This window comes from Veillonella sp. 6_1_27 (assembly GCF_000163735.1).
Classification (GTDB): domain Bacteria; phylum Bacillota; class Negativicutes; order Veillonellales; family Veillonellaceae; genus Veillonella; species Veillonella parvula_A.
In genome coordinates this window covers 342,407-400,077 of record NZ_GG770215.1, presented here as the reverse complement: position 1 = coordinate 400,077, position 57,671 = coordinate 342,407, and the positions used below count along the sequence as shown (strand labels likewise).

The 57,671-nt window shown below is 36.3% G+C and carries 51 protein-coding genes and 1 riboswitch (1 of these 52 cut by a window edge); of the genes, 43 read left to right on the top strand and 8 right to left on the bottom strand.

All coding sequences use genetic code 11. The features are described 5' to 3' along the window. From HMPREF0874_RS01895 to trmFO, 19 genes are all read left to right on the top strand, one after another. On the top strand, positions 1-512 hold the 3' portion of the coding sequence (locus HMPREF0874_RS01895) for a hypothetical protein (protein WP_008601027.1). Its footprint begins 10 nt before the window's first position; 512 of the gene's 522 nt are visible here — the last part of the coding sequence; the start codon falls outside the window, past its left edge; its stop codon occupies positions 510-512. Between the two features lie 96 nt (positions 513-608). After that, positions 609-1,412, top strand: coding sequence for a DUF3100 domain-containing protein (locus tag HMPREF0874_RS01890; protein WP_039964965.1), 804 nt, complete (start codon positions 609-611; stop codon positions 1,410-1,412). Next, positions 1,405-1,866 carry a hypothetical protein gene (locus HMPREF0874_RS01885; RefSeq protein ID WP_038125372.1) on the top strand — a complete coding sequence of 154 codons (462 nt, stop codon included), beginning with the start codon at positions 1,405-1,407 and terminating at the stop codon, positions 1,864-1,866. Before HMPREF0874_RS01890 ends, HMPREF0874_RS01885 begins: the two co-directional genes overlap by 8 nt. 124 nt (positions 1,867-1,990) lie before the next feature. Beyond that, complete coding sequence (locus HMPREF0874_RS01880; RefSeq protein WP_008601024.1) at positions 1,991-3,310, top strand: amidohydrolase; 1,320 nt, start codon at positions 1,991-1,993, stop codon at positions 3,308-3,310. A gap of 136 nt (positions 3,311-3,446) precedes the next feature. Next, positions 3,447-3,797: a hypothetical protein gene (locus HMPREF0874_RS01875; protein WP_227065298.1), complete on the top strand. Its 351-nt coding sequence runs from the start codon at positions 3,447-3,449 to the stop codon at positions 3,795-3,797. A 92-nt stretch (positions 3,798-3,889) separates the two neighbouring features. Then, entirely contained in the window at positions 3,890-4,348 is a 459-nt protein-coding gene (locus tag HMPREF0874_RS01870) for a hypothetical protein (protein ID WP_008601021.1), read from the top strand. Between the two features lie 637 nt (positions 4,349-4,985). Continuing rightward, positions 4,986-5,351, top strand: a complete 366-nt coding sequence (locus HMPREF0874_RS01860; protein WP_038150263.1) for a hypothetical protein — start codon at positions 4,986-4,988, stop codon at positions 5,349-5,351. 283 nt (positions 5,352-5,634) lie between these two features. After that, positions 5,635-6,072 carry a hypothetical protein gene (locus tag HMPREF0874_RS01855; RefSeq protein WP_004697174.1) on the top strand — a complete coding sequence of 146 codons (438 nt, stop codon included), beginning with the start codon at positions 5,635-5,637 and terminating at the stop codon, positions 6,070-6,072. 370 nt (positions 6,073-6,442) lie between these two features. Then, complete coding sequence (gene glyQ / locus HMPREF0874_RS01850; RefSeq protein WP_039964963.1) at positions 6,443-7,318, top strand: glycine--tRNA ligase subunit alpha; 876 nt, start codon at positions 6,443-6,445, stop codon at positions 7,316-7,318. Position 7,319: 1 nt separating this feature from the next. Then, positions 7,320-9,371 (top strand): glycine--tRNA ligase subunit beta, encoded by a 2,052-nt coding sequence (glyS, locus tag HMPREF0874_RS01845; protein ID WP_039964962.1) that lies wholly within the window; start codon positions 7,320-7,322, stop codon positions 9,369-9,371. Positions 9,372-9,537: 166 nt separating this feature from the next. After that, a complete protein-coding gene (locus HMPREF0874_RS01840; RefSeq protein ID WP_021148181.1) occupies positions 9,538-9,924 on the top strand; it encodes a MarR family winged helix-turn-helix transcriptional regulator in 387 nt (128 codons plus the stop codon). A gap of 141 nt (positions 9,925-10,065) precedes the next feature. After that, the gene (rplS, locus tag HMPREF0874_RS01835) at positions 10,066-10,407 is read left to right on the top strand and encodes a 50S ribosomal protein L19 (RefSeq protein WP_004695921.1); all 342 of its coding nucleotides are present in this window, start codon (positions 10,066-10,068) and stop codon (positions 10,405-10,407) included. A 231-nt stretch (positions 10,408-10,638) separates the two neighbouring features. Continuing rightward, on the top strand, positions 10,639-11,544 hold the full coding sequence (ylqF, locus tag HMPREF0874_RS01830) for a ribosome biogenesis GTPase YlqF (protein WP_008601014.1): 906 nt from the start codon (positions 10,639-10,641) through the stop codon (positions 11,542-11,544). Next, a complete protein-coding gene (locus tag HMPREF0874_RS01825) occupies positions 11,537-12,334 on the top strand; it encodes a ribonuclease HII (RefSeq protein WP_039964961.1) in 798 nt (265 codons plus the stop codon). The genes ylqF and HMPREF0874_RS01825 overlap by 8 nt, the downstream gene beginning before the upstream one ends. Positions 12,335-12,629: 295 nt before the next feature. Further along, positions 12,630-13,028, top strand: a complete 399-nt coding sequence (locus HMPREF0874_RS01820; protein ID WP_004695915.1) for a YraN family protein — start codon at positions 12,630-12,632, stop codon at positions 13,026-13,028. Positions 13,029-13,040: 12 nt separating this feature from the next. Then, complete coding sequence (locus tag HMPREF0874_RS01815) at positions 13,041-14,738, top strand: YifB family Mg chelatase-like AAA ATPase (protein ID WP_008601010.1); 1,698 nt, start codon at positions 13,041-13,043, stop codon at positions 14,736-14,738. 106 nt (positions 14,739-14,844) lie between these two features. Continuing rightward, on the top strand, positions 14,845-16,071 hold the full coding sequence (gene dprA, locus HMPREF0874_RS01810; RefSeq protein WP_008601008.1) for a DNA-processing protein DprA: 1,227 nt from the start codon (positions 14,845-14,847) through the stop codon (positions 16,069-16,071). Then, entirely contained in the window at positions 16,061-18,433 is a 2,373-nt protein-coding gene (topA, locus tag HMPREF0874_RS01805; RefSeq protein WP_039964959.1) for a type I DNA topoisomerase, read from the top strand. The genes dprA and topA overlap by 11 nt, the downstream gene beginning before the upstream one ends. Beyond that, positions 18,426-19,742, top strand: a complete 1,317-nt coding sequence (gene trmFO / locus HMPREF0874_RS01800; RefSeq protein ID WP_008601004.1) for a methylenetetrahydrofolate--tRNA-(uracil(54)-C(5))-methyltransferase (FADH(2)-oxidizing) TrmFO — start codon at positions 18,426-18,428, stop codon at positions 19,740-19,742. Before topA ends, trmFO begins: the two co-directional genes overlap by 8 nt. A gap of 108 nt (positions 19,743-19,850) precedes the next feature. Here trmFO and lgt read toward each other — a convergent pair whose 3' ends face one another. Beyond that, positions 19,851-20,675 (bottom strand): prolipoprotein diacylglyceryl transferase, encoded by an 825-nt coding sequence (gene lgt, locus HMPREF0874_RS01795; protein WP_008601002.1) that lies wholly within the window; start codon positions 20,673-20,675, stop codon positions 19,851-19,853. A 156-nt stretch (positions 20,676-20,831) separates the two neighbouring features. Here lgt and HMPREF0874_RS01790 point away from each other — a divergent pair, with 156 nt between their 5' ends. From HMPREF0874_RS01790 to HMPREF0874_RS01780, 3 genes are all read left to right on the top strand, one after another. Continuing rightward, on the top strand, positions 20,832-22,514 hold the full coding sequence (locus HMPREF0874_RS01790) for a glycosyl hydrolase family 18 protein (protein WP_008601000.1): 1,683 nt from the start codon (positions 20,832-20,834) through the stop codon (positions 22,512-22,514). A 90-nt stretch (positions 22,515-22,604) separates the two neighbouring features. Beyond that, complete coding sequence (gene leuS / locus HMPREF0874_RS01785) at positions 22,605-25,073, top strand: leucine--tRNA ligase (RefSeq protein ID WP_008600998.1); 2,469 nt, start codon at positions 22,605-22,607, stop codon at positions 25,071-25,073. 83 nt (positions 25,074-25,156) lie between these two features. Beyond that, entirely contained in the window at positions 25,157-25,636 is a 480-nt protein-coding gene (locus HMPREF0874_RS01780) for a dCMP deaminase family protein (protein ID WP_004697136.1), read from the top strand. A 78-nt stretch (positions 25,637-25,714) separates the two neighbouring features. On the opposite strand, the gene HMPREF0874_RS01775 is transcribed toward HMPREF0874_RS01780, so the two are convergent. Next, positions 25,715-26,944, bottom strand: a complete 1,230-nt coding sequence (locus tag HMPREF0874_RS01775; RefSeq protein WP_004697444.1) for an aminopeptidase — start codon at positions 26,942-26,944, stop codon at positions 25,715-25,717. 111 nt (positions 26,945-27,055) lie between these two features. Here HMPREF0874_RS01775 and HMPREF0874_RS01770 point away from each other — a divergent pair, with 111 nt between their 5' ends. The 6 genes from HMPREF0874_RS01770 to HMPREF0874_RS01745 all read left to right on the top strand — a co-directional run bounded on the left by HMPREF0874_RS01770 (position 27,056) and on the right by HMPREF0874_RS01745 (position 35,547). Further along, entirely contained in the window at positions 27,056-27,625 is a 570-nt protein-coding gene (locus tag HMPREF0874_RS01770; protein ID WP_008600995.1) for a helix-hairpin-helix domain-containing protein, read from the top strand. After that, positions 27,582-29,804 (top strand): ComEC/Rec2 family competence protein, encoded by a 2,223-nt coding sequence (locus tag HMPREF0874_RS01765; protein ID WP_039964956.1) that lies wholly within the window; start codon positions 27,582-27,584, stop codon positions 29,802-29,804. Before HMPREF0874_RS01770 ends, HMPREF0874_RS01765 begins: the two co-directional genes overlap by 44 nt. 11 nt (positions 29,805-29,815) lie before the next feature. Beyond that, positions 29,816-30,793: a DNA polymerase III subunit delta gene (gene holA / locus HMPREF0874_RS01760; protein ID WP_039964954.1), complete on the top strand. Its 978-nt coding sequence runs from the start codon at positions 29,816-29,818 to the stop codon at positions 30,791-30,793. 2 nt (positions 30,794-30,795) lie between these two features. Further along, positions 30,796-34,587: a PolC-type DNA polymerase III gene (locus HMPREF0874_RS01755; protein WP_039964953.1), complete on the top strand. Its 3,792-nt coding sequence runs from the start codon at positions 30,796-30,798 to the stop codon at positions 34,585-34,587. Positions 34,588-34,714: 127 nt separating this feature from the next. Then, on the top strand, positions 34,715-35,032 hold the full coding sequence (locus HMPREF0874_RS01750; RefSeq protein ID WP_008600988.1) for a hypothetical protein: 318 nt from the start codon (positions 34,715-34,717) through the stop codon (positions 35,030-35,032). A gap of 56 nt (positions 35,033-35,088) precedes the next feature. Further along, positions 35,089-35,547, top strand: coding sequence for a hypothetical protein (locus HMPREF0874_RS01745; protein ID WP_008600986.1), 459 nt, complete (start codon positions 35,089-35,091; stop codon positions 35,545-35,547). Between the two features lie 90 nt (positions 35,548-35,637). Here the strand turns inward: HMPREF0874_RS01745 and poxB are convergent, their stop codons facing one another. After that, the gene (poxB, locus tag HMPREF0874_RS01740; RefSeq protein ID WP_008600984.1) at positions 35,638-37,380 is read right to left on the bottom strand and encodes a ubiquinone-dependent pyruvate dehydrogenase; all 1,743 of its coding nucleotides are present in this window, start codon (positions 37,378-37,380) and stop codon (positions 35,638-35,640) included. A 293-nt stretch (positions 37,381-37,673) separates the two neighbouring features. Then, a riboswitch (FMN riboswitch) is annotated at positions 37,674-37,789 on the top strand. Positions 37,790-37,856: 67 nt separating this feature from the next. On the opposite strand from poxB, the gene ribD reads away from it, so the two are divergent. The 9 genes from ribD to HMPREF0874_RS01695 all read left to right on the top strand — a co-directional run bounded on the left by ribD (position 37,857) and on the right by HMPREF0874_RS01695 (position 47,370). Next, entirely contained in the window at positions 37,857-39,071 is a 1,215-nt protein-coding gene (gene ribD, locus HMPREF0874_RS01735) for a bifunctional diaminohydroxyphosphoribosylaminopyrimidine deaminase/5-amino-6-(5-phosphoribosylamino)uracil reductase RibD (protein ID WP_008600982.1), read from the top strand. Next, complete coding sequence (locus HMPREF0874_RS01730) at positions 39,052-39,708, top strand: riboflavin synthase (protein ID WP_008600980.1); 657 nt, start codon at positions 39,052-39,054, stop codon at positions 39,706-39,708. The genes ribD and HMPREF0874_RS01730 overlap by 20 nt, the downstream gene beginning before the upstream one ends. 15 nt (positions 39,709-39,723) lie before the next feature. After that, positions 39,724-40,926: a bifunctional 3,4-dihydroxy-2-butanone-4-phosphate synthase/GTP cyclohydrolase II gene (locus HMPREF0874_RS01725; protein WP_008600978.1), complete on the top strand. Its 1,203-nt coding sequence runs from the start codon at positions 39,724-39,726 to the stop codon at positions 40,924-40,926. A gap of 69 nt (positions 40,927-40,995) precedes the next feature. After that, a complete protein-coding gene (gene ribE / locus HMPREF0874_RS01720; protein ID WP_004697404.1) occupies positions 40,996-41,457 on the top strand; it encodes a 6,7-dimethyl-8-ribityllumazine synthase in 462 nt (153 codons plus the stop codon). A gap of 197 nt (positions 41,458-41,654) precedes the next feature. Continuing rightward, complete coding sequence (gene hslO / locus HMPREF0874_RS01715; RefSeq protein WP_008600976.1) at positions 41,655-42,533, top strand: Hsp33 family molecular chaperone HslO; 879 nt, start codon at positions 41,655-41,657, stop codon at positions 42,531-42,533. A 109-nt stretch (positions 42,534-42,642) separates the two neighbouring features. After that, the gene (gene mtnP, locus HMPREF0874_RS01710) at positions 42,643-43,437 is read left to right on the top strand and encodes an S-methyl-5'-thioadenosine phosphorylase (RefSeq protein ID WP_008600974.1); all 795 of its coding nucleotides are present in this window, start codon (positions 42,643-42,645) and stop codon (positions 43,435-43,437) included. A gap of 42 nt (positions 43,438-43,479) precedes the next feature. Then, the gene (gene mtnA / locus HMPREF0874_RS01705; RefSeq protein ID WP_008600972.1) at positions 43,480-44,544 is read left to right on the top strand and encodes an S-methyl-5-thioribose-1-phosphate isomerase; all 1,065 of its coding nucleotides are present in this window, start codon (positions 43,480-43,482) and stop codon (positions 44,542-44,544) included. Between the two features lie 173 nt (positions 44,545-44,717). After that, positions 44,718-45,962 (top strand): adenosylhomocysteinase, encoded by a 1,245-nt coding sequence (locus HMPREF0874_RS01700; RefSeq protein WP_008600970.1) that lies wholly within the window; start codon positions 44,718-44,720, stop codon positions 45,960-45,962. A gap of 118 nt (positions 45,963-46,080) precedes the next feature. Further along, a complete protein-coding gene (locus HMPREF0874_RS01695; protein WP_008600968.1) occupies positions 46,081-47,370 on the top strand; it encodes an amidohydrolase in 1,290 nt (429 codons plus the stop codon). Positions 47,371-47,440: 70 nt separating this feature from the next. On the opposite strand, the gene HMPREF0874_RS01690 is transcribed toward HMPREF0874_RS01695, so the two are convergent. Then, on the bottom strand, positions 47,441-48,190 hold the full coding sequence (locus HMPREF0874_RS01690) for a class I SAM-dependent methyltransferase (RefSeq protein ID WP_008600966.1): 750 nt from the start codon (positions 48,188-48,190) through the stop codon (positions 47,441-47,443). A 147-nt stretch (positions 48,191-48,337) separates the two neighbouring features. On the opposite strand from HMPREF0874_RS01690, the gene HMPREF0874_RS01685 reads away from it, so the two are divergent. The 3 genes from HMPREF0874_RS01685 (at position 48,338) to HMPREF0874_RS01675 (ending at position 51,070) form a co-directional block, all read left to right on the top strand. Further along, the gene (locus tag HMPREF0874_RS01685; RefSeq protein WP_004697023.1) at positions 48,338-49,276 is read left to right on the top strand and encodes a DUF1848 domain-containing protein; all 939 of its coding nucleotides are present in this window, start codon (positions 48,338-48,340) and stop codon (positions 49,274-49,276) included. 140 nt (positions 49,277-49,416) lie between these two features. Further along, positions 49,417-50,325: an HAD family hydrolase gene (locus HMPREF0874_RS01680; RefSeq protein ID WP_004697132.1), complete on the top strand. Its 909-nt coding sequence runs from the start codon at positions 49,417-49,419 to the stop codon at positions 50,323-50,325. A 1-nt stretch (position 50,326) separates the two neighbouring features. Further along, on the top strand, positions 50,327-51,070 hold the full coding sequence (locus HMPREF0874_RS01675) for a DUF4241 domain-containing protein (RefSeq protein WP_004697361.1): 744 nt from the start codon (positions 50,327-50,329) through the stop codon (positions 51,068-51,070). Positions 51,071-51,177: 107 nt separating this feature from the next. On the opposite strand, the gene HMPREF0874_RS10040 is transcribed toward HMPREF0874_RS01675, so the two are convergent. After that, the gene (locus HMPREF0874_RS10040) at positions 51,178-51,327 is read right to left on the bottom strand and encodes a hypothetical protein (RefSeq protein WP_004695850.1); all 150 of its coding nucleotides are present in this window, start codon (positions 51,325-51,327) and stop codon (positions 51,178-51,180) included. 210 nt (positions 51,328-51,537) lie between these two features. On the opposite strand from HMPREF0874_RS10040, the gene HMPREF0874_RS01670 reads away from it, so the two are divergent. Next, positions 51,538-52,839: a hypothetical protein gene (locus tag HMPREF0874_RS01670; protein WP_004697133.1), complete on the top strand. Its 1,302-nt coding sequence runs from the start codon at positions 51,538-51,540 to the stop codon at positions 52,837-52,839. 172 nt (positions 52,840-53,011) lie between these two features. Here the strand turns inward: HMPREF0874_RS01670 and HMPREF0874_RS01665 are convergent, their stop codons facing one another. Together HMPREF0874_RS01665 and HMPREF0874_RS01660 are read right to left on the bottom strand one after the other, a co-directional pair. Next, a complete protein-coding gene (locus HMPREF0874_RS01665; protein WP_008600961.1) occupies positions 53,012-53,629 on the bottom strand; it encodes a phosphatase PAP2 family protein in 618 nt (205 codons plus the stop codon). A 193-nt stretch (positions 53,630-53,822) separates the two neighbouring features. Beyond that, complete coding sequence (locus HMPREF0874_RS01660) at positions 53,823-55,169, bottom strand: VanW family protein (protein WP_008600959.1); 1,347 nt, start codon at positions 55,167-55,169, stop codon at positions 53,823-53,825. A gap of 106 nt (positions 55,170-55,275) precedes the next feature. Between HMPREF0874_RS01660 and HMPREF0874_RS01655 the strand changes: the two genes are divergently transcribed. Beyond that, positions 55,276-56,286, top strand: coding sequence for a site-specific integrase (locus HMPREF0874_RS01655; protein ID WP_008600957.1), 1,011 nt, complete (start codon positions 55,276-55,278; stop codon positions 56,284-56,286). Between the two features lie 123 nt (positions 56,287-56,409). Here HMPREF0874_RS01655 and HMPREF0874_RS01650 read toward each other — a convergent pair whose 3' ends face one another. Further along, the gene (locus HMPREF0874_RS01650) at positions 56,410-56,718 is read right to left on the bottom strand and encodes a LysM domain-containing protein (RefSeq protein ID WP_021148155.1); all 309 of its coding nucleotides are present in this window, start codon (positions 56,716-56,718) and stop codon (positions 56,410-56,412) included. A 253-nt stretch (positions 56,719-56,971) separates the two neighbouring features. Between HMPREF0874_RS01650 and lexA the strand changes: the two genes are divergently transcribed. Continuing rightward, positions 56,972-57,643, top strand: coding sequence for a transcriptional repressor LexA (lexA, locus tag HMPREF0874_RS01645; RefSeq protein ID WP_008600953.1), 672 nt, complete (start codon positions 56,972-56,974; stop codon positions 57,641-57,643). Positions 57,644-57,671 lie beyond the last annotated feature (28 nt).

Below are 57,671 nucleotides of genomic sequence, written 5' to 3'. Positions count from 1 at the left end.
TATTTTCTTCGTTGCCTATAGACAAAATAAATAAAGATAAAACTTTAGATTTACAAGAAATTCAACAAATATATAATTTCCTTTTAACTAATGACTATTATATATTTTCTGATTATGAGTTAGTAAATAAATTATATCAAACGATGGTCTTAAACAATCGTTGGGATTACAAGATAGCACTTAGATACTTTGATTATTTATGTTTTCTAAGTTGGGAATATGAAGCCATCATTGTTAGAGATCTTCTATTAGATAATCATGTTAGCTTAGCTGGTGAATTTTGTTTAGATACAGAATTAGTAAAAGATGGACTAAGTTATTTTAGAGATGATGCTATTTGGAGAGGGAAGGATTATGATAGTGACAGTATTCCGGCATCTATATCTGAATGGGCCATTTATTATGATGAAGAAGAACAAAGGTTTCATAAAGTAAAACCATCAATGATAGAAAATATTATTATTGAGGTAGTTGATGCTGAACAGGGACTTTATATTATTGGAAAAGAATAATTCAAATAGACAAATGTACATCTGTAGTTGACACTTTTAATAACAATTATTTATAATATAACAATGTTATATTATATGTTTTTATAGGAGGTCATTATGCAGCTTTTGGGAAATCTCAAAATACATTTTCTAGCGCTCGTACTAACTGTAGTCGCTGAATTTATAGGCATAAAAAAACTAGGTCCTGTTGTATTGTTGCCATTATTGTACACATTGATTCTAGGTTTATTAATTTCTATTCCTAAGTTTAAAATTCTTACGATTAAACAGATGGAAAAATCTGCCGATTATATCGGTATTGCCGTTATGATCTTGATGGTAAAAGTAGGACTTGGTATTGGTCCAAATCTTGGTATTCTTACAAGTGCTGGCTGGGCATTGTTATTACAAGAGTTTGGTCATTTCTTTGGTACGATTGTATTCGGTTTACCTATAGCTTTGTTAGTAGGTATGCGTCGAGAAGCAGTAGGTGCTTGTTACTCTGTAGACCGTGAGCCGAACGTAGCAATTATTATCGACAAATTTGGCTTTAGCTCTCCTGAGGGTCGTGGCGTTATGGGCATGTACATCTGTGGCGTTCTTATCGGTGCTATGTGGTCCTCCGTATTGGCTGGCATGTTGGCACAATCTGGTTGGTTTCATCCATTGGCATTAGCTATGGGCGCTGGCGTAGGTAGTGCTAGTATGATGGCGGCAGCTACAGCTCCAATCATTGCAGTATATCCAGATTATGAACAACAAATTATGGCTCTTGCTGGGGCTGCAAACTTGTTGACTACCGTTCTAGGCGTATACTTTGGCCTATTTGTTTCGTTACCAGTTATGGAGAAAACATACAACTTCTTTACAGGCCGTACCCGTGAACAAGACTTAGCAGAGGAGGCAGCAAATCATGAGTAAAAGTGAAAAATTAACACAATTTGTCATCGTTATTTGTATCGCTGCTATCATCACTGCAGTAGGTAACGTAATGGATGGTAAACATCTATTTAGCGATAGTTTAGTTGGCGTAGCTATCTTGGCAGTTCTTGCTACAATTGGTGCTTTAATCTCTAACTTGCCATATACTAATAAATTACCTATGGTATTCTGGGTATCTTTAGTTGGTGTTATTGCATCATTACCAGGTATGCCTGGCCAAGAATGGATTATAGCTAAAACTAGCCAAGTTACATTCCTTGCTACAACAACACCAGTACTTGCGTATGCAGGTTTATCCTTGGGTAAAGACCTAGGCGCTTTCCGTCGATTGTCTTGGCGCATTATTCCTGTTGCATTAGCTGTAACAGCAGGTACTTTCATCTGTGCAACAGCATTAGCCCAATTAGTACTTCATTTAGAAGGTTTAATTTAATACTAAATCATAATGTTAGATGTCTAAACTATGTTAAGATATACATATAGATTTATATTTTAGAAGATATCTATATATCATGATCGACCGTATTTTATACGGTCGATTTTATAAAGGAGATATTATGAGCCGTATGACAAAGGAAGAAGTAAAACAACGCGTATGTGAAGCTATTGTTAATGCACAACCATGTTTACGAGAATTGGCTGAATCTATTATGGCTGAACCTGAGTTGGGTTTTAAAGAGGTAAAAACCTCTAAAAAGGTTCAAGCTATGTTTGATGAACTTGGCATTTCTTATACTACTGGCCATGCATTGACAGGTGTAAAAGGTAGAATGAAAGGCCGAGATAGTAAATATACGGTTGCCATGGTGGGGGAATTAGATGCCATTCTCTGTCCTCGCCATCCTCGTGCCGATGATTTAACAGGCGCCGCCCATTGCTGTGGTCATAATGTACAAATTACCAATATGTTTGCCGTAGCTATGGGTTTACAAGGGGTGATGGATGAGCTAGCTGGTGATGTCGTATTATTTGCTGTTCCTGCAGAGGAAATGATTGAAATTGATTACCGCAATAAATTGCGTGAACAAGGAAAACTGAAATATATGGGTGGCAAGCAACAGCTTATCTATGAAGGTGCTTTTGACGATATCGATATGGCCATGCAAATGCATGTAGAGACTGCCAAAACTCCAGCTGGTGAAATGGGGCTTGGTAGTACCTCCAATGGTTTCGTATCTAAACTGATTGAATATCACGGTAAGGTAGCTCATGCCGCTCAAGCACCCCATGAAGGCATCAATGCTCTTAATGCTGCTTTGATGGGTGTAATGGGGGTTAACTCTATTCGTGAAACTTTCAAAGAAAGCGATTATTTCAGATTCCACCCAATCATTAATCAAGGCGGTACATTGGTAAACTGTGTGCCTGATTATGTTCAAGTTGAAAGTTACGTGCGCGCCTCTAATATTGAAGCTATTGTAGATGGCAATCATCGTGTAAATCGTGCCCTAAAGGCAGGTGGTGATGCAGTAGGGGCCACATGTGTTATCAAGGACCTACCAGGTTATTTACCGATGCGTAATGATGAACGTATGAATGCTCTATTACGTAAAAATTCCAATCCTATTTTTGGTGAATCCAATGTATACCAAGGTCCGCATATTACGGCTAGTACTGACATGGGGGACGTATCTCACTTGATGCCGGTTATCCATCCTTGGGTTGGCTGTATCAGTGGTGTACTACACAGTGCAGAATATGAAATCTCTGTACCTGATGTAGCGTACATTAAAACAGCACAAGCCTTGGCTATGACTATCGTAGACTTACTATACAATGACGCAGCAGGCGCTAAAGATGTATTAGACAACTTTACACCAGCCTTAAACAAAGAAACTTATATTGAACTATTAGATCGCATTGCTAAGGGTGAATAAAATAAACCACCTATTGAAGATGAATTGATTATCTTTGATAGGTGGTTTACAATTTATTTATATAACTATAATAGTTCATTTAAGTTTATATTCTCATATATTATATAAGTATATTTAGTATATGTTAGAGGCGGTTATGAAAGAGAATATTGCTTTACTACTAGCCATCTTATATCTGATTTATAGATATAAGACTTATAAGAAAGTTAATAAAACAATAGAAGACAGAATAGAAAATGTACACAAACTATTCTTTAAACGGATACAGCATGCTTTACAGTGTTCTGAAGAAGAGGCAGAGAAAGTTGGTCTAGCATTAGATAAATATTTTGTACCTTTAGAAAGTAAATTCTATAAAATGGATGATAATACTTACTCCTTTATTGATGCAGGCGGCCTTAAAGGACTATTCTCAATAGATAAAAATTATAATTTAGTAACATTAGTATATAATAATGTAGATTTATTAGCTTTAGAGCAAAATTAGTAAATTAGATTAATTAGGATTAAAGCAATCCTATAATAATAACATTAATGTTATACCTTTCGTATTTATATCTGAGGAGTTAAAGAGTTTTTATGCCCATTAGAAAGCTTATAAAGATAACTTGTACAGTAGTTTTATCGTTACTAGTAATTATTCTACTTTTTATTGGAATTAGAATATACGAATATCAAATATTTATAAACTCTCTTGTAGATTATGGCAAACAAACAGGGCTCAATAAAAATATGACTGGTTTTGCTACAGATTTTCCCTATATATATTCTAATGGTGATTTCGGTATAGTTGTTGTTAACGTATTACCCTATGGAACAGTACGAATTATTCCAAATCATAAAGGCTTTAGTAAAACATTTGAATCTCCAGCAGATAGTAATTTAGAGTATTTGCAAAAAGCATATGGGGATGAACTTATAATTTTGGACAGTATTGATCAATTTTCAGAAGATGAAAGAAAGATTATATCTGAGATAACTAAGAAGGACTCAAAACCACGATATGATCGTGATACTTGGGTTACTAGATCATACTAATTTAAGGTAAGTATGCTCTTAAATTAATTTGGAGAATAAATTATGTTCGAGATAGTAACAATTTTAGGGCTTATATATTTGTTATATCGTATTAGATTCTTTTATAAAGAGGATAGTATATTTACTAAATAAGCCATGTGAAAATATTCTGGAGGATGAAGAAGAAAAAATGAGGAGTAATTAAATCAATGAACTTTATATATTATTTTGCTACTATATCCTTATTTTTAGCATTTGCCTATAGTGTAATTCAATATATCCGAAGATCTAATGAAGACATAAATGAAAAATATAGATTGATTAGTTTTGGCATATTTTTATTTGTATTGTTTACGGATTTAAAGTTCTTGGATACTATAAATAAAGAATTTAAATACCTAATTGAATTTTTATTGCTATCATTTAGTACATACCTGTTTTCACTAATTTATAAAAATAGTGACAATAAAAGGACTTATTACCTATTTTCTTTTTTTACAATATTGTTATTTTTAATGGCTATCTTATTCTCTATGTAATTGAAAATTATATATATATAATTGTAGTTATGTTTATTTTATGGATTGTATTGCATTAACTAAATTATGTTATTAGAATACATTTTTTATGGCTAGACTATTTCCTCAGGGGGAAACGTGTGGAAAAACAAATAGTAAATATATTTTTATTTTTAGGTTTTAATTATTATATGATTAAATCTTGGGGTACTCGGAAGGTTACAGTTTTAACACTAATTGGCAACTATTTCTTAATCAGTATTTTAATAGAATCGTATTTTGGTTTGCCTAAATTCATTGAGGACTTTAATGCACTATTTATGCTTGGAATAGGTATGGTAGGTACTTATATCTTATGGCGTAAAAATAAAGCTGGAACACTAACGGAGTATGAAAAAAGAGGATGGATTCTGACTCGTACTTTCTTAGCATTATTTGTCTTAGCTGTATTAGTATTTGCTTTAATATTTATATTTATGGAGTATATTTATGGGATATATATTTAGTGTAATAATATATTGAGTTCTAATCTGGAGATTAAATAGTAGAAATATTACCTCTGAAAATAATTATAGTCTTCGTTATAGAGTTAGTAATTTTTGGATTGGTAAGTCTCCTGATTTTAGGTATTTTTATAGAAAAGAGATCTCTATACTTGAGCGATTAAATAACTTGTAATATTAATCTCACAATAATGATCATTTTAAGTTGATATTTTTTATATTTTATTTGATTAAAAATATTTTCTTATATTTTGATAGATAATAGTTAAAGTTTTTGAGGATATTTATGGATAAAATACAAATTATAGAATCTGAATTAATTTCATTGCAGTATGCTGATGAACAAATGTTGGACTTTTTAGTTACTGATTTAGGTAATAGAGCTATTTTAGTGGCAGAGACATTTTATCTAGAATTTAAGTATTGTACTCAAATTAATATAGATAATGATTTAATGAACACACTTTTTTTACCTAGATTTAAAACTGGTAAATCTAGTCTTTTTATTCAAGATATTTCTATAGAGACTAAAGACGTTCGATCAAGAGGTGTTATAAAAAATAGACATGTTGATAAAGGTTATGCTACAGCAGTAGGCTATGAGTTTACTATTAACTTTGCATTTATGGATATAGCTATCGATTGTTTAGATTTTAGCTTAGTGAAGAAAAAAGATTTAGAAAGAGATATTGATTCGTTGATACATTATAAAGAAATCGAGTAATAGAATGTTAATCATTAGTTTTATTAATAATCTTTGATTTCATTCTTATATAGTTGATATATTTACTTGTGTTGACATTCATCCCTCTGTATTGCTACAATATTATCTATAATATATGCGATGAAGCAGAGTAGTAAACCTCTCTAGCGAGTGAGGATGGTGTAAGCTCACATTTGGTTGAAGGCGCTGTAGAGCATTGGCAGGAACGCAGGTATCTGTTAGTAAAGGCCAACATAGAAAAAAGAGGGCGCAAGCCAAATAGGGTGGAACCGCGGGTATACTCGTCCCTGTAACGTTTTTCGTTACAGGGACTTTTTTGTTTGTAACGAAATGGTTGATTTTATGTCGGTTGTGTAAAGTGGAGGCAGCAATGACATTTCAAGAGATTATTTTAAATCTACAAAAATTCTGGAGCGATCAAGGTTGTATCGTTCAAAATCCATATGACATCGAAAAGGGTGCAGGTACAATGAACCCTGCAACATTCTTGCATGCTATTGGTCCTGAACCATGGGCTGTATGTTATGTAGAGCCTTCTCGTCGTCCAGCAGACGGTCGTTATGGTGATAACCCTAACCGTTTGTTCCAACATCATCAATTCCAAGTTATCGTGAAACCATCTCCAGATAACATCCAAGAATTGTACTTACAATCCTTGGCAACACTTGGTATTCATGCTGAAGATCACGATATCCGCTTTGTAGAGGATAACTGGGAATCTCCAACATTGGGCGCTTGGGGCCTTGGCTGGGAAGTATGGCTCGACGGTATGGAGGTAACTCAGTTTACATATTTCCAACAAGTTGGTTCCATCGACTGTAAACCAGTGTCCGTAGAAATTACATACGGTTTAGAACGTTTGGCTATGTACATTCAAGGCGTAGAAAACGTATATGACCTTAAATGGAATGACAACGTTACATATGGTGACGTTTGGCATGCTAACGAAGTTGAACAATCCGTATATAACTTTGAATTAGCAGATACAGATATGCTTTTCAAATTGTTTGATATGTACGAAGCAGAAGCAAAACGCGTTTGTGCAGCCGGTTATGTATTACCAGCTTACGACTATGTATTGAAATGTTCCCACACATTCAACTTGCTTGATTCCCGTGGTGCTATTTCCATCAGCGAACGTACTGCTTTCATCGGCCGCGTACGTGCATTAGCTCGTATTTGTGCACAACAATACCTTGCTAAACGCGAAGAATTAGGTTTCCCACTTTTGAAAGGAGATAAATAAGATGGCAAAGGATTTATTATTTGAAATCGGTGCAGAAGAAATTCCTGCCGGCTTTATGCCAAATATCTTAGGTCAATTGAAACAATTGGCTGAAACAAAATTAAATGATGCCCATCTTCCTTTTGAAAGCATCGCAACATACGGTACACCACGTCGTTTAGCTCTTATCGTGAAAGGCCTTGCTGATGCATCTGCTGAAATCAGTGAACGTCATAAAGGTCCTTCTGCATCTATCGCATATGATGCTGACGGTAATCCAACAAAAGCAGCTATCGGCTTTGCTCGTGGTAAAGGTCTTGATGTAACGGATCTCGTTGTAGAAAACGGCTATATTTACGCTGAAACTAAAACTGCAGGGGTTCCGGCAAAAGATATCGTCACAGACATGTTGCCACAACTGATTACAGGTCTTAACTTCCCTAAATCCATGCATTGGGGTAAATTAGATGCTAAGTTCGTACGTCCTGTACGTTGGCTTGTAGCTTTACTTGATGAAGACGTAATTCCTGTAGAATTTGCTACTGTAAAATCCGGTAATGTAACACGTGGTCATCGATTCTTAGGGGCTGATGAAATTACTATCAAAAATGCATCATCCTATGTAGACACATTAAAAGAAAACTATGTTATGGTTGATCAAGACGCACGTCGTGAATTGATTTCCAAACAATTACATGATATAGCAGCTTCCAAAAATGCATCTATCGTTTGGGATGATGATTTGTTAGAAGAAATCAACTATCTTGTTGAATGGCCTACAGCATTGTGTGGCGGCTTTGAAGAGTCCTACTTGGCACTTCCAGATGCAGCTATTATTACACCAATGAAAGACCATCAACGTTACTTCCCATTGGTTGACCAAGACGGCAAATTGTTGCCAATGTTCTTAACAGTTCGTAACGGCTCCGATCATTCTATTGAAGTAGTTCAAGCTGGTAATGAACGCGTATTGCGTGCACGTCTTGATGATGCTAAATTTTTCTTTAACGAAGACCGCAAGAAACCTCTTATCGACCGTCAAGATGGTTTGACTAAAATTGTATTCCAAGAAGGTCTTGGTAACTTAGCAGATAAAACTGAACGTTTACTTAAATTGGGCCGTGTGTTTGGTGAAGAATGTGGCTTGCACGAAGATACAGTTGTTGTATTGGAACGCGCTACAGAGCTTGCTAAGACTGACCTTACTACAGGTATGGTTACAGAGTTTACTGAATTACAAGGTGTAATGGGGAAAGAGTATGCTTTACTTGATGGTGAATCTCCTGAAGTAGCAGAAGCTATTTTTGAACAATATTTACCTCGTTTTGCAGGTGATGTATTGCCTCAAACGGAAGCAGGTAAAGTATTGTCCATTATCGATAAAGTAGATAATATCGTAGCTACTTTCAGCCGTGGCCTAATTCCTACAGGCTCTCAAGATCCATATGCATTGCGTCGTCAAACAATTGGTATCTTGAACATCTTGCTTGGTAGCGAATGGAATATCAGCTTACGTCCAATCTTCAAAGCATCTATGGAGTTACTTAATGTACCAGCTGAAAAACAAGACGAATTGCTTGACCAAGTAGAAGAGTTCTTCACACTTCGTTTGAAAAATATTTTCCTTGATCGCGAGGTTCCTCATCATGTAATCGACTTGTTGTTGTCCAACAACGAATTGTCCGTTGCTGATGCAGAAGGTCTTGTAAATGCATTGTTAGTTAACCGCATCGATGAAGACGTTGAACTTGTTCAAGCTTATACTCGTATGTACAATCTTGTAAAAGATGTGGAATATACTGGTGTTAATAGCGATTTGTTGAAAGAAGATGCTGAAAAAGAATTGTTCGAAGCTGCTTCTAAAGCATCTGAAGCAAGTAGTGCTGCTTGGGAAGCTGGCGATTACGATGCAGTCGTGGCAGTTCCGGCTACTTTAGTTCCAGCTATCAACAAATTCTTTGAAGATGTAATGGTTATGGACAAAGATGAAGCTATTAAAGCAAACCGTTTACAACTTGTTCGCTTAGCGTACAGTGTAATGGCTATTATCGGTGATATTAGTGCATTAAAATAATATGTTATAGTAAAAGTTTAAATTTTTACAATGATATACAAGAGAAGAGGTACCATGTGTACCTCTTTTTTGCTTTTACGAAGAATATGCAAATTTTATGCAGGATTTTTAGAGACTATAGCGAATACTTTATAATATACAAAGTTGTATGAGGAGATAGATGATTATGAATCATGATGAATTATATAAAGCCTTATGTAAGGTGCCAAGCGGCAAAGAAAAGTCTCGTGATAGAATTATTATTGAATTATATATGCGTTCTCAAGGAGCATCACAGAAGCAGTTAGTAGATGCTCTAAATATGCGTCCCGCTACTGTGTCGGAGCAGACAGATATTCTCATTGAATTGGGATATGTTACAAAACATATTGATTATATGGACAAACGTATATCTGTGGTTACTTTAACAGATGAGGGGAAACGGTTAGGCAAAACTCTTCTACATACATATAACGAATTTCTTAATGTAATGTTTTCTGATTTATCAGATGAAGAACAGGAGAATTTATACCGCTTATTAGATAAGTTAAAACGACCAATTATACGTAAATAATACGTAAATATTTGGATTTTAAAATAATATAGAAAATACTTGCTAACAGTACGTGATTTATGATACTATATTGCTGTTAATTTGAGACAGTCCGCTGCCTATAAGGTGTAGGTATTGAATGTCTGCAAACAGGAGGAAACAATGAACATTATTAACGTACTTGAACAAGAACAACTTCGTACAGACATCCCTACATTCCGCGCTGGTGACACAGTTCGTGTACACGTAAAAGTAGTGGAAGGTACTCGTGAACGTATCCAAGTGTTCGAAGGTTTGGTAATTAAACGTCAAAACGGTGGCGTACGTGAAACTTTTACAGTTCGTCGTATTGCATCCGGTGTAGGTGTAGAACGTACATTCCCACTTCACAGCCCACGCTTAGCTAAAATCGAAGTTATGCGCCGTGGTGTTGTTCGTCGTGCTAAATTGTACTACTTACGTAACCTTACTGGTAAAGCTGCTCGTATTCGCGAAAAACGCTAATGTTCATAAAAGGCTGCCGTTGGCAGCCTTTTATTTTTGCTAAAATTAGATATGAATAGTTCTATTTCATTATTATCTGAATTAAATTATTATAATAGAGAAATATAGAGCTATAAAAGATAGATAAAAATATAAAACATACATATAAATATAAATATAAAATATACTAAGTATTTCTAAGAGTTTAAGTATCTCTAAGAGATGTATATGAGTATGTAGAAAGGAAATACTATGGCAGATTCACCTATCGTACATTGGTTCCCTGGTCATATGGCGAAAGCCACACGTATGATTACGGAGTATATCAAAAAGGTAGACGTAGTTATTGAGTTACTAGATGCGCGTATTCCTCGTTCTAGTGCGAACCCAGTCATCACAGAACTCGTTGGTCAGAAACCTCATATCGTACTGTTAAATAAAGTAGATTTAGCAGATCCTAAAGCTACAAAGGAATGGACTGAGTTCTTTACAAAACAAGGCATCATCGTATTGGCTATCGATTCTAAGTCTGGCAAGGGTAATAAGAAGTTAATATCCACTGTAGAGCGTTTGAGTAAACCTATCATCGACCGTTGGGTTGCAAAAGGTATTCGTAGCCGTTCTGTACGTACTATCATCTTAGGGATTCCTAACGTTGGTAAATCTACATTGATTAACTCTTTAGCTGGTTCTGCTGCAACGCGTACAGCTAATAAGGCAGGTCATACACGTGGTCAACAGTGGGTTAAAATCGGTAAAAATCTTGAATTGCTTGATACACCAGGTGTATTATGGCCAAAATTAGAGGACCAATGTGCCGCGGCTCGCCTTGCTATGACAGGTGCCATTTCCGATGATGTTTATGATTTAGAGCATGTTATAAAACAGCTATTAAATTACTTATTGACGAACACGCCAAATATTTTGGTAGAGCGTTATAAATTAAAAGAAGAAGAGATGACCGATGTTGATACGATTCTTGAAAGCATCGGACGTCGTCGAGGTTGTCTTGTAAGCGGTGGCATTGTAGATTTTGACAAGGCTCGCCGTATTATCTTGCAAGACTACCGCAATACTAAGTTAGGTACAATTACTCTCGATCAAGTTGATGAAGAACCGTACTACCCTGCAGATGGTGAGGAGAGTCATAATGGATAAGGATGTATTTTCTAAGTTAAAAGTAGCAGATATTAAAGCTCTCTTTGAAACTGAACAAGCCTTAGAGATTTTGTCTTTTGCTCAAGAGGATACTCGTAGTTCTGTACAGAAATTGGCTGCTTCTTATATTAAGCGTCAAGAAAAAGAGTTAAAAGAACAGCAACGTCTTATGGGTATGTATGACTATGAAGGCATGTTCTATGATCAAGGTATCTATCATGTGGCTGGTGTTGATGAAGTGGGGCGTGGTCCTATTGCGGGGCCTGTCACGGTAGCTGCTGTTATCTTGCCACCTATGACATTAATTCCAGGCCTTAATGACTCTAAAAAACTAACCGAAGAAAAGCGTGAAGCGCTCTATGATATCATCATGGACGAAGCCGTTGCTGTTAGCTGTATTTCCTACGGCCCAGAAAAGATTGATGAACTCAATATTTATGAAGCAACGCGACAAGCGATGTATGAGGCTATTCGTACGCTCAGCGTACCAGCTGAAGCAGTAGTAGCCGATGCTATGAAATTGCCTGATTTGAGGATTCCCGTTGAATCCATCATTAAAGGTGATAGCAAAAGCGCTAATATTGCTGCTGCATCCATCATTGCAAAGGTTACGCGAGATCGATATATGAAGAGTCTTGATGATGAGTTCCCTGGCTATGGCTTTGGTATTCATAAAGGTTACTATACGGAATTACATAAAGAAGCTATCGAGCAACAAGGGGTAACACCACTACATCGAAAGAGCTTTGAACCTATTAAATCTATCGTTCGTTGGGTTAAACCTGAGTAATTTCTAAGTATTTATTATGGATAATAAATTTATTTTATAATTAGACTATCAAGTTAAGTCCTATAGTTGTATTAGTTTTATTCGTATTATCACATTATAAATTGCATATAGTTCATAACTGTAAAGAGGTTCCTAATAGTCACCTATGTGACTATTAGGAACCTCTTTTGTATTTACTTTTACATCTTACGTATCTTACTCTACAAGTAAGTATTACCTGTTGAAAGATTAATATAGTGTAGATATTAAAATTCTATGAGTTATTGTTGCAGATACACCTTATTAGGAGGTATATATGAAAACGATTAGTACTGGTAAAGCATTTAATGAACTCGATTCAAAAGAACTGGGCAAATGGGGAGAACGAGTAGCCACTAACTATATTGAAAAAATAGGACTTACAGTAGTAGATACAAATTATCGAACGCGGTTAGGAGAAATTGACATCATTGCTAAACGTGATTTAGTCTATCATTTTATTGAAATTAAAGCTCGCCGAGGTATGCAACATGGACTAGCACGTGAGGCAGTTACCAAGAAAAAACAAAAGCATATTAAACGAGCTGCTATGTTGTTTCTATATGATTTAAATCAAAAAAAGCGCCGTTGGAAGGAAATATCCTTTGATGTAATAGAGGTGTATTTGCACGAAGACTTTCAAAGTTCTATTCATTATTTACCACAGTGCTTTTAGTGAGGTCGGTTTATGTACGCAAAATTATATGGAGCCACCTTGCACGGCATTGATGGATGCATCATTACTGTAGAGGTCGATATATCACAAGGTTTGCCGGTTTTTGATATCGTTGGTCTACCTAATCAATCGGTTAAAGAGGCTCGTGAACGAGTGCGAGCGGCCATTAAAAATAGTGGCTACGAATTTCCAATGAGACGCATCGTAGTCAATTTAGCACCTGCCACAATTCGTAAAAGTAGCGCTGGACTCGACTTAGCGATTGCTTTAGGGATTCTGCTTGCATCAGGACAGATAAAGGGGCGTAAAGCAAAGATTTCGGCTTTATTTGATAAGAGTCTGTTTATGGGAGAGTTAGCGTTAGATGGTTCGTTATTACCGACCTTTGGGACTTTAGCTATGTCGCTAGCAGGATTAGATGCTAACTATTCAAAAATTTATACAAGTATTGAAAATAGTAAAGTGCTACAAGCTATTCCTAATTTAACCATATATGTTGGATCATCACTACAAGAAATTATTACTATTTTAGAGGAACAAGCTAAGCCAAAGGTAGTTGATAAAAATAAACAAATAAGTATCAAAACAGAACATGTAGATAAACATAATATCAATAAATCAACTCTAGAGTCTATGCCATTAACTGGAACCAATGAAAATCTATATACAATGAGTAAACAGCACGTAAGCGCAATTAGTAATAGTTGTGTTGATACGTCTGTCACGGATGAAAGTATAACTATAAAGACTATTCAAACATATACAGTTGATTTTGGCGATGTACAAGGTCAAGAGTTAGGAAAACGAGCCATGCTCATCAGTGCTGCAGGTCATCATCATTGTATTATGATAGGGCCTCCAGGTGGGGGTAAAACGATGATGGCCGAACGATTGCCGACCATATTGCCTCCTATGACTTGGAATGAAATTGTTGAAGTGAGTCGTATACAAGATGTAATAGGTTTACTAGGTGATAATGGGCTAGTGAAATCTAGACCTTTTAGACATCCTCATCATACGGCAACTTTGGCTAGTATGGTCGGTGGAGGGATACAGGGACGTCCTGGAGAGGTAACATTAGCTCATGGAGGCGTATTATTTATGGATGAAGCGCCTGAGTTTCAACGCCAAGTAATCGATGCATTACGACAGCCTTTAGAGTCTAGAACGATTACTATAAATCGGTCTCAAGGAAATTATATATATCCAGCTAATTTTATTTGTATTCTTGCGGCCAATCCTTGTCCTTGTGGGTATTACCATGATCCTTATAAGGAATGTGTCTGTACAGAAACGATGGTTAAAAACTATCAGCAACGGTTATCAGGGCCGATTATGGATCGTATTGATTTGCATATTCCCGTTGAGAGACCGACCCTTGAACAGCTGTTAGATACATCATCTTCAAATATGACGAGTGAAAGTATGAGACAACAAGTTATCATGGCCACTGCTATGCAACAGAAACGATATGAAGGTTTTGACTTTAATTCGAATGGAGCAGTTCCCCATAAGGCAATTAGTGAACTATGCAATATTACAGATAAGGCTTGGAGTGTTTTAGGCAATATATTTGACCATTTTCATTTAAGTGGGCGAGCTTTTGATCGCATATTAAAGGTGGCTCGTACAATTGCTGATTTAGAAGAAAATCCAAAAGTAGAACCACATCATATTTCTGAAGCAATGTTATTTAGAACTGGCAAATAAAGTAATTATCTCATAAATTTAGTAGTTGTTTATTTGCCAAAAGTAGTTGTTTGATTCTATATAAAATTAATGATTATATACTTAGAAAGAATTACTAGGTGTTTATATGATTAGATACGATGACAATATTTATATTGCAGGATTACAAAGCTTATACAATGTTGGAGCCACATATGTAAGGCGTTTTATAGAGGATTTTGGATCCCCTTATGATGCGTGGCAAGCTATTAAGAATGTAGAAAACTTAAAATCTTATACATATATTTCTGCATCTGATAAACGTGCCATTTCAGCATCGGCTAAAGATGAAAAATTAGAGTATATTATCCATAAAGTAGACGAATACCAGATGGATTTTACTACCTTTTTAGACAAAGACTTTCCGTCTATTTTAAATCATATATATAATCCGCCAGCCATTTTATTTATGAGAGGTAATCGGGCACTCTTAGATGGACGCTTAAATCGTATTGCTATTGTTGGAGCAAGGAGTTGCTCCTTATATGGTCGGAATGTGGCGAGAATGCTCGGCAAGGAATTAGGTAAATATAGTACCATTATTGTTAGTGGTGGGGCGCGTGGTATAGACTCACATGGTCATGAAGGCCTTCTGGCTAGTCAGGGGTATGGAATCATTGTTATGGGATGTGGTTTAGATATTACCTATCCTCGAGAAAATGCAAAATTATTTGATCGTATATTACAAAATAATGGGTTACTTCTCTCCGAATACCCGCCAGGTACACCGCCGTCCGCAAAACATTTCCCAGCACGGAATCGTATCATTAGTGGATTATGCAGAGGTGTTATCGTAGTGGAGGCCAAGTCTAGTAGTGGTTCTTTGATTACGGCAGATATGGCGGTTAGTGAAGGTCGAGATGTATTTGTGGTACCATGTAATCTATTAGACCATACAGCAGATGGAAATAAATTCTTAATGAAAAATGGTGCATATGTACTTACTGGTTATGAGGATATAGTTGAACAATACCATTTAACAATGCGGGAATATTTTTCTAGTGAACATAAACTTTTACCAACAAATAATAAAGGTAATAAAGGCGTAAAAGCTAGCGTTCAAATAGGGAATCATAGTCAAAGTGTTGATAGAAAAGGGTGCTCTATGTTAAGCTTTAATGTGGATAGGAGTGTAATATTGAATGAAATACCTCATGATCGATGTATTACGGTTAGTGATATTTTGAAAGCTACTCGTATTCCATTACAACAACTACAGCCCTTATTACTAGAGTTAGAAATGGAAGGGGCTATAGAGAATCATCCGCCGAGAGGCTATATTAATATGACTAGGAGTGATATACTTGTCCATTAAACGATCTATCGTTATTGGCGAGCCGAAAGCAGCTAGTACTAGTAATGACACAAAAAAGAAAAATACTAAGAAAGAAAGTACTACGATAAAGCGTAAGGTAGCTAAGGAAGCCCTTACTCCAATGGGGATTGTACGGGATAAATCTGTACTACAAACTTCAGTGCCACCGGAGCAACGCGAACCTCGCGTATATAATCCTGATGGCAAAGTATTAGTAATCGTAGAGTCTCCTGCTAAATCTAAAACAATTGAAAAATTCTTAGGTCCCAACTACGTTGTAAAAGCGAGTATGGGCCATTTACGAGATTTGCCTAAATCTCAAATGGGCATCGATATAGAGCATGATTTCACGCCGCGCTATAGTAATTTGGTAACACGTAAAAAGGTTATTGATGAACTAGTTTCTTATGCTGATGAAAGCAGTGCCGTATTGCTCGCAACTGACCCTGACCGTGAAGGGGAAGCTATTTCTTGGCATTTAGCGTACATTCTAAATGTAGATCCTACATCTACATGCCGTATTACGTTCAATGAGATTACTAAAAATGCGGTAGCAGAAGCATTAGGTTCTCCACGTACTATCGATATGAACATGGTAGATGCTCAACAAGCACGCCGTGTATTAGACCGTATCGTAGGCTATAAATTGAGTCCTTTATTATGGAAAAAGGTTTGTAAAGGCCTCAGTGCAGGTCGTGTGCAATCCGTTGCAGTTCGACTTATCTGTGAAAGAGAGCGAGAAATTCAAGCTTTCGTGCCACAAGAATATTGGACTATTGAAGGCAATTTTGAAACGCCTAAAAAAGAGGCTTTCACAGCGGAATTAACCCATATTAAAGGTGAAAAAATCGATATTACTACTGAAAGTGATGCACAAGCCATAGTTGATGCTATTGGCAATGAAGATGCAGTAGTGACTAATATTGAAAAGCGCAAGCGTTCTCGTAAAGCGGCACCTCCATTTACAACATCTACCTTGCAACAAGATGGTGTGCGTAAATTGAACTTTGGTGCTAAGCGTACGATGATGATTGCTCAACATTTATATGAAGGTTTAGAAATTGGCTCCTATGGCCACGTAGGTTTGATTACATATATGCGTACAGACTCTACGCGTATCTCTAAAGAGATGCAAGCTATGGCTAAGGACTTTATTCTTCGCAATTATGGGGAAGACTATTATCCGTCTAAACCAAATGTGTACGGCTCTAAGGGTTCTGCACAAGATGCGCATGAGGCTATTCGTCCTACATCTCTCGAGTTAACACCTAAAATGGTGGAACCATTCTTGAGTCGTGATGAACTTAAGCTATATACGTTGATTTGGAATCGTTTTATGGCGAGCCAAATGGCGCCTCAACAAAATGAATCCACAACGATTGAGTTGAATGTTAAAGATGACTATACCTTTAAAGCAACTGGCTCTCGTGTTATCTTCCCAGGTTTCAGTGCCGTTTATGAAGATGTGAAAAAAGAGGATGCACCTCAATTGCCAGCTCTGAAAAAGAATGATGCTGCCCATACGGTAGAGGTATTGCCTGAACAACATTTTACACAACCACCTCCACGTTACTCCGAGGCGAGTCTTATCAAGACATTAGAAGAACTTGGCATTGGTCGCCCTAGTACATACGCACCAATTCTAGATACTATCGTAAGCCGTAACTATGTGGAAAATACGAATAAACAATTCGTGCCTACTGAGCTAGGCTTTGTAGTGGTAGACTTCTTGATTACATATTTTGAAAAAATCATCAATACTGGCTTTACCCGTGATTTAGAAGAAGAACTTGATGCTATCGCATCTGGTAAGGATACGTATGTAAAAGTATTATCTGATTTCTACGAGGTCTTTGCGCAAGAACTAGAAGATGCAAGTGATGTAGACCGCATTGAAATTGCATCTATGGAAAGCGATGAGATATGTGAACTTTGTCATAGTCCAATGGTATATAAATTTGGTCGCTATGGTAAGTTCTTAGCATGCTCTAATTTTCCAGAATGTAAAAACACAAAACCTATTACAGTGGGAACTGGGGTAACGTGTCCTAAATGTAAAGAAGGGGAAATCGTAGAACGCAAGTCTCGTCGTGGACGCATTTTCTATGGCTGTAATCGATACCCACAATGTGACTTTACACTATGGGATAAACCAACCCATGATTTCTGTGAAACATGTGGTTCTATAATGGTTGAAAAGACATATAAAAATGGTACAGTTAAAAAGTTCTGTTCCAATGAAACTTGTCCGACTCGACCACCAAAGAAAACAAGAAAGAAAAAGAGCGAAGCTAGTGAAGAACCTGTAAAAGAATCTAAAAAGTCTAGTAAAGCTAAAAAAGAGGAAATTACAATTGAATAATAAAAATGTTATTGTTATTGGTGCAGGCCTTGCAGGCTCCGAAGCGGCTTGGCAACTTGCTAACCGTGGTATTCATGTAGACTTATATGAAATGCGTCCTGTTAAGAGTTCTCCTGCGCACCAAACAGATCAATTTGCAGAGCTCGTATGTAGTAACTCGTTGCGCGCTGGTAATATTGAAAATGCGGTAGGTCTTTTGAAAGAAGAAATGCGTCGTCTCGGTTCCATCATTATGGAATGTGCTGATGCAACTGCTGTTCCTGCAGGTGGTGCTTTAGCCGTTGATCGTCATTTATTTAGTGAAATGGTGACGAAAAAAGTAAAAGGTCATCCTAATATTACAGTTCATCTAGAAGAGGTCACTGAACTTCCTACAGAAGCAACTGTTATTTTTGCATCTGGTCCGCTTACATCTGAAGCATTAGGAGATAAGATTAAGGCCTTAACTGGTGAAACAGGCTTTTACTTCTACGATGCTGCTGCACCTATTGTAACGGCTGAATCCTTAAACTATGATAAAGTTTTTGCTGCCTCACGTTATGATAAGGGCGATGCGGATTATCTTAACTGTCCTATGACCGAAGAAGAATATAAAGCGTTCTGGCATGAGCTTACAACGGCTGAAGCCGTACAACCAAAAGATTTTGAAAAGGAAATCTACTTTGAAGGCTGTATGCCCGTAGAAATTATGGCGAGCCGTGGGGAAGATACATTGCGTTATGGGCCCTTAAAGCCTGTGGGCTTAGTGGATAAACGCACCGATGAGGAATCTTATGCAGTTGTGCAATTGCGTAAGGAGAATAAAGAAGGTACCATGTTTAATTTGGTAGGCTTTCAAACTCATTTAAAATGGGGCGAGCAAAAGCGTGTATTCGGTATGATTCCAGGCCTTGAAAATGCCGATTTTATTCGTTATGGTGTTATGCATCGCAATACGTATATCAATTCTCCTGAGTTATTGAATCATGCATTCCAGCTTAAAAAGGAACCGCGTTTATTCTTTGCTGGTCAAATGACTGGAGTTGAAGGTTATTTAGAATCTGCTGCTAGTGGTCTAATGGTAGGCCTACAAGTAGACCGTTACTTAGAGGAACAACCATTTATTGAATTTCCTAAGACGACGGCTATCGGTTCCCTTAGTCACTATATTTCTAACTACGAAGGCTCTAACTTCCAACCGATGAATGTCAACTTTGGCATCATGGATCCATGGCCTCAAAAAGTACGCAAGAAAAAAGAAAAAAATGCACTGATTGCAAATCGTGCTTTAGAAGAACTGGATGCTCTAAAAGCTAAAGAAAATTTATAAGAAATAGCCTTTTAAGAAATAGTTTTATTTCAAAAAATAGTAAAAGTCCTACATTCATAGGTAAAACCCATGAGTGTAGGACTTTTTTGTTAAGTATTTTTGTATTTATTATTTACGTTTTTTAGTTTTTGTTGTTGATTCTGTAGCTACTATAACAGCTTGATTTTTCTTTTCAAGATAGCCTAGATAGATGAATACACAGATACCGACAATGATAGCTATTAAACTCGTCATTTGAGCAGATTTTAGACCTAACGTTACGTTTACGTAATCGCCACGTAAGAACTCTAAGAAAAAGCGAGCCGTAGAATAGAGAATGGCATATAGTACGAATACTTGACCCTTAGCATGCTTAAAAGATCCAAATAATAGAAGGGCCACAAAGATAAGAATATCGATTTGACCTTCCCATACTTCGGCAGGCCAAAGCGGTTGATTACCGTAGGTGCGGTATGCAAGGGTACTTTCAGGATAGATAATACCATAATTACCGCCCGTAGGATGACCAAAAGCATCACCGTTTAAGAGGTTTGCCATACGACCTACGGATTGAGCCAAAATCAATGCAGGGGCAAATAAATCGGCAAAAGCCCAAAAGTCAATCTTGTTTTTACGAAGATACCAATAGCCCGCAATTGTGCCTAGTACTACGCCACCTTGAATGGCCATGCCTCCTTGCCAAACAAAGGGAATTTCCAATAAATGATTACCGTAATAATCCCAATCAAAGAAAAAGACATCCCATAGGCGAGCACCGATGAGACCAGCTACGGCAACAGTAATGGAAAAGTCGATGATGTGTTCATGCCATCCGCGACCATCCTTTTTCAAAAGTACATAGGCAACAGAGGCACCACAGATGATAGCCAAAGCTAACATGGTACCATAGGCTCTAATAGGGAAGTCCCCTATGAAAAATAAATATTGATGCATACAAAACTCCTTATGTGATAATTTTTATTAGTACATAGATTAAATTATAAATTACATATATCCTTCGTGCAAGAAAAGAGATGAACTATATATAATATGGTATAATATAGAAATTGGTATTGTATCCCAGTATGGGACCTAGAATTAGGAGAGTACATGATTCGTAAATCTACTATTATAAAATCGTTAACGGCTTTAGTAATGTCCGCATTATCAAGTACATTCGTACATGCAGAAGTATTGGTTCCATTAGATCAATTTTTAGCTAATACTACACGTCATTACGAAGCAAATCAATATAAAACATCATATACCGTGTATGTTCCACAAAGTGAATTACAAGGTGATAAGGTTGTTTTAAATCCTACATCCGTAGGTGAACCTGTTAAATTGCCCATTACCAAAAAAGATGGTCTATCCTATGTAGATATTGAGTCTGAACCAGCTATGCTGGGTGTTAGTTATACAAAAAATAATGGTCAACTTATTTTAGGCCCTGCACCAGAAGCATCTACGGTGAAAGCGCCTTATACATTGCAAACACCATTGGCGTGGGCTTTTGATCCATGGACAGCGGAGGGCGCTCCATATCAGGCAAAACTCAATACGAGTGGTGATAATATCATTTCTCCAAGTTGGTTTAAATTACATAGCTTAGGTTTAGAAGCAAGTCCAAATATTAATATTGATTATGTGAAAGCGTATAAGAATAAAGGCTATCATATTTGGCCGTTGATTACTAATCGGTTTGACTCTAATTTTACAAGTGGTATTTTGGCGGACCAATCGGTATGGAAGAAATATGCTCATAATCTTGTTCAATATGCCTATATATATGGGTTTGATGGTTATAACTTTGACTTTGAAAACATCGATTATGCTGACCGCAATCGTTTAACAACATTTGTATCATATTTGTCTAATCATTTACATCAATATAATATTAAAACTTCTATCGATGTGACCGGGTATTCTGATAGTCCAGAATGGTCATTAGTGTATAACCGCAAAGCTTTGGCAGATACTGTCGACTATGTAGTTCTTATGGCATATGACGAAACTTGGGCTAAGAGTACTACTGCAGGTCCTGTTGCAAGTTATCCTTGGGTTCGTAGCCATACAGAAAGAATGCTCTCTGAAGTTCCTTCTCAAAAGCTAATATTAGGGGTACCATTCTATATGCGCTTATGGCATGATACAAATGGTTATGCTAAGGGTGAAACACTGGCTATGAAAAATACAGGGAATTACTTTGCTAATTACAGAGATAAAATGACTTGGGACGATCGATTAAAGTTATACTATTTATCTATTCCAACAGCTGCTGGTTCAGATCGTATTTGGTTTGAAGATAATACATCGTTAGGCTTAAAACTTGATCTGGTAAAAGAATTACACCTTGGTGGGTTTGCAGCATGGCGTAAAGGGTTTGAAGATATTTCTACGATTACTATGATTCAAGAAAAAGACTTAGGACGTGGTATTCCTAAATCTCCTACAGCAGTTGTTCCTGAACCTGTAGTTGAAGAAGCTAAACCATTAACTAAGCTTGAACAATACAAATTACGCTTAGAAGAAAAAGAAAAAGAAAAAGCAGCTAAAGCAGAAGCAAAACGGAAAGCTAAAGAAGAGAAAGAGGCTGCTAAACGCAAAGCAAAAGAAGAAGCTGAAAAAGTAAAAGCTGAGAAAAAACGCTTAGAAGAAGAGGCTAAAGCTAAAAAAGAGCATAATAAACAAACAGTTAAAGAGCAAAATGACTTATATACTGGTTATAGTTCGGATCAAAATACAAGCCCTAAAAATGATTTAACAAAAACTATTCAAGTCGTAAAACGCTAGTGTTTGACTGCTTTTACAGTACGTAGTAAAATAAAAACATTAATTATAAAATGGCAACTTATGAGGTTGACCATATGAGGAGGCCCCTACATGAACGAAAAATATGTAGCCCAAGATATTGAAAAAAAGTGGCAACAGTATTGGGAAGATAACCATACGTTTAAAACAGAATATGATGAATCAAAAGAAAAATATTATGTATTAGAAATGTTCCCGTACCCATCTGGTAATTTACACATGGGGCATGTGCGTAACTATTCCATTGGTGACGTAGTAGCTCGCTTCAAGAAAATGAAGGGCTTCAACGTGTTGCATCCAATGGGCTGGGACTCCTTTGGTATGCCTGCAGAAAACGCGGCGATTAAACATGGCATAGCACCTAAAACATGGACTCTTGATAACATCGAGAACATGAAATTGCAACAAAAAGCACTTGGTTTGTCCTATGATTGGGACCGCGAAGTAGCAACATGTAAAGAAGATTACTATAAATGGACTCAATGGTTTTTTGAACAGTTTTATAAAAAAGGCTTAGCCTATAAAAAGGAAGCAAAAGTAAACTGGTGTGAAACTTGTCATACTGTATTGGCAAATGAACAAGTTATCGATGGTGCTTGTTGGCGCTGTGATAACCCAGTTGAGAAAAAAGATTTGTCGCAATGGTTTTTACGCATCACTGAATATGCAGATCGCTTGTTAGCTGATTTAGATACTCTAGATCATTGGCCACAACGCGTTAAGTTGATGCAAAAGAACTGGATTGGTCGTTCTGAAGGTACAGAATTTTCCTTTGAAGTGCCATCCATCAATGAACGCGTATCTGTGTATACTACACGTGTTGATACTATTTACGGCGTAAGCTATGTAGTATTGGCTCCTGAACATCCATATGTGGAACGCCTCATTGAAAATGCTCCTAATAAAACTGAATTAGAAGCTTTCATTACGCGTATGCGCAATATGAGCGATATCGACCGTACATCTACAGAGGCACCTAAAGAAGGTATGTTTACTGGGTCTTATGCAGTAAACCCAATGTCTGGCGAACAAGTTCCTGTGTGGATTGCAAACTATGTATTGGTAGACTATGGTACTGGTGCTGTAATGGGCTCCCCTGCACATGATGAACGCGACTGGGAATTTGCTCATAAATACGATTTGCCAATTAAACAGGTTGTAGCTTGTGAAGGCGAAGAATATAGCCTTGAAAAATGGCAAGAATGGTACCATGAAGATGGCATTCTAGTTAACTCTGGCGATTATAACGGCCAAACATCTGCAGAGGCTCGTAAAAATATTACAGCTGCTCTTAATGAACGCGGTATTGGTGAAGGTAAAGTAAACTTCCGCCTTCGTGACTGGTTGATTTCTCGTCAACGTTACTGGGGCGTGCCAATTCCTGTAGTATATTGTGAAAAATGTGGTGAACAACTCGTTCCTGAAGAAGAGTTGCCAGTACGCTTGCCAGAGAATGTTAAATTTGAATCTGGTGCCGTATCTCCATTAGCTACATCTGAAAGCTTCCTAAATACTACATGTCCTAAGTGTGGTGGCCCTGCACGTCGTGAAACAGATACAATGGATACATTTATCGATTCTTCTTGGTATTTCTTGCGCTATGCAGATGCTAAAAACGATCAAGCTCCATTCGATAAAAAAATCGCTAACTACTGGATGAATGTAGACCAATATATCGGTGGTATTGAACATGCTATCTTGCACTTGTTGTACTCTCGATTTTTTGTGAAAGTTATTCACGACTTAGGTCTTATCGAAGCTAACGAACCATTCCGAGGCTTATTGACGCAAGGTATGGTTCTTAAAGAAGGCAGCAAAATGTCTAAATCTAAAGGTAATGTAGTTTCTCCAGAAGAAATCATCAATACCTATGGTGCAGATACTGCTCGTTTGTTTATTCTATTCGCGGCTCCTGTCGATCGTGACCTTGATTGGTCTGATCAAGGTGTTGAAGGCTCTTACCGTTTCTTAGGTCGTGTATGGCGTATCATTGATGCGTATAACGAAGAAGCTAAGAAGAATGTAACCGGTGAACTTACAAAAGACGAATTCGGATTACGTCGTGAGTTACACCGTGTCATCAAAAAGGTTACGGAAGACTTAGATAATAATTTCAACTTTAATACAGCAATTTCTGCAATCATGGAACTTGTGAATGCTATGTACGCTCATAAGGACAAAGCAGAGACTATCAATAGCGCATTAGCAAATGAATTGACTCGTTCCTTATTGCTTCTTTTAGCGCCATTCGTTCCTCATATTACAGAAGAGTTATGGCATGAATTGGGTGAAGCTACATCCATTCATACTGAAAATTGGCCTGTATACGAAGAAGCTGCGCTTGTAGTAGATGAAGTAGAAGTAGTATTGCAAGTAAATGGTAAAGTTCGCGATAAACTTACTGTTTCCGTAAATATTACGAAAGAAGAATTAGAAACAATGGCTAAAGAGTCTAGCCGTGTTCAAGAGTTTACAGAAGGTAAAAACATTGTAAAAGTTATTTATGTACCAGGTAAACTTGTAAATATCGTTGTTAAATAAATATAAATGATGATATTTTTGGTTAATAATGTAAGCCCCCAACTACATAGGTAGATGGGGGCTTATTTTTAAGAGAGGTAACTATGGCAAAACGTAACGATTATATTTCCTGGGATGAATACTTCATGGGTGTTGCCATTTTAGCGGCACAGCGTTCTAAAGATCCCAACACACAAGTAGGTGCCTGTATTGTGAGCAATGATAATAAAATATTGTCTATTGGCTATAATGGGATGCCATTAAATTGTAGTGATGATGATTTCACATGGGAACGCGATACGGCGGATGATAATAAATACTTTTATACCGTTCATAGTGAACTGAATGCCATACTTAATTATCGGGGCGGTTCTTTAGAAGGTTCTAAAATATATGTAACACTTTTCCCTTGTAATGAATGTGCGAAAGCCATTATTCAAAGTGGTATTAAGGCCGTTATCTATCGTGATGACCTATATAAGGATACGAAAGAGGTAAAAGCTTCTAAACGAATGTTAAAAACCGCAGGTGTAGAAATTATTGAATACAAGCCTACAGGCCGCACTTTGAATATCACATTGTAATGTAATAAAAATTTAATTGCTTTTAAAATCCCCTATATACAGTTGTATATGGGGGATTTCGTTATCTTTTATTTATGTTTATACTTGTAAGCGACCATCGATCATGATGTCTACTTCTTGGCCATCACGTGTATAGCCTTTGATATTCATATGTTCATGACCAATCATAAAGTCTACATGTGTTAAAGAGTGGTTCAAACCACGTTCTTTTAATTCGTCGTCAGATAAACCATCACTGTTTTTGAGGCATGTAGGGTAAGAGGCTCCAATTGCTAGATGGCATGATGCATTTTCATCGAATAATGTTTCATAGAAGATTTGATTAGATTGGCTGATTGGACTAAAATGATCAACTAATGCAACTTCGCCAAGGTAGTGTGAGCCTTCATCTGTCTCAACTAATTCTTTTAGTACTTCATAACCTTCTTTGGCAGTGTACTCTACAATTTTACCTTCTTTGAAAGTGAAGGAGAAATCAGAAATCGTATTGCCATGGTAAATTAAAGGTTTTGTGCTATATACAATGCCGTTTACACCATTGTACTGTGGTGCAGAGAAAATTTCTTCGGTAGGAATATTAGCATTGAAGATAGTACCATCTTTAGACGCTTCTTCACCGCCTTGCCAAATATGACCTTCTGGTAATTCTAGTAAGAGGTCAGTACCATTTTCACAAGTGTAACGCAATGCTTTTAAGTCTAGTTTATTAATTGCTTCGCGACGATGGCGTAATTTAGCCATGTGGTGACGGTATGTATCCTTTGCCTCAATGCCTTCGATGCGACAAAGTTTAAGCAAAGTTGCCCACAATTGGTCAATTTTTTCTTCATCGGTACCTTCATAACCGAGTAAATCTGCCCATAAGACAGTTGGCACAGAAGCAACGCACCAAGTAACAGACGAATTCATAATAGCTGTGTGATAGAAGGATAAGGCTTTGTTTAAATTACGAGAATGTAAAGAAATACGTTCTGTCGGGATGCCAGCAAGGGCTTTAGGGTTGGCACTAATTAAAGATAAGAATGCCGCTTTATCATCGATATATTGCTTATAGAATTCAGGAATCCAGTTAGCAGGTTTTTCTAAGACTGTTTCTTTGGCATGCATTAAACGTTGACGTGCAATAGGTGAACAGCGCCAGTTGAGGACAACCTCTTTAGCCCCCAATTGATAGGCTTCTTCTGTAACGATAACTGCAAAGTCTTTATTTTCCACATCAACAGAAATAACTAAAGTTTGATCTTGTTGTAAATTTACGCCGTATTGTAATAATGTACGGGCATATTTTCTTAATGTATCTTGATTCATTGAGTCTCCTTATATTCGACATCAATTATAAAACTCCTGCTTGTGTGACCAATAGAGTCAACGGTAGGAGTTTACTTTTATATTGGAAAATCCTTTAGTAGGAGGTGCATTATGAAAAGTAAATTGAAGCCGTATACGATAATTATATTAATCCTATGTATTTTAGTAGGAATTTATTTCCTATGGCCTATTATAACAGATGAAAGCGATTCTGTCCTAGCTGAAGGGGCAATAGATGGAAATTCTTCTATATCAAATGTAGAACAATTGCCCAATAAACCAATTGCGTATATTACAGGTGCTGTTGTATCACCAGGATTGTATGAATATGAAAATTCAGCTACTTATGGAGATATGGTAAAGCTTGCAGGTGGGCTACTACCTTATGCTGATATAGAATCAGTCAATATGGCAAAACCAGTAAATGCGGGAGATCATATCCATATAGTATTTAACTTTCACGGTAATCCAGAGGTTTTATTGCGCGGTAACAAGATTAATATCAATACGGCAACTGCAAAGGAATTAGATTCATTACCAGGTATTGGCCCAGCTATGGCGAAGAGAATTGAAGAATATCGTTCGCAAAAGGGTCCCTTTACATCCATTAAAGGTATTAAGGGGGTGAAGGGCATTGGTGACGGAGTATTTAAGAAGATTAAAGACAAAATTACAATTTAGTCATCAAGATAGCAAGAATGATGAACCCTTCTTTGATGCAAATGATGTTAATTGGAACACTAAGGTTTTAACCCATAGTCAATGGGCACATACTATATTGGGTTCTATAATTATGGGTACAATATTAGGCTATGGTCAGTATTATCCTGTACTTATGCAGATGCACTACATCTTTGCTATTGGGTTAGCTATTATAGTTGTGGGTATTTTCAAAGCATTACAATCGTCTGAAAGATGGCATTCACTTAGCAAGTTAATCATCTTAGTCTTTGTTTTAGTTGGTTTATCTTATTATCAAACAGATTTACAAATTATTAATTATAATAGTTATACATCATACTATTTACAGCAAGAAGGAGAATATCTAGGTACTGTTGTATCATCTCCTGAAATAGTAAATCTAGATGGACAGAAATATTACAAATATAATGTTACTCTTCATAGATTACATCCTTATAAAGATACCGCAAAAAACTCCTATATAAAGGCTCAAGGACGTTTGCAAGTATACTCTAAGGTATCAGCTACAAATAACAAAATAAAATTGGGAGAACAAGCCATTATTGAAGGAACTCCAAAGTCTTTATTTCTCATCGAAGAGGAAGGTCGAATCAATCTTCGAGGCAGATATATGGGTTCTAACACAAGAGGACGAATCTACGATGGAGTTTATCGACCTGCCAGTGCTAAAGATTTACAAACATTTTCATATAAAAAGAGTATTTATGAAGAAATATATAGGAGAAGTTTATATTTATGTGGTCAAATACGAGAATCTATTAAAAAAAATATTGCTAGTAATCTAGATGGCCCACAAAAGGTATTAGCACAAGCCTTATGCTTGGGTGGTCATTATAGTGAGCTAGGGGAAGAGCGAATAAAAGATTTTGCTTATACGGGTCTCATCCACATTCTTTCTATCTCTGGCTCACATATTGCACTGCTATTAGCCTTAATTTACGGTTTAGGAAGACTCGTTAAATTACGGAAGCGCACATGCTTAATTTTAGGTATATTAGTAGCTTGTACATATTGCTGTATCATTGGTGGAGATGCACCAGTTATACGTGCAACGATGATGAGTATACTCATGTGCATGGCTTATGTAAAAGGACGATTATATCAAGCTAAACAGGCTTTATGTATATGCGCTATTATATGTCTTGTATATGATCCTTTTTCTTTATTTGATGTAAGCTTTCAGTTATCCTTTGGTGCAACCTATGGTTTACTCATATGGGGAAAGGTACTATATGAACGGATACAGTGGTTACCAAGGTGGATAAAAACACCTTTTGTATTATGTGTATCCGCACAGTTACTCATATTGCCATTACAACTCTATTACTTTCACTATATTAGTATTGCTAGTTTGCTAGCAGCCTGTATAGTAGCGCCCCTATTAGATATATCCATAGTTTTAATTTTTGTAAGTACTTTAGTCAGTTACGTATTCCCTATATCGTTAATATGGTCTTTAGTAGATGTACTATTGCGAATATCTTTATATTTAAATCATGTGTTAGGACGTAGTTATAGTCTACTTTGGCTTGGTATGATGCATCTTTATTGTGTTTATATATATTATGCTCTATTAGGTTTGTTTACGTATTTTTTGACACATAAGAATAAGTATACTGTATATATAGTGATGTCCTTATTATGTATGGTTGCAACCTTTGGTGCTTCATACTATGTGACTCAGTATCATAAGGACACAATAATCCATTATATTCCTATGAAACAGTGTAATGTGTTACTTTGCATAGACCCAAACCATAGAGGAGCATATCTATTAATCGATGCACCAGATTATATTAAAACTATACCTAATGAAAGACTTATTAATCAGGCCATAAGGGCATATGGTGTAAAGCCTAAAGATGTAAAAGTTAAGTACTTTCACAGTAACGGTTTGGCAAGGGTAATATATAAAAATGGTATGAACCAAATAGTCGTATATAATGGACAAAGTAGAGAAAAAAATCTAAAATTAAATGATAAGGCTAATGTTTTATTTATAACAAGTCGATTTAGTGTAATGCATGAAATTGATCGTATTTCACCACGTAGTACGGTTTTGTTTAGTAGTCCTCATGGTGCTTTACGCGATGTTGATCCATCATCAGAACATATGTATATAATGGGATACAGCTTTATTAAAGATATCTATCTGTGAAAGGAGGGAACATGGCACATATTCAACTCATCTATGGTGACGAACCACAATTAATTGAAGAAGAAAAACGTAAATTTTTAAGTGCCTATCCAGACCTTCCAGTGACTGTATTAGATGATGAGGTGGGCCCACAAAAAATAAGTGAAAAACTATGTGAAGATTCACTTTTTGGCGATCAAAAGGTATTCTGTTTAGTTAATTTGCCCATCATTCGTAAAAGTGGCAAAAATAGTGATGCTTGGGTTCCATTGTATGAACTCCTCTTGAAATATAATGGAGATAATCCTATCGTTTTGATTTATCATGATATGATTGATAAACGGATCAAGCAGAATAAAGAGATTTTAGAAAAAATACCAAATCATCAATGTAAGCGTCTTGAAGGGGAAGACCTCGTGATGTGGATACGTCAGTACTGTACGTCTAACGGCTTTAAAATGACGCCTGATGCACAGGAATATGTGGCTCATCTTATCGATTTGTGGCAAGAGGTACCTGTTTCTTTTATGAGAACTGAGTTTGACCGATATTTTTTACAGATTACTGGGGAAAGGGTTATTACCAAAGAATTTCTCGAAGAAAACGGTAGTGACTATGGAGCCAAAAATATTTTTACTTTTAAAGAGGCTCTATTAAAAAGAGATATCGATACATTACTTGAACTATTTCCATTTATGTTCGGCTATAAAGAATTAGACCGTGCTATGAGCTATATTGAGGGGCAATTACGTTTACAGTTGCTAGTTAGCGAATGTCGCCAAGTGGGTATGTCTGTTCAAGCCATACAAAACTTATGTAAGGATCATGATTCGTCATTTAAACCATATCCGATTAAGCTAGCTTACGAGGCGAGTCCAAGAATTTCAATTAAGGCTCTACGAGCTTTATTAAAAGGGCTTTATGAGATTATATTAGATAGCCGTAGCAGCAAGGGCGATATTTGGCGATTTAGAGATTTATGTATTACCTACTGTGGGTATAAGGGATAAAAATGAAAGTACGTTATCGTGTTGTACCAAAACAGAATAAGAAATCATCCTTCTATGTGAACTGTCATAGCCAACATGTGACGATTCAAGCAGCAGACTCTGCATTTTCCACATTGCTTAGTCTACGTGAAAGGTTATCTGCATGGTATAAGGAAAAAAATATCTCTTTTGATGATATTCCAACAAATACAGATACAGCTTGTTGCTTTGCTTGGAAAGTAGATACTGAAACGGGTGAAGGGTTAGATACCTATTATTATGGCGGTGGCTGTGGTGCTGGTGAATGGATTGAAGCGGCTGAAGCACAACGTGAAGCTGAAGAGGCTAAAAATCAAGAACCTAGAGGCAAGTCTTTTGCGGGTTATGACCAACAAGATGAATATGATGATGTAGACGAAGATGATTTTGCTCCATTTGTAGAAGCTATTGAATTAGGCTATTTCAACAATAGTCCAGTTGTTGTGTCTCGTTCTAATCATACGGCTGCCGAATCTAGCAGTAGTGATACTATTGCATCTGTGAGCAGTACACCTAAAGCAAGCAAAGGCTTTGGACATAAAAAAACTACAAAATCTACGGCTAAAGGAAGTGAAGGGGATGGTAAATATCCTCGTCGTGCACCAAAGGATGCACCTACTGATGAAGGCATGATTTTAGGGCCTAAAATTGAAGGGGTCACCTCTAAAATCATGGGCACCTTGGATACACCTAGTGTAATTTTTGAAGGTGTCTTTGTAGGTTTAGATAAACGTGATACTAAGACTGGTAAAAGTATCGTTAACGGCAGCATTGTAGATGATACAAATAGCATTAAATTTATCAAGTTTACGAACAGTCCTGAAGAAGGGGATGAATTACTAAAACAACTAAAAGGCTTACAACGGGTTCGCGTACAAGGTAGTGTCAGCTTTGATGATCGTTTTGACAAGGATTATATCCTTTCTATTCGCAGTATTGAAGCAATAGAAACTACTAGTGTGGAACGAACTGAAAATCGTCCGGACTCTCGTGTGGAACTCCACTTACATACCAAGATGAGTGATAAAGATGCTCTCGTATCTGTAAAAGACTTGTTTAAAACAATTAAAAAATGGGGTCATCCTGCGGTGGCTATTACGGACCATGGCGTAGTACAAGCCTTCCCAGAAGCGCAAGCTCTTGGTAAGGAGTTAGGTGTTAAGGTTATCTACGGTGTAGAAGGTTACCTCATCGAAGATGAAACGGTAACAAAAGATGAAGAGCCTGTACTAGATAAGAAAAAGAAAAAAGAAAAAGATAAACGGTACCATATTATCTTGTTAGCTAAAAATATGGTAGGTTTACGTAATTTATACAAAATGATTTCCATTTCTCACCTTGAACATTACAAGGTTCGTCCGCGTTTGCCTCGCTCCGTTATTGAAGAACATCGTGAAGGTATTATCATCGGTTCTGCCTGTGAAGCAGGGGAGCTTATGCAATCCATCGTTCGTGGAGCTACAAAAGAAGAGCTTTTAGAAATAGCCTCCTTCTACGATTATCTTGAAATTCAGCCACATACTAACAATACGTTTTTGGTTCGTAAAGGGCTCATGCCCGACGAGCAGGCACTCATCGATATGAATAAGACCGTTATCGAATTAGGGGAAGCTTTAAATAAACCTGTATGTGCTACTTGTGACGTTCACTACCTGACACCAGAAGAAAAAATTTATCGTGAAATCATGTTAACTGCATGTGGTTATCCAGATGCAGATGAACAGCCAGATTTACATTTACGTACTACAGATGAAATGCTTGCGTCCTTCCCTTATTTAAGCGAAGAGAAAGCATACGAAGTAGTCGTTACTAATACACGTGCTATTAATGATAGCATTGAAGATATTAAGCCAGTGCCTGATGGTACATATTCACCTAAGATTGAAGGTGCTGACGAAGCTTTCACAGAAATGTGCTATAGAAATGCGAAGGCTATTTATGGTGATCCATTGCCTCGTGTCGTACAAGAACGTCTCGATTATGAATTAGATTGTATTATTTCCAATGGCTACGGCGTATTGTATTACATCGCTCATAAGTTGGTAAAAAAATCTCTTGATGATGGGTATCTCGTAGGTTCCCGTGGTTCCGTTGGATCTTCCTTTGCAGCAACCATGTCTGAGATTACAGAGGTAAACCCATTACCGCCGCATTATGTCTGCCCTCATTGTAAATACTCTGAATTTTTTGAAAAGGGCGAATATGCAGGGGGCTTTGACTTGCCTCGTAAAGATTGTCCTAAGTGTGGTCATCCATTACAAACAAATGGTCACGATATTCCGTTTGCTATCTTCCTTGGTTTTGAAGGTGATAAGGTTCCAGATATTGACCTTAACTTCTCTGGTGATTACCAAGCAAAAGCTCACAAATATACGGAAGAACTATTTGGCCGTGATAATGTATTTAAAGCAGGTACAATCGGCACTATAGCTGATAAAACTGCTTTTGGTTATGTTAAAAAGTACGCCGAAATTAGAGACATTCAAGCTCGTAATGGTTTCTTTGAACATTTGGCAAAGGGCTTTACAAATGTGAAGAATACTACAGGCCAACATCCTGGTGGTATTATGGTATGTCCTCGAGATATGGATGTGCATCACTTTACGCCAATTCAACATCCAGCTAATAAAAAGGAAAGTGGCGTATTAACGACACACTTTGATTATCACTCCATTGAAGGTCGTATGACTAAGCTAGATATTCTGGGCCATGATGATCCGACCATTATTCGTATGTTAGAGGATTTGACTGGTATCGACGCCAAAACAATACCATTTGATGATCCAAAAACATTGAGCTTGTTCTCCTCTACAGAGGGGATTGGTTTAACACCTGAGCAATTGCAAGGTGACCAAGTAGCTAGCTTGGCTGTTCCAGAATGTGGCACGAAATTCGTACGGGGCATGCTTGAAGACTCTCGTCCCCAAACATTCTCTGATTTAGTTCGTATTTCTGGCTTTTCACATGGTACAAACGTATGGCTTGACAATGCGCAAGATCTCATTAAAAATGGTACTTGTAAGTTGAATGAAGCTATTTCAACTCGTGACGACGTAATGAACTTCTTGATTCATCGTGGCATGGATAGAAAGCATAGCTTTTTTGTAATGGAAAACGTGCGTAAAGGTAAGGGTATTGAAAAACGAAATAAACAAGGGCAAGCTACGACGGAATTTGAAGCAGAAATGCGTGAAAATAATATTCCTGAATGGTTTATTGAATCTTGTAAAAAGATTTCCTATCTATTCCCACGGGCCCATGCGGTAGCTTACGTAATGATGGCTTTCCGTATTGCTTGGTTTAAGGTATATCATCCATTGGCATTTTATGCAGCTTACTTCTCTATTCGTGCGAAAGCCTTCGATTTACGGATCATGACAGGGGATCTCAAAACACAATTGACCGAGTTTAACCGTATCAAGGCTCTTGATCGTGCTGCCAGTCCTAAAGATAAGGACCTTATGAGTGCCTTGGAAGTATCTATGGAAATGTATCAACGGGGCTATCGTTTTATCAATGTAGACATTCAACACTCCGAAGCTAGACGCTTTAGCATTAAGGATGGTGCTCTATTACCTCCATTCTTAGCTATTGATTCCCTTGGTGAAACAGTAGCTGATGCTATCGTCGAGGAAAGAAATGAACGTCCATTTACATCTCTAAAAGACTTGCAACGCCGTTGTAAAGTATCAAATACCATCATTGATCTTATGAAAGACCTCAAATGCTGTGGTGAACTTCCTGAAGACGAACAAATGTCACTATTTGGAGCATAATAAAATACAAGATAAGACTTAAATACAAAGTAAGCACTATATACCAAATGTTGATATAGTGCTTATTTTTATGTAGTTTGCTACAATATAATTAATATATATCATTGGTGCAAGGGAGTGTTGGGAAATGATAGGTAGTTTATTAAAATTATTAGGAATCTATTCATCAAATAGTAGTGTTTCTAAAGTGCCTAAACTAAATACAAAAGTGGAAGAAAATAGTAATGCTTTTAACATAACTGATCGACTTTCGAATCAAGCTGATGATATTAAACTTTGGGATATTAAGTCAGAAGATACTCCTGAATTAGAAGAATCAGATATTCCAGGTGTATACTTTAACGAATTCCGGGAATATGTAGATGAAGAGAGGAATGTATTATCTCCATCAGAGGTTGATGCGATACGGTATAAAGACGATTACGAGGACGATTATTATAGATAGAAATAATTAAAGTGTAATTTTTATCTTGTTATTATATTAAAGTGAGTTGGTGAATTATGAGAATTCCAATATATGAAGCTTTAGCACACTATAAAAAGAATGAAGAGCTGCCTTATACAGAATATTTTGGATTAGGATTTTTTTCTTATATATCATTAGCTGAAGAGGCTCTAGTTGAATCTAAAATATTGTCTGGATTTTCTAAGTTAAATGATGATTCCTTTTCCATAAAAACTCACTATTTAAATGATTGTGCTCATATAGGTGATGATATTAACTATGAAATAGTAAATAATAAAATTTATGGTGTTTGGTATGATTACGATATAGATCCATATTATTCCAGTTCTGGATACATAGGTTTATTTAGCACTTTAGAATATGCAGAGAAAGCATTAAAGTGGTATAAAACATGGGATATCTTTAAAGTACATGGATTAGAGTATTTAGGAATAAACATAATTACTCTTAATTTAAGAGGGTGGACTGAAGGTTTTATAACAGTATATGATTAAAATTATGTAATAAAAGAGGTATCATCAAATGATGACACCTCTTTTTTGAAAGTTTTGCAGTTTTAAATATTTGGCAGATTTAGTAAAGTTTTAGTATAAGGATTTATATTTCATCCAGTTTGTTTTGGCCATTTCTTTAAGTTCCGTACCACGGCCATCAAGGATTGCATTGATTAAATATTTGCTGAAGCCTTTAGCTTGTTGGTAAGCAATCTTCGGAGGCATTGCAAGTTCTTGTTTGTCCACGCGAACATTAACGATGACTGGACCATTATGGTTAAGGGCTTCCATGATTTTTTCATCCACTTCGCTAGAGTTATGAATGCTTACACCTTTGATACCAGCAGCTTCAGCAAGTTTACCGAAATCTGGATTTACAAAGTCTGTAGCGTAGTCTAGATAGCCGGAAGCTTTCATTTCCATAGCGATAAAGCTAAGTTCTTCGTTATTGAATACAAAGATTTTAATTGGTAGATTCAATTGTTTTAAAGTCAGCATTTCGCCCATCATCATTGTAAAGCCACCGTCACCAGAGAGGGAGATGACTTGACGATTAGGACATGCATTTTGAGCACCGATAGCGTGCATCATAGCATTAGCCATGGAGCCGTGGCTAAAGGATCCTAAAATACGGCGTTTACCATTTGTTTTTAGATGGCGAGCAGTCCAAATAACTGGAGTACCTACGTCAAAGGTAAAGATCGCGTCTTCTGCTGCTAGTTTATTGAGGCGATTTACGAAGTATTGAGGGTGAATTGCTACACCATCTGGCTCGGCAACGGCATAACTATCTAAATCACCTCTAAATTTAGTGTACGCTTTACGCACTGTGTCGATAAATTCAGTATCACCACGTTGGCCTACAAGAGGTAATAATTCTTTTAACGTATCTTTTACAGTACCAATGATACCTTGTGTAAGAGGTACGCGACGACCTAAAGCGCTAGGATCTCTATCTACTTGTATTACTTTCGCATTTTCTGGATAGAATGGACGGTAAGGAAAGTCTGTACCAAGCATTACCAATGTATCACATTGTTCAATAGCACGGTAGCCAGATGTATAGCCTAATAGGCCAGTCATACCTACATCATATGGATTATCCCATTCAACCCATTCTTTACCTCTGAAAGCATGTACAACTGGTGCTTGTAAGCGTTTTGCTAATTCTACCACTTCGTCATGAGCACCTTCACAGCCGGCACCACAGAATAGGGTAATACGTTTGCCTGTTTCTAAATGAGCAGCCATTTCTTCAATATCTTCTCGTTGTGGAACAATATGAGGTAAACGAGGTGGGGCCCATATAGGTAATTCGTCAATTTCCATTTCCATAACTGCAACGTCCCCAGGAAGAACGATAACAGCAACATCTTGGTTACCAACAGCAGCGTTCATAGCACGGAATAGAATTTCCGGCATTTGCTTAGGATTGGATACAAGTTCGCAGAAACAAGAACATTCTTTGAATAGATTTTCTGGATGTGTTTCTTGGAAATAGTTCAAACCTACTTCAGATTGAGGAATGTGAGAAGCAATGGCCAATACTGGAACACGATTGCGATGACAGTCGAAGAGACCATTAATTAAGTGTAAGTTGCCAGGACCAGAGCTACCAGCACATACAGTTAGTTTATGAGTTAGGGATGCTTCTGCACCGGCAGCAAAGGCTGCTGTTTCTTCATGTCGTACATGTTCAAAAGCAATTTTACCATTGCGGCGTAAACTATCATTTACAGAGTTTAGACTATCTCCAGTGATACCGTAAATGCGTTCGATGCCCGCATTGGCTAAGACTTCTATAAGTACATCAGAAATTCGTTTTTTTGCCATATTATCACCTATATTTAATAATTACTATCATTAAAATATGGTTATTCAAACCATATATACTATATTAGACTTGTTTAACATGTAATTATGTGATAAAAGTTACTATTTACTGTATACATAGTTTATATATGTTTATATTAAAAGTAAATATATATTATTATTTATATTGTTCTAGTATTTGTGTTCTAAAAATTATATTTTAATTAAATTATTTAATATTCTTTCTCAATACAAAACTATTATTCTTGCATAACATTAATAAAAGTGTTACTATTAATTCATAAACAAAATAGATAAGTCTTTGGGGATAGGTGAAATTCCTTACCGGCGGTAAAGTCCGCGAACCTTTTTGGTATGAATCGGTGCAATTCCGATACCGACAGTAGAGTCTGGATGAGAAAAGACGAGGCACATTTGTTGTGCGCATTTGAGATGACCCAAGGACTATGTAATAGTCCTTTTTTTATTGAGGTGATATGGTGGATGACGTAGTATATATGAAACGCGCCATTGAACTGGCAAAATTAGCCACAGGTCACACCTCACCAAATCCTTTGGTTGGTGCTGTTGTGGTAAAAGATAATACAATAATTGGTGAAGGTTATCACCATAAAGCTGGTACAGCTCATGCTGAGGTGCATGCACTAAATCAAGCAGGTGATAATGCCAAAGGTGCTACTTTATACGTAACATTAGAGCCATGTTCCCATTATGGAAAAACACCACCTTGTGCGCTTCGTATCATTGAGGCTGGCATAGCTAAAGTAATAGTAGGTAGTACGGATCCAAATCCACTAGTTTCTGGAAAGGGAATGGAGTTACTTCGTGAAGCAGGTATTGAGGTTGTTTGCCCCGTATGTAGTGATGAATGTGCTGAACTAAATGAGCATTTCTTTACCTATATACAGACAGGTAAGCCTTTTGTCACTCTAAAAAGTGCTATGTCACTAGATGGGAAAATTGCTACATCTACTGGACAATCTCAATGGATTACAAATGAGTCCTCTCGTCGCGATGGACATGTGTTGCGTGCAACGCATGATGCCATGCTCGTTGGAATTGGTACAATTTTGGCAGATAATCCACAGTTAAATTGTCGTTTAACGGATAGTGAATTATCAGATGCGTTATTAGATAAAAGCATACTTGATGAACCGATTACGATTCATCAACCAGATGTAATTATCTTGGATAGTCTTGGTAGAACACCTACTACTAGTCGCGTCTTTGAAATAAATAATTGCAAGATTCATATATTCGTATCTAAAGGTTGTCCTAAGGATCGGATACAAGCCTTAGAACAAGTTGGTGCTCAAGTAACCGTAGTAGAATCTATTTCTACTCGTAAAAGCAAGAGCACAGACATTGTGATTGATATTAAGAAATTATCTATCGATGATATTCTTACAAAACTAGGTGAACTAGGTTACACATCTATTCTTGTTGAAGGTGGATCTGCAATTATCAGTTCCTTTGTGGAAACGAAGAACTTTGATAAGGTCGTAACATATATTGGAAATACCATTATTGGTGGTAACGATGCAACACCAGCTGTAGGAGGTCGAGGTTTTGAAAGCTTAGAGGTTTCACCGCAATTAACTTTTACCAAGACTAAAGTATTAGATAATAATATTCGCATTGAAGCGTATCGTCAAGGAAGGAGGGGCGCTTATGTTCACGGGAATCGTTGAAGAAATCGGCCGCATCGAGAACATTAAAAAGGGCCCTAAATCCTTAGCCATAACAATTCGAGGAGAAAAAATTTTTAGTGATTTAAAAGTTGGTGATTCCGTAGCTGTTAATGGGGTGTGCTTGACGGCCACAACGATTGGCAATAGTATATTTACAGCGGATGTGATGCCAGAATCCATTAAGATGACTACGTTTACTAATTTGAAAGTCCATCAACCAGTCAACTTAGAGCGAGCTATGCTTGCTAATGGTAGATTTGGTGGTCACATTGTGGCAGGTCATGTAGATGGTACGGGCCGCATCATTAATCGTGAACAAACGGATAATGCCATTATCTTTACCGTAGAGGCCCCAAAATCCGTTATGGATTATGTTATCTATAAGGGCTCCATTACCATCGATGGAATTAGCCTCACAATTATGCGACGAACAGACAGTAGTTTTTCCGTCTCTATCATTCCTCACACCTTAAGTGAAACCATATTAGGTTTTGCTCATATTGGAACAGAGGTCAATTTAGAAACGGATATTGCTGGACGATATATTCGTCATTTTATGAATCTTGGTAGTGAACCTACCGAAGAAAAACCTAAAAAATCTATGCAATCCCTCTTAGTAGAGAATGGATTTATATAAGTAAGGAGCGTTCCTATGAGCGAACAATTACATTCTATTAATGAGGTCTTACAAGACCTTAAAGCTGGTAAACCTGTTATTATTGTTGATGATGAAAGCCGTGAAAACGAAGGCGATCTTATCATTGCTGCAGAGTTTGCGACGCAAGAAAACATTAACTTCATGGTTAAATACGCCCGTGGTATTGTATGTACACCTATGCGTCGAGAAGCGTTAGAAAAACTTGGCATCCCTGCAATGGTTACCAAAAATACTGATAACCATGAAACTGCTTTTACTGTGACTGTGGATCATGTAGATACTACAACAGGCGTATCTCCTGCAGAGCGTGCTTATACAATTCAAAAACTATTAGATCCTAATGCGAAACCTCTAGATTTCCGTCGTCCAGGGCACGTATTTCCACTTGTATATAAAGAGGGCGGCGTATTGGTACGTCAAGGTCATACTGAGGCTTCTATCGACCTTTGTCGCCTAGCAGGATTACAAGAGGCTGCCGTTATTTGTGAAATTACTAAAGACGATGGCGATATGGCCCGTTTGCCAGATCTTATGAAATTTGCTAAGGAGCATGACTTGAAAATTGCTTCTGTAGCAGAACTTATTGAATATCGTAAACAACATGAAGATATGGTTGATCTTGGTGCTTGCTCTAAACTGCCTACTAAATTTGGAGATTTTAATATCTTTGTATTTAAAAATGAATTAGATCATAAAGAACATTTAGCTATCGTAAAGGGCAATGTTCAAGATTGTAGCGATGTACTTGTACGTATTCATTCCGAATGTTTAACAGGCGATGTATTTGGTTCTAAGCGCTGTGATTGTGGCGAACAATTAGACAATGCGTTGCGCGCTATTGAAAAAGAAGGCAAAGGCGTTGTTGTATATATGCGACAAGAGGGCCGTGGCATTGGTTTGACCAATAAAATTAAAGCCTATGCATTACAAGAACAGGGCCTTGATACAGTAGAAGCAAATGAACAATTAGGCTTCCCTGCAGATATGCGTGAATACTCCTTAGCAGCTCAAATTATCCGTTTCTTGGGTATTAAAAGCATCCGCTTATTAACTAACAATCCCGAAAAGCGTCATGGCTTAGAACATTGGGGAATCAATGTAACTAGCCGTGTACCACTCATCATTGCTGCAAATAAATTTAATGCAGGTTATTTAAAAACAAAAGAAGAAAAAATGGGTCATATGTTAGAAGACTAATTAACTTTCACCATATAACTCGGTCGTTACATATATATTTCCTTAGATGGAATAGAGGAGGTCAACATAATGATGGTTCAAGAAGGTAACTTATTAGGTACTGGTAAGAAATTTGCTATTATCGGTTCTCGTTTCAACGAGTTCATTACATCTAAATTAATCGGAGGCGCTGAAGATTGTTTACTTCGTCACGATGTTAAACAAGAGGATATTACAGTAATTTGGGTTCCAGGTGCTTATGAGATTCCTTTGATTGCTAAGAAAGCAGCTTTATCTGGTCGTTATGATGCAGTTATTTGTGTAGGTGCTGTTATTCGTGGGGCCACTACTCATTATGATTATGTATGCAACGAAGTAGCTAAAGGTATCGCACATGTATCTTTGGAAACTGGTATTCCTGTTATGTTTGGTGTAGTAACTACTGAAAACATTGAGCAAGCTATCGAACGCGCAGGTACAAAAGCGGGTAATAAAGGTTATGATTGTGCGATGGGTGCAATCGAAATGGTTAACCTTATCGATCAAATCTAAGAATTGTATATATAACACTCAGTATCTTATGGTACTGAGTGTTTTTATATCATCGAAAATATGTTCTTTTAACTTTAAATCAGACTAGACGAACATATATTCTCTATTATTGAAAGTTAAATATTTGACATGATATACTATATAAGCAATATAAAAGTAATACCTTAATAAAATAAGTAGAAATAAGGAATGATAGAATGGATTATATAAAACGTTTTACAACCCGAGAAGGGGTTCGTATGTCTTTAGCTGTAACAACCGATACAGTTGAAACAGCTCGTGTACGTCATGATTTATGGCCTGTAGCAACAGCTGCTTTAGGTCGTGCTATGACGGGAGCTATTTTATTAGCTGGTGATTTTAAAAACCATGAAAACGTAAGTCTTCGTATTAAAGGTGATGGTCCACTAGGTGTAGTTCACGTAGATGCATTCTCTGATAATACGGTTCGAGGCTATGTAGATGATCCACATGTTGATGTACCTTTAAAGCATGCTGGTAAGCTAGATGTTGGTGCTGCCGTAGGTCATAATGGGGAAGTGCAAGTGACTCGTTTCACGCAGTTAGCGCAAGACTATACTTCTACAAGCCCGATTCAAAGTGGTGAAGTAGCAGAGGATTTGGCATATTATTTATATGCATCTGAACAAGTACCGTCTACGATTAGTTTAGGTGTATTAGTAGATCCAGATTACCATACAGTTGTAGCTGGAGGTTTTATCGTACAAGCCTTACCGGATGCTACAGATGAAGCATTAGCACAAGTAGAAAAGAATATTAATGAACTTGGTCCTATTACAGAATATTTGAAAGCAAACCCAGATGGTAAAGGTCTTATGGAACGCGTTCTCGATGGTTTAACTGTGAATGAAGTATATAATGAACCAATTCATTTCCAATGTCGTTGTGGTCGTGATCGCTTTGCCAGTGTGCTAATGACATTACGTGAAGAAGATAAGAATGCTATTTTGGAAGATGACGTAACAGAGCTTGTTTGCCATTATTGTAATGAAAAATATCATTTCACACGTGAAGAGTTACAAGATATGTTCATCCCAAAAGGTCCAATTCAATAAAAACTTTATAATATGTAGAAAAAATACAGGCTACTAGGTTTTTCCTATAGCCTGTTTTTCTATTCTATGAGAAAATAAAAGATAGAGTTATTAATAATAGGAGGTCACAATGAGTGCAATTGGCGTAATTGGTGGTACTGGTGTTTATGATCCGTCCATCTTTGAAAATATTCATGAAGAATCCTTAGTGACACCATATGGTGAAATAGATTATGTACAAGGTACATACCACGGGAAAACTGTAATCTTTGTAGCTCGTCACGGCAAAGATCATACAATTCCTCCACACAAAATTAACTATCGTGCTAATATTTGGGGCCTCAAAAAACTAGGCGTTACATTTATTATCTCCACGACAGCAGTAGGTTCTTTAAATGAGAACTTTAAGCCAGGTCATTTTGTTTTGACTGATCAATTCTTAGATTTCACAAAGAACCGCATCACTACGTTTTATGAAGGTGGGGACCGTCCAGTGGCACATCTTGATGTAACAAATCCATACTGCCCTGAATTGCGTAATATTCTTCAAAAGGTAGGTACGGAACAAGGCCTTACGATACACAATGGCGGTACCTATGTATGTACTGAAGGCCCTCGTTTTGAGACTCCTGCAGAAATCAAAATGTTCCACATGCTCGGTGGCGATACAGTAGGTATGACAAATGTACCAGAAGTAAATTTAGCGAATGAAGCTGAAATGGCATATGCTACGATCTCTATGATTACCAACTATGCAGCAGGTATTTCTGAATCTGCTTTGACACATGCGGAAGTTGTAGAAATGATGGGCAATATGGCGGCTCAACTAAAATCTCTTATCTTAGGAGCTATTGATGCAATCGATGTGGATGCTCATTATGATGCTCATAATCGCATGCATGAATATGGTGGTTTTAAACTATAATCAACTCATAATGATACACAATAGTTCATCGAAGGAGAAGTTATGATTAATATTGAATGGCGTAAAGATACGCTGATACTATTAGATCAAACTAAATTGCCTACTGAAATTACATACGTTCACTGTACAGATTGGCGCCAAGTGGCCGAAGCTATTAAAATGCTTCGCGTTCGTGGCGCACCTGCTATTGGCGTAGCTGCTAGTTATGGTCTCATTTTAGCTGCTATGGAAGCAGGACGTTTAGAGGCGCCATTTAGTGAACAACTTACAAGCTTGTATGAGTTTAGTGAGATCTTAAAAGAAACTCGCCCTACGGCAATCAACTTAGCTTGGGCTGTAGATCGTGTCATTTCTCTTGTGAAAACTAATGTTGACAGTATGTCCTCAATGAGTGAAGTAGTAGACCTCATTACAAAAGAGGCTATTATCATTCACGAAGAAGATGTGTCTTTGAATAGACGTATGGCCGAAGCAGGTTCTACATTATTTGAAGGTAAAAAGAATATTCGCATCTTAACTCATTGTAATGCGGGTGCACTAGCTACAGGTGGTCTAGGAACAGCACTTGGTGTTGTTCGTAAATTACATGAAAATGGACAACTGGAACGCGTGTATGCTGATGAAACACGTCCATTATTACAAGGTGCTCGACTCACAGCCTTTGAACTTCACGAGGAGGGTATTCCTATTACTCTTGAAACAGATAATATGGCAGCCTATGCGATGCAACATGGATTAATTGATGCTGTTATCGTCGGTGCTGACCGCATCACTACAAAAGGAGATGTAGCCAATAAAATTGGTACCTATGGTGTGGCCGTACTAGCTAATTTCCACAATATTCCGTTCTATGTAGCCGCTCCTTATAGTACATTTGACTTTACTCTGGAAAATGGTGGAGATATTCCTATTGAGATGCGCAATGATGATGAAGTAACAGCTTTACACGGTGTTCAAATAGCCCCTAGTGGTATTGGTGTACTTAATCCTGCATTCGATGTAACACCTCATGAACTTGTAACAGCGATTATCACCGAAGAGGGAGTATTGACTCCAAATTATGAAGAGTCAATTGGTAAGCTACGCCAGATTGTAGAATCTAAATAGTCTATTATCTTAATGATTAGCTTATTAAGCATTCTATATAAGCAATATATTATCTATATAAGTAAGTATCTACAACGATATTAACAAAATTATATAGTATCAATAAATCTAAGTAGATTTACTATCAACTATTTATTTTATTGTATCTACTTGTATGAGTAAAAGGAGATATTATGCAATCTTTAATTAGAGATATAAATTTAGCAACAGAAGGTCGCAAAAAAATTGATTGGGTTTCTAACTTTATGCCTACATTAAACACATTAGGTGACCGTTTTGAAGCAGAACAAACTTTCAAAGGCCAAACAATTGTTGTTAGTGTTCACTTGGAAGCAAAAACAGCATACCTTGCGACTGTATTAAAATGCGGTGGTGCAGATGTAATTGTAACGGGCTCCAATCCGTTGTCTACACAAGACGATGTAGCTGCAGGTCTTGTAGATATGGGCATTACTGTATATGCTTGGTACGATTGTACTGATGAAGAATATTTTAACTTCCTCCATAAAGCACTTGATCATAAACCACATATTATCATTGATGATGGTGGTGATTTAGTAAATCTATTGCATACTACACGTCAAGATGCAAAAGAACGTTTGTTAGGGGGGAGTGAAGAAACCACAACAGGTGTACATCGTTTATATGCATTAGAGAACGCTAAACAATTAACATTCCCTATGATTGCTGTAAATGACTCTTACTGTAAATATCTTTTCGATAATCGCTATGGTACAGGTCAGTCCGTTTGGGATGGTATCATGCGCACTACGAACTTGACTGTAACAGGTAAGAACGTTGTTGTTGCTGGTTATGGCTGGTGTGGTAAAGGCGTTGCAATGCGCGCAAAAGGCCTTGGTGCACACGTATATGTAACTGAAGTAGATCCAATTAAAGCTATAGAGGCTGTATTTGATGGTTTCAAGGTATTGCCTATGATTGAAGCCGCTAAGGTTGGGGATATCTTCTGTACTGTAACAGGTTGTAAAGATGTTATTGTAAAAGAGCATTACAAAGTGATGAAAGATAAAGCTATCTTATGTAATGCTGGTCACTTTGACTGCGAAGTGAATGTTTCTGATCTTACTGAACTTGCTGTAAGCCACGAAAGGGTTCGCCAAAACATCGAAGGCTATACTATGTCTGATGGTCGTAAACTCTATGTATTGGCTGAAGGCCGTCTAGTAAACCTTGCAGCTGGCGATGGTCACCCTGCAGAAATTATGGACTTGTCTTTTGCTATGCAAGCCCTTGCTGCAGAGTATATCTTGAAAAACGGTAAAGAAATGGATCCAAAAGTATACGTATTGCCTCATGAATTAGATGTGGAAATCGCTAAACTTAAGTTGAACTCCATGGGCTATGACTTAGATTCTTTAACACAAGAACAAATCGATTATCTAACAAAAGTAAACTAATACTGTATTGAAATATAATGGTTTCTGTAATACATTTTGTATCTAAACTATACTAGCTTTCAAATTAAACAAATATAACCGAGCTATTATGGCTCGGTTATACCTATGAGGGAAGACTATGTCTGAATTATTGATTACTCATGTAGACGTCCTCACCGATGAGGGGGTTTTAAAAAATCATGCCATTGAAATTAATAATGGTTATATTACAGCTATTTTAAACGATAGTGAAGCCGAAAAGGTAAAAGACTCTGCTAAGGAAGTACTAGACGGTAAAGGTCAATTGGCTACGCCAGGTTTTATAAATACACATACTCATATTGCGATGGGTCTATTTAGAAACTATGCAGATGATCTTGAGCTTATGGAATGGCTTGAAACGGCTATTTGGCCAACAGAAGCAAAATTAAATGACGATTATGTACGGTACGGCACACAACTCGGTATTGCTGAAATGTTGCGCACTGGCACCACTACATTTAGCGATATGTATTTCTTTATGAATACTACTGCTGAGGTGGTAAAAGAAACAGGTATTCGCTCTGTATTGTCACGTGGCTTAGCCGGTGTATCCCCAACAGCAGATCAAGCATTAGTTGAAAATGCTGACTTATTCCGCACTTGGAACGGCTTTGATAATGACCGCATCAAAGTATTGCTTGGACCACATGCACCATATACTTGCCCTGATGATTATATGGAAAAGGTGATTGCCTTATCTCATGAATTAAATTGTGGTATTCATATGCACTTGTCCGAAACAAAAGGAGAAGTGGAGACTGTTATGAAAGCTACTGGTAAGACACCAATTGCGCATATGCATGATTTAGGTTTATTCTGGAATACTACCTTAGCCGCACACTGCGTTCATGTGACAGACGAAGATATGGCTATTATGTCTGAAAATAATGTAGCCGTAGCTCATAACCCACAATCTAATTTAAAATTAGCTAGCGGTATTGCACCAGTACCTGAAATGATTGCCAAAGGTATTACGGTTGGTCTTGGTACAGATGGCTCCGCTTCTAATAATAATGCTGATATGCTTGAAGAAGTACGTCTTGCAGCAACATTACATAAAGCACGTCTTTATGATCCAAAGGCTATTCCTGCTCAAGCCGCATGGAACATGGGCACTGTAGAAGGTGCAAAAGCATTGGGATATACAGATCTTGGTGTATTAGATAAAGGCTATCGTGCAGATATCGTGCTATATGATGTATCTGGTATGCACTGGATGCCTCGTTACAATGATTTAGCAGCTCTTGTATACTCTGCTAATAGCTCCGATGTAAATACTACAATTGTGGGTGGTAAAGTTCTTATGAAAGACAAAGAACTGCTTACAATTGATGAAGAAAAACTACGGGCAGAGATTGATAAAGCTCAGGTATATTTTAGTAATTAGCAGTCAATCTAAACACAAAACCCACTCATGATAATCATAGAGTGGGTTTTGTGTTATATATTATATAGATTTATTTAATTGCTTTCACCAAGAACATGGGTACAGGAATATAAAACTCGTCTTCCTCATTGTAAATACGCGGACCTACAGTTAGATCAATGGTAACAGAACTAGCACCTAATTTAGTAAGTAGTTCTTTATCCCATTGAGGTCGTGTATAAGACGAAATGTCGAGCATATGATAAATGTTATGACACCGTTCTTTTAATTCGTTGCTTACATGTTCATGGGCATGATGAACAGATTGTGGTACATTATGATGATTACGAGCATGTTCCGCATCATAGTTTAAAATCAAACCGCCTGGGCGAATGACGCGAAACCATTCGGCATAGGCTTTGTCAGGATGGGGTAAATTCCACGTTACATTTCTGGCCACAACGATATCAAAGGTATTAGTATCAAATCCTAGATTCTCTGCATCCATCACAGAAAAGGTTGCATCACAATCGAGGGACTCTGCTAGTTGATTTGCCTCATCTATCATATTAGGTGTAATATCAATGCCATGCACTGTATGACCAAGCTGAGATAGTATAATACTAAAAAAGCCGGCTCCACATCCAATATCCAATATTCGTAAAGATCTATCAGAATCAAATATATGACAAGTTAATTCTTCTCTCCATAATTTTAGTTTGGGACTTTCTAATTCTTTTGCACGTAAAGCGCCAAAATCGTGAGATCGATCTGCCCAATAGGCTGTAATAAATTCTTTATCATCCTTCATAGGATGGTTGCGTTCAAAAGTATCATTCATAATTTAGTTCTCCTCATATTCTATAGTATTTATAGTATCATAAAATAATAACGAACTATACAGCAAAAATCACATTAATTCCATAAATACTAACTATGAGGTATGATATAATACTTCTATGTTTTATTTTAAGGAAAGGGCAGGGCTATGATATTACAGACTGGACAACGTACAGATATTCCTGCTTTTTATGGGCAATGGCTAATCAATCGTATACGTGAAGGTTTTGTAGATGTTCGTAACCCTTATAATCCCCTACAGGTGACACGGTATCCAATTAATCAAGAGGTGGTAGATGGTATTGCATTCTGTACAAAGAATCCTTTACCGTTTATTCCACTACTAAATGAAATTGTTGATTACAGACAATACTGGCATATGACTATAACGCCTTATGGAACCGATATTGAACCCTACGTGCCAACTTATGCGTCTGTTATAGAAGGATTTAAACATATTTCTAAACAGCTTAATTCTCAATCTATGGTGTGGCGCTATGATCCTATCATTTTAACTAATGAATATACCGTTGATTTTCATTGTGAAAGCTTTTACAAAATGGCTCAAGCCCTTAAAGGTTATACAGATACAGTTGTTGTTAGCTTTTTAGATATATTTGATAAGGTGGTTCAGAATTTTCCAGAAGGATATAGACCAAGTTTAGATATTCAAACTAAGATCATTAAAGAATTTGTTTCCATAGCTCATTCCAATCATATGAATCTTAAAACCTGTGGAGAAGGAGTTATCTTTAAAGAGCTTGGTGCTGATACAGAGGGGTGTTTAACCTTAGATTGTTATGAAAGTGCCTGGAATATAAAATTAAAAGCACCTAAACGCGCGCCAGCACGACCAGAATGTAATTGTTATTTACATGGTGATATTGGTGCCTACGATAGCTGTAGCCACTTTTGTCGTTATTGTTATGCTAATACTAATCGAGCGGTGGTTCGATATAATCGTTTACATCATGATCCAAATTCTAGTTTACTTATTGGAAGACTTTCAAAAAGAGAAATTATTAAAGAAAGTACGGAAAAGAGCTGGATTATAAACGAAACTGTAACACAGGATAGCTTATTTTAGAGAGAATTACGAGGAATTACTAAATTAAATGAATTGACTTATCGTGTAAAATAGATACCAAAGGGGTTGTCAAGCAGGTATCTCAGGAATATAAGAGAGTGTAAATGTATTTTTTGTTTAGTTTAAAAGGAGGTGCATTTATGATAACGTATAAGAAAGATAGTAAAGATAATTTACTATCACCTGACTCGTCTATGCCCGTGTTAGCAATGTGTTATGACTTTGATAAGACATTAACCCCTGACGATATGCAGGCACAAGGTTTTATTCAATCGGTAGGCTATAACGAAGAGCAAATCAAACAATTTTGGCATGAATCAAATCAATTGGCTAAAAAACATGATATGGATAATAACTTAGCCTATATGTACAAAATGATTCAAGAAGCAGTAGGCCATTTCTATGTAACAAAAGATAAGCTCATGGAATACGGCAATCAAGTAGAATTATACGAAGGGGTACGGACTTGGTTTGAACGCATTTGTCAATATGGCTTAGAACAAGGCGTTAAGATTGAACATTATATTATTTCGTCTGGCTTAAAAGAAATGATCGAAGGCACTGAAATGGCAAAAGAGGGGGCTTTCACCAAAATCTATGCCAGTGCATTTATGTTCGATGATAAAGGTGTAGCTGTTTGGCCCGCACAAGCCATTAACTATACGAATAAGACACAATTTTTGTTCCGCATTCAAAAAGGAATTCTCGATATTAATGATACTGGTGTTAATGATTACATTAAGCCTGAAAATCAACGTGTGCCGTTCCGTAACATGATTTATATTGGGGATAGCGATACAGATATTCCTTGTATGAGTCTTGTGAACGCTAATGGAGGTCATTCTATAGGTGTTTATGATCCATTTAAGAAGGATAAAGAAAAGGTATATAAGATGATGCGTCATCATCGTATCCGTTATTATGCACCTGCAGACTATTCTAATGGTTCAAAACTAGATACCTTAGTGAAGCAAATTATTCGTAAAACCGCAGCCTATGAAGTATTAGAAGGCGAATATATTCATTGTAAATACGAAGCCGAGGAGTAATATGGAACAATCTAAATTAACTAGCGAATGGATTCAAACCTTTAACAGATTAGGTTCTGAAGGTAAATTAAAACCTACCGTACCATATCACGATTTATTTAACCGAAAGGAGTTAAAAGGATTTCCGTTACACACATTACCTATGTGGACGGTAAATTTTCCAACAGGTTATATTACGTGTTGTGATCCTCTAGTAACATTGCCAAGCAAACCAGATACATATCTTAGACAGGTAACACCAGGTACGTATTTGTTAGAGACTAAGATAATTGAAATGGAACCAAATGAGTATCGTTATGTAGCTAGTCGAGTTGTTTTTAGTGGCAATGAGCCTGTATACTATGAATTAGCATTAAAAGGGACAGAGGACTTAACCGATTTAGATGATGGAGATACCTATATTGGATTTCCTGTAGATTCGGGTTTAGCTACAATTGTAGATGCACAAACAATTGAAACATATAATAAGTTTTATGAACAATGGCATATAAACTATCCTGAAAAAAATATATACGATGACTATTATAGTGATTTATTCCAATTAAATGCTATGGCCTATCCACAATACCAACGTTCTAAAGGTGATTGGATTAACTTTACAATTCCTGATACAGAATTGACAGTACCGATGATTCAATCTGGATTTGGTGATGGTTTATATCCAGTATACTGGGCATTTGATAAAGATGGTCAAATCTGTCAAATTATTATGGAATACATTGATTGTAGCGAAGCATATGAATAATACACTGGGTGTATAGTTAAGGAACTAATTTTATAAATCAAAATATATAAAAATAAGGCGCTTAGATAACTAAGCGCCTATTAATATGTTTATATTCATCTGAGAAATTAGATACCAAAAACCCAGTTAACTAACACGCGAATAATACTTAAACCAACAACCATTTCAGCAAGAAATCTTAAAGAACTCTCCATGCCATTTCCTAAATGTTTTAAACCGCCAATTTTGGCTTTACTTACAATATCACACCAGCACATAAAATTCCTCCATAAGAGTATGAGTAAATCAGATAATTTATATTACTATTTTACAATCTGATTCTAAAAAATTCAATATAAATTTTATGTAATAATAATACTTTATTGGCATATAGAATAATTAAGAATATGAAAAGTATAGTTTATTTAAAGAATATAAATATGTTAATATGAAATCAACTATTGATGTGTTGTGTAATGGAGTGCTTTATGAGAAAGTTTATATTAAGCTTTGCAATAGCATTGGTTGCATGTAATATAATAGCTGCAAAAGAATATATTACATTAGAATCCCAAACTGGCAATACCATTGTTGATGAAAAAGGACAATGGATATTGGGCCCATATGATAACTTACATGTGGAGTATATAAAAGGATATAATAATAACTATGTATATGGATCATTTTATGAAAATGGTCAAAAACGATATGTAAATTTAGTTGAACTAGCCTATTTACCAGTAGGGTATGAATATGAGTTCTATTATAAATTTGCTAAAGCTTTCACTAATGGGGGCTTTAAATTATTAAACTTAGATGGTACATATGCTATTAATGATGTTATTACTGATTATGATGATTTAAGTGATACTATAATATTAGGTAAAAAAGGAGAATATTGGTATGTATATAATAGAGTAAGCGGCAATCCAATTATTGATAGTCCTATTAGAAGTATCAAAGAGAGTATTACAAAATATTGGTCTAGAAAAGATAAAAAATATCTTTATAAATTATATACTATAGATGATTATACAAAATATCTTACAGAAAATGGTGTTTTACTTAGTGTTGATGAAGCTATAGACCTTATTAACAGTAATGATTATATAGAAATACGTAATAATGATGGTGCGGGAGGTGATTCATATTCTGATGAGAATTTTTATAGTAGAGCTCCATCAGATGTTTATGATTTATTTTCAGAAGTAGATGATAAAGGTAATACTTTATATGGTATGAAGACAAAGGATAATATAATCGTTATTCCTCCTAAATATAAATCTATAAAACATTTAGGTAAAGAGTTTAAGTACTTTGTTGTGACTGATGAAAATAATAGGTATGGTATTGTAGACTCATTAGATCAAACTATAGTTGCTACGAATAACTATTCTTATGAAAGATTAAGTGATCGTAGCTTTATTTTGAAAGATTCATATGGTAATAGTATTTTTAATGCTAGTTCAGGTGTATTTTATGCTGATGTTTTTGATAGTATAGATACATCAAAGCCTAATTATGTATTAAATAAAGTTACTACAGCAACTTATGATAAAATAAAATATGTAATTGATACAAACTCAGGTTATAAATTATTTAAATTACCACATTATGATGACGATATAACATCATTTTATAAAGCTTTATTTGTTTATAAATCTAAAGGGAAATATGGCCTAATGGATTATAACGGTAATATAATTATTGAACCTAAGTTTGATAAAGTTACTATTGATGAACCTGAGTTAGCGGAATATATAAAAGAAATAGATTCATATGATAAATAATTAATTTTTTACTGATTATTTTGATTAACTAAAATAAACTAGCTTATAGACTTATAGGCTAGTTTTTGTTTTGAACACAAATTACTTCCGATAACGATATATTATCGGAAGTAATTTAATGCCAAAAATTGGGCCTAAATGGCCCAATCTCTTGTGTTATATAGTTTTTTGCTTATTTACGTTTAAATGTGTATGGTTCATATTCTACATCATTATGGCGGTTAGTCCACCAGTTCCAGCCGATTCTTGCTAACTTCCAAGCAATGAATCCTACGATGATTCCTAATACTAAACCTGTTAATACATCTGTTGGATAATGTGCAAATAAGTAAACTCTAGAGAATGCTACTACTATTGAACCTAACAATGCTAAAATCCCTAAATATCGCTTCTGAGGTGCTATTTGGCCTAAGCCTAGGTAAATAGTCATGGCTGATGCGAATGAACCAAAGCTATGACCTGATGGGAATGAATAGCTTGTAGCTTTTGGTAGTGCAGATTCCAACGGTACCGTTACATTTGGAAAATCAACAAATGGTCTTAATCTAGCTACATTTGGTTTTAAACCTTGGTCGCCAATTATAAATACAAATCCTAAAGCAATAATAATCGCTACGCCTAAAACACGGTATTTTTTTTGTAGCATTAATAATAATGCTATAATAATCCATAATGCGCCATTGCTTGTAATTTTTGAAATAAATGCCATAATTGGTGTTAAAAAACTATATACAAAATGTTCATGTACATAGAAAATTAAAGAGTGATCAAATTGTAAAATTGTGTCCATAAATTCCTCTTCTAGTCTACTTTTTCCTAAATGATAATTATTGAGAATGTCTTATTATGCTTTTTATTTTAATAATTAATCTATACTAATTTATTTACGTATATAATGATTTCTCATTTACAGCCCAAATAATAGCCTAAACTATTTATATACAATGGTCAATAGTTTAGGCTATATTTCATAAAAGCTATAGTTATGATTTCTTTTTATCTGTTTTCTTAGGTGGCGCTTCAGGTGTTGCAGGCATTGTAATAATCGTATCTACAGGGTCATATACAGACTCAAAGGAATCAGTTTGAGTAACCCAGTTACCATATGTAATGGTTCTATACGTATTCATTTTTAAGCCTACATGGCCCTCTTGTACCTCTTTTTCTTTTAAAGATGGATCTACCTTAGTTATTGTTTTATTTGGAATCTCACCATAATCGCCTACAGAGATAGATACATTTTTTGGTTTATCTTCAGCTGTACCTATAATGTAAATAGTTAAGGTTCCATTATTCATAACACTTAAGATATAAATAGAATGTTGGTACGGATTTCTAAACTTAAAGTCTAAATAGCCCCAAGCTACCGTAGCATCTCTACCAGCTTGAATATATCCAACTGGTTCAAAATGAGGTGTACGTTCAACAATATTCATACCAGATAATAAAGCTGTATTAAAAATAGTAGAACTTACTTGGCAAATACCGCCACCAATGCCTGGAACTAATTTGCCATCAATCATAACAGGCGCATCATCATAGCCAGCTTCTGCAGTACGTTCGCCTACAACATCGTTAAAAGAGAATTGTGCACCGGGCTTAATGAGTGTACCATTTATCTTATCAGAAGCTAATTGGATATTATGTGTTCTGCTTTCATTACTTGGATTATACTCCGTTGTGAAAGATGCTAATACAGTATTTAAAGGTTTTAGATCAGTATCAGTAACTTTTACCGTATTCTGCGTAGTAAATACCATAGAAAGAGAATTTATACTATCGCTAATCTGTAGATCATCTTTTAGCTTTTTCAAGGTAGCATCGATATCAATACGTTTGCCTTCTTTTGACGGATGTATTACTACTTGTCCATTTTCAACAGTAAGATAGGCATCATGACCAGGTGTATCTATTGTTTTTGCTAACTCAGTGAGATATGTTTTGCCTTTTACTTCGTCTAACTTATATTGTGGTTTAAAATGATGACCATAAAATAAACCATTAAATCTATGTGACAATACTGTCCACATATCATCCTCATAGCCGTATGTGGAAATAGCTTTTACCATAGCCTCTGTATCGAATTGAATACCTAAATCATGATATGTGGCCTGTTGTTTTTTATTATTTCCCATATCGATAGATATAGTCTGAGGTATCTTATCATTCACCTCTTGTAAACGTGCTTGTAATTCGTTCTTTGGTGTATTTGATAGATCTGTATCATTATAATATACACCATAAGAAATATTTTCTGTTGGAATGTATGAGCAACCACTTGTACCCAAAAGAACAAGTACTGTTCCTACTAATATGTATTTCTTCGTCATGTATTCGTAAACGCTCCCGAATTATTTATTATATTCTCTAATTATAGCATATAAAGATCTAATCTATGGTACAATTATATTAATATTTTATGGGTAAGGGTGAATTATGTCAGAGTCTAAGAAACAACAAAAGCATTTTTATTTGCGCAATAATGATGCGCTTATGAATAGTACAAAGTTGTCTATGAAAGCAAAACAAAGCATATTGTTATCTAAGGCTGAGAATACTGTTGATGCTTACGAATCGGATTGGGACGATTTCGTAGATTGGTGTACTTATCAAAAGGTATCTTATTTTCCAGCTACACCAGAAACAATAGTAAATTATATTAACGATCTAGCAGATTATGCAAAGGCAAATACAATTTCACGTCGTATTAGTGCTATATCTGAAAATTTTAATGCTTCTGGCCAAAGAGATAATCCATGTATGGCTCCTATCGTTAAACAGGCCTTACGTGGTATTAGACGATTAAAAGGAACATTCCAACAAGGAAAAACCCCAGTTTTGTTAGAAGATATTGAAGATATTATAGACTGTATGACTAAGCTAGATGTACCGGAACTTCAATTATTGCGCGATAAAGCTATTCTTTTGATTGGCTTTATGGGTGCTTTCCGGCGCAGTGAGATTGCAGCTATTACAGTAGAAAATCTTCAATTTTCACCACAAGGTGTTGAAATCTTTGTAGCATCCTCTAAGGCCGATCAAGAAGGTCAAGGTGCAGTGGTAGCTATCCCACATTTATCTGGTTCTCCGTTAGATGCAGTACGAGCCTTACAACAATGGTTACGTGCTTCTGGTATTACTGAGGGACCTGTATTTAGAGGGTTTACAAAAAATATGTCTTTACGTAAAACAGCTATATCCGATAAGATGATTGCAGAAATCGTAAAGAAATATATTTCTCTTATTGGTCTAGATCCGACCATGTATGGCGCTCATAGTTTACGTCATGGCTTTGCAACGACTGCAGCAGCTTATGGTGTTGAAGAACGTAATATTATGCGACAAACTCGTCATCATAGTGTAAATATGGTTCGTCGTTATATCAATGAAGCAAATAAGTTTGTAGATAATCCTATCTCTACAATTTTTGAAAAGCGATTTAGATAACAATCATAAATCAGTTGATTTAGACAATAACTATAAATCGTTTAATAACATACATTAGATAACAAAAAGCAGCTATCTCTGTTAGAGTAGCTGCTTTTTTGCGTGGGATTAACCCATATATATTTAGTTTTGAGCCATATAGTCCAAAGCTCTAACTGGACTATCAGATTTCTTTGCTGGTACCTTTAAAACTGTACCAGGTACAAGAGCACCAGAATCGTTAATATTGTTGAGTTCCTTCATGGCATATACCATTTCACGAACATCCATATCTTTATGAGCTGTACGTGCTGCAATATCCCACATTGTATCGCCTGCTTGAACCTTTACTTCACGTATATTATGTGTATTTACCTCTGTTGTAGGATTTGACATATTATAACCAAATAATACTGTTAAGCACATTCCTACCATCATCAATATATTTTTCATCTCATACCTCACATTTACATCGAACATAATATCTGAGAACATTTGTTTGTTTACATGCTTATAATACCACACGAACGAATGTTCGGTCAAGCGTTTTAGAACAAATGTTTGCAAAAACTTTTAAAATTGCCTATAATAGGTATATAAGTTAAATAAATACCTTATGTTTTTATTATATAGTATGATATGAGTTATTTTTTACGCATAGAAATGTTAACATTATTTTTACATTAGATTGCTTTGGAGGTTTATCGTGAGACGCCCTGCTACAGATATCAATACAAAACAGCGCCGTATATTAGAATTTATAAAAGATTCATTACATAATGAATATCGTTGTCCTACAGTTCGTGAAATCTGTACACATGTAGGGCTAAGTTCTACTTCCACCGTTCAATCTCACTTAAATACTTTAGAAAAATTTGGTTATATTAAACGTGATCCAAATAAAAATCGTGCTATTACTGTGTTAGAAGATACTAAACCGTCTATTTCAGTAGCCGGTAATGAAACGTCTAGCTCTGATAACTTTGAATTTTTAGGTGCTGGACTTAAACAAGTACCTCTTATCGGCACTGTACAAGCAGGTATGCCTATTACTGCAGTAGAAAACCTAGAGTCCACGCTTACATTGCCAGTTCAATTGACTGGTGATTCTGACTGTTTCTTATTACGTGTTCAAGGCGAATCTATGATGAATATCGGTATGTATGAAGGTGATATGCTTATCGTGCGGCATCAAAATACTGCTAATAACGGCGATGTTGTTGTTGCTCGCATTGATGATGAAGCTACAGTAAAACGTTTTTATAAAGAAAATGGTCATATTCGTTTACAACCTGAAAATGATGATTTTGATCCAATCATTGTAGATGATTGTCATATTGAGGGCCTTGTAATCGGTCTTGTACGAGATAGAATATAAGCAACAAAAAAAAACGGCAACATATTGT

Coding starts and splice junctions, on each gene's coding strand:
- HMPREF0874_RS01890 (WP_039964965.1), top strand. CDS start 609: ATGCAGCTTTTGGGAAATCTCAAAATACATTTTCTAGCGCTCGTACTA.
- HMPREF0874_RS01885 (WP_038125372.1), top strand. CDS start 1,405: ATGAGTAAAAGTGAAAAATTAACACAATTTGTCATCGTTATTTGTATC.
- HMPREF0874_RS01880 (WP_008601024.1), top strand. CDS start 1,991: ATGAGCCGTATGACAAAGGAAGAAGTAAAACAACGCGTATGTGAAGCT.
- HMPREF0874_RS01875 (WP_227065298.1), top strand. CDS start 3,447: ATGAAAGAGAATATTGCTTTACTACTAGCCATCTTATATCTGATTTAT.
- HMPREF0874_RS01870 (WP_008601021.1), top strand. CDS start 3,890: ATGCCCATTAGAAAGCTTATAAAGATAACTTGTACAGTAGTTTTATCG.
- HMPREF0874_RS01855 (WP_004697174.1), top strand. CDS start 5,635: ATGGATAAAATACAAATTATAGAATCTGAATTAATTTCATTGCAGTAT.
- glyQ (WP_039964963.1), top strand. CDS start 6,443: ATGACATTTCAAGAGATTATTTTAAATCTACAAAAATTCTGGAGCGAT.
- glyS (WP_039964962.1), top strand. CDS start 7,320: ATGGCAAAGGATTTATTATTTGAAATCGGTGCAGAAGAAATTCCTGCC.
- HMPREF0874_RS01840 (WP_021148181.1), top strand. CDS start 9,538: ATGAATCATGATGAATTATATAAAGCCTTATGTAAGGTGCCAAGCGGC.
- rplS (WP_004695921.1), top strand. CDS start 10,066: ATGAACATTATTAACGTACTTGAACAAGAACAACTTCGTACAGACATC.
- ylqF (WP_008601014.1), top strand. CDS start 10,639: ATGGCAGATTCACCTATCGTACATTGGTTCCCTGGTCATATGGCGAAA.
- HMPREF0874_RS01825 (WP_039964961.1), top strand. CDS start 11,537: ATGGATAAGGATGTATTTTCTAAGTTAAAAGTAGCAGATATTAAAGCT.
- HMPREF0874_RS01820 (WP_004695915.1), top strand. CDS start 12,630: ATGAAAACGATTAGTACTGGTAAAGCATTTAATGAACTCGATTCAAAA.
- HMPREF0874_RS01815 (WP_008601010.1), top strand. CDS start 13,041: ATGTACGCAAAATTATATGGAGCCACCTTGCACGGCATTGATGGATGC.
- dprA (WP_008601008.1), top strand. CDS start 14,845: ATGATTAGATACGATGACAATATTTATATTGCAGGATTACAAAGCTTA.
- lgt (WP_008601002.1), bottom strand. CDS start 20,675: ATGCATCAATATTTATTTTTCATAGGGGACTTCCCTATTAGAGCCTAT.
- HMPREF0874_RS01790 (WP_008601000.1), top strand. CDS start 20,832: ATGATTCGTAAATCTACTATTATAAAATCGTTAACGGCTTTAGTAATG.
- leuS (WP_008600998.1), top strand. CDS start 22,605: ATGAACGAAAAATATGTAGCCCAAGATATTGAAAAAAAGTGGCAACAG.
- HMPREF0874_RS01780 (WP_004697136.1), top strand. CDS start 25,157: ATGGCAAAACGTAACGATTATATTTCCTGGGATGAATACTTCATGGGT.
- HMPREF0874_RS01775 (WP_004697444.1), bottom strand. CDS start 26,944: ATGAATCAAGATACATTAAGAAAATATGCCCGTACATTATTACAATAC.
- HMPREF0874_RS01770 (WP_008600995.1), top strand. CDS start 27,056: ATGAAAAGTAAATTGAAGCCGTATACGATAATTATATTAATCCTATGT.
- holA (WP_039964954.1), top strand. CDS start 29,816: ATGGCACATATTCAACTCATCTATGGTGACGAACCACAATTAATTGAA.
- HMPREF0874_RS01755 (WP_039964953.1), top strand. CDS start 30,796: ATGAAAGTACGTTATCGTGTTGTACCAAAACAGAATAAGAAATCATCC.
- HMPREF0874_RS01750 (WP_008600988.1), top strand. CDS start 34,715: ATGATAGGTAGTTTATTAAAATTATTAGGAATCTATTCATCAAATAGT.
- HMPREF0874_RS01745 (WP_008600986.1), top strand. CDS start 35,089: ATGAGAATTCCAATATATGAAGCTTTAGCACACTATAAAAAGAATGAA.
- poxB (WP_008600984.1), bottom strand. CDS start 37,380: ATGGCAAAAAAACGAATTTCTGATGTACTTATAGAAGTCTTAGCCAAT.
- ribD (WP_008600982.1), top strand. CDS start 37,857: ATGGTGGATGACGTAGTATATATGAAACGCGCCATTGAACTGGCAAAA.
- HMPREF0874_RS01730 (WP_008600980.1), top strand. CDS start 39,052: ATGTTCACGGGAATCGTTGAAGAAATCGGCCGCATCGAGAACATTAAA.
- HMPREF0874_RS01725 (WP_008600978.1), top strand. CDS start 39,724: ATGAGCGAACAATTACATTCTATTAATGAGGTCTTACAAGACCTTAAA.
- ribE (WP_004697404.1), top strand. CDS start 40,996: ATGATGGTTCAAGAAGGTAACTTATTAGGTACTGGTAAGAAATTTGCT.
- hslO (WP_008600976.1), top strand. CDS start 41,655: ATGGATTATATAAAACGTTTTACAACCCGAGAAGGGGTTCGTATGTCT.
- mtnP (WP_008600974.1), top strand. CDS start 42,643: ATGAGTGCAATTGGCGTAATTGGTGGTACTGGTGTTTATGATCCGTCC.
- mtnA (WP_008600972.1), top strand. CDS start 43,480: ATGATTAATATTGAATGGCGTAAAGATACGCTGATACTATTAGATCAA.
- HMPREF0874_RS01700 (WP_008600970.1), top strand. CDS start 44,718: ATGCAATCTTTAATTAGAGATATAAATTTAGCAACAGAAGGTCGCAAA.
- HMPREF0874_RS01695 (WP_008600968.1), top strand. CDS start 46,081: ATGTCTGAATTATTGATTACTCATGTAGACGTCCTCACCGATGAGGGG.
- HMPREF0874_RS01690 (WP_008600966.1), bottom strand. CDS start 48,190: ATGAATGATACTTTTGAACGCAACCATCCTATGAAGGATGATAAAGAA.
- HMPREF0874_RS01685 (WP_004697023.1), top strand. CDS start 48,338: ATGATATTACAGACTGGACAACGTACAGATATTCCTGCTTTTTATGGG.
- HMPREF0874_RS01680 (WP_004697132.1), top strand. CDS start 49,417: ATGATAACGTATAAGAAAGATAGTAAAGATAATTTACTATCACCTGAC.
- HMPREF0874_RS01675 (WP_004697361.1), top strand. CDS start 50,327: ATGGAACAATCTAAATTAACTAGCGAATGGATTCAAACCTTTAACAGA.
- HMPREF0874_RS10040 (WP_004695850.1), bottom strand. CDS start 51,327: ATGTGCTGGTGTGATATTGTAAGTAAAGCCAAAATTGGCGGTTTAAAA.
- HMPREF0874_RS01670 (WP_004697133.1), top strand. CDS start 51,538: ATGAGAAAGTTTATATTAAGCTTTGCAATAGCATTGGTTGCATGTAAT.
- HMPREF0874_RS01665 (WP_008600961.1), bottom strand. CDS start 53,629: ATGGACACAATTTTACAATTTGATCACTCTTTAATTTTCTATGTACAT.
- HMPREF0874_RS01660 (WP_008600959.1), bottom strand. CDS start 55,169: ATGACGAAGAAATACATATTAGTAGGAACAGTACTTGTTCTTTTGGGT.
- HMPREF0874_RS01655 (WP_008600957.1), top strand. CDS start 55,276: ATGTCAGAGTCTAAGAAACAACAAAAGCATTTTTATTTGCGCAATAAT.
- HMPREF0874_RS01650 (WP_021148155.1), bottom strand. CDS start 56,718: ATGAAAAATATATTGATGATGGTAGGAATGTGCTTAACAGTATTATTT.